This is a genomic window from Streptomyces malaysiense, assembly GCF_000980885.2.
In the GTDB taxonomy this organism is placed as follows: domain Bacteria; phylum Actinomycetota; class Actinomycetes; order Streptomycetales; family Streptomycetaceae; genus Streptomyces; species Streptomyces malaysiense.
This window is the reverse complement of the sequence record NZ_LBDA02000058.1, coordinates 1-57,229: the sequence shown is the minus strand read 5'-3', so window position 1 is coordinate 57,229 and position 57,229 is coordinate 1. Positions and strand designations below refer to the sequence as shown.

The window sequence follows — 57,229 nt, the reverse complement described above, 5'->3', positions numbered from 1 at the left end:
CTCGATGGGGTCGAGGACGTCGGTCCTCAGGTGCGCGTCGTGCGCGATGGTCTTCGCGGTCTTGTCGCTGACGAGCGTCTCGTAGAAGACGGTCGAGACGTGGTCGGCCCTCGCCATCCGCTCCAGGTCCCGCACCCGCGCGGCGCTCGGCTCCGACTCGGGGTCGAGGCCGTTGATCGCCTCCTCGGTGAGCCCGTAGCGCTCGGCGAGGTAGCCGAAGGCCGCGTGGGTGGTGATGAAGACCTTGGACCTGGTGTGCGCGAGACCGGTGCGGAAGCGTTGGTCCAGGTCGTTCAACTGCTTGACCAGGGCCGCGGTGTTCTTCTCGTAGGCGGCCGCGTGCTTGGGGTCGGCCTTCTCCAGGGCCTTGCCGACGCCCTGTGCGACCTGCGCGTAGCGCACCGGGTCGAGCCAGATGTGCGGGTCCTTGCCCGCGGACTCCTCGCCCTTGGTGGTGTCGTGCGCGGCGGCGTGCCCGCCGACCTCGTTGCCGTGCGCCTCCAGGGAGACCAGGGAGCCGGCGTCGACCTTCGTCCGCACCGAGGACTGCGCGACCGCGGCGTCCACCGAGGGCTGGAGGTTCTTGAGGTAGAGGACGGCGTCGGCGTCGTCGATCGCGGCGATCTGCTTGGGGCTGATCTCCAGGTCGTGCGGCTCCTGGCCGGGTGTGGTGAGACTGGTGACGTGGACGTGGTCGCCGCCGATCCGCTCGGCGAGGAAGGACATCGGATAGAAGGACGCGATGACGTCGAGCCTGCCGTCGGCCCTCGCCGCGGTGTCACTCCCGGAGCAGCCGGAGAGCGTGCCGAGACCGAGGGCGGTGACGGCGGTCAGGGCGGCGACGGGTATGAGGCGTCCACGTATGTTCATGACAGTCATTTTCAACAAAAATGGAAACCGTTGTCAACAACGCCCTCGGGATGCCCGTGGACAGGGGCCGATTTGGTCGTGGGGGAGCATGCGCCGGTAACCTGAAGCATTCGCTGGAAGCATCTCGCTTCAACGCCCGTCGTCGTAATGAAGAGAGCACCGTGGCCGCCGACAAGATCGACACCATCGTCAGCCTGAGCAAGCGCCGTGGCTTCGTTTTCCCGTGCAGTGAGATCTACGGCGGTCAGCGTGCCGCCTGGGACTACGGACCGCTGGGTGTCGAGCTCAAGGAGAACATCAAGCGCCAGTGGTGGCGCTACATGGTGACGTCCCGCGAGGACGTGGTCGGTATCGACTCGTCCGTCATCCTGGCCCCCGAGGTCTGGGTCGCGTCCGGCCACGTCGCCACCTTCACGGACCCGCTGACCGAGTGCACCGCGTGCCACAAGCGGTTCCGTGCCGACCACCTCGAAGAGTCCTACGAGGAGAAGAAGGGCCACGCCCCGGCGAACGGCCTGGCCGACATCAACTGCCCGAACTGCGGCAACAAGGGCCAGTTCACCGAGCCCAAGCAGTTCTCCGGCCTGCTGTCGACGCACCTCGGCCCCACCCAGGACTCCGGCTCGGTCGCCTACCTGCGCCCCGAGACCGCCCAGGGCATCTTCACCAACTTCGCCCAGGTGCAGACCACTTCGCGCCGCAAGCCGCCGTTCGGCATCGCCCAGATGGGCAAGTCGTTCCGCAACGAGATCACGCCGGGCAACTTCATCTTCCGCACCCGTGAGTTCGAGCAGATGGAGATGGAGTTCTTCGTCAAGCCGGGCGAGGACGAGCAGTGGCAGGAATACTGGATGGAGCAGCGCTGGAACTGGTACACGGGCCTCGGCCTGCGCACCGAGAACATGCGCTGGTACGAGCACCCGAAGGAGAAGCTCTCCCACTACTCGAAGCGGACCGCGGACATCGAGTACCGCTTCCAGTTCGGTGGCAGTGAGTGGGGCGAGCTGGAGGGCGTCGCCAACCGCACGGACTACGACCTCGGCGCGCACTCCAAGGCATCCGGCCAGGACCTCTCCTACTTCGACCAGGAGGCCGGGGAGCGCTGGACGCCGTACGTCATCGAGCCGGCGGCGGGTGTCGGCCGCACCATGCTGGCCTTCCTGCTCGACGCGTACGTCGAGGACGAGGCGCCCAACGCCAAGGGCAAGATGGAGAAGCGCACGGTGCTGCGCCTCGACCACCGTCTCGCCCCGGTGAAGGTGGCCGTGCTGCCGCTGTCCCGCAACCCCGAGCTGTCGCCGAAGGCCAAGGGCCTCGCGCAGGCGCTGCGGCAGAACTGGAACATCGACTTCGACGACGCGGGCGCCATCGGCCGCCGCTACCGCCGTCAGGACGAGATCGGCACGCCGTTCTGCGTGACCGTCGACTTCGACACCCTCGAGGACAACGCGGTCACCGTGCGCGAGCGCGACACGATGAAGCAGGAGCGCGTGTCCCTCGACCAGATCGAGGGCTACCTGGGCCAGCGTCTGCTGGGCTGCTGACCCCGGCCCCCGTCGCCGCCCCGGGGGCTCCGCCCCCGGATTCCCGGCCCACGCCCGCCCACCAGCCGATCCCGTCGGCCGGTGGGCGGGCGCTTTCGTGCCGGCGGCACCTCAACGGCCTTGCGGCGACCCGACGTTGCATGCCGTCCTCCACGGCGCCGCGCCGTCGGCAGAACATGTCATGTGCATGACGTACTGGCCCGCGAGGGGGTTCGAGTGACAGCTGACAAATATTGAAATCTGTCAGCTGTCATGCCATGCTGGATGCATGACGACGACACCGCACACCCGAAACCTCGGCACCACCGGCCCCCGGGTCTCCGCCCTCGGCCTCGGCTGCATGGGCATGTCCGCTCTGTACGGGGACGCCGACCGCGCCGAGTCCGTCGCGACCGTCCACGCCGCCCTGGAGGCGGGCGTGACCCTGCTGGACACCGGCGACTTCTACGCCATGGGGCACAACGAGATGCTGATCGGCGAGGCCCTGCGCACCGCGCCCGCCGCGCTGCGCGAACAGGCCCTGGTCAGCGTGAAGTTCGGCGCCCTGCGCGACCCGGAGGGCAACTGGAGCGGCTACGACGGCCGGCCCGCCGCCGTGAAGAACTTCGCCGCCTACTCCCTCCAGCGACTGGGCGTCGACCACATCGACGTCTACCGGATCGCCCGCCTCGACCCGGACGTCCCGATCGAGGAGACCGTCGGCGCCATCGCCGAACTGATCGAGAAGGGGTACGTCCGCCACGTCGGCCTCAGCGAGGTCGGCGCCGAGACGATCCGCCGGGCCGCCGCCACCGCGCCGGTCTGCGACCTCCAGATCGAGTACTCGCTCATCTCCCGGGGCATCGAGCGGGACATCCTGCCGACCACCCGCGAACTGGGCATCGGCATCACCGCCTACGGCGTGCTCTCCCGGGGTCTGATCTCCGGCCACTTCACCCGGGACCGGCAGCTCGCGGCCAACGACTTCCGCGCCCACTCGCCCCGCTTCCAGGGCGAGAACCTCCAGCACAACCTGGACCTGGTCGACGCGCTGCGCGAGATCGCCGAGCGCAAGGGCGCCACCGTGGCGCAGACCGCCATCGCCTGGGTGCTGTCGCGCGGTGAGGACATCGTGCCGCTGGTCGGCGCCCGCACCCGGCAGCGGCTGACCGAGGCGCTCGGCGCCCTCGACATGACGCTGGACGCGGCCGACCTGGCGGCGATCGAGGAGGCCGTACCCGCGGACGCGGCGGCCGGTGACCGGTACCCGAGCGCGCAGATGGCACACCTGGACAGCGAGCGCTGATCCGGATGCCGGGTACGGTCTAGGCATGGCACCGACCAGCGAGACCCTGACCGCCGAGCGCATCCTGGCGGCGACCGAGGAAGTGCTGCGCCGGCACGGACCGGCCAAGGCCACCGTGGTGGACGTGGCCCGCGCGCTCGGTGTCAGCCACGGCAGTGTCTACCGGCACTTCCGTACCAAGGCCGCGCTGCGCGAGGCGGTCACCAAGCGCTGGCTGGACCGGACCTCCCAGAAGCTCGCCGAGATCGCCGCCGCGAGCGGGCGGGACCCCGAGGCCCGGCTGCGGGACTGGCTCGCCGCGCTGTTCGAGGCCAAGCGGCACAAGGCGGGCGACGACCCGGAGCTGTTCGCCACGTACACCGTGCTGACGGACGAGAACGGCGCGGTCGTCGGCGAGCACATAGCCGACCTGACCGCGCAGCTGACCCGGATCATCACGCAAGGGGCCGGGTCGGGCACCTTCTCGGTGCCCGACCCGGCCGCCGCGGCCCGAGCCGTCTTCCAGGCCACCGGCCGGTTCCACGATCCCTGTTATGCCAGGGAGTGGACCCTGCCCGGCGTCGGCGAGGAGTTCACGGCCGTCGTGGACCTGCTGGTGCGGGGTCTTCGCTGACGGCGGGCGTCAGCTGACCTTCACGCTGACCGGCGAGGACATGACCTTGCCGTCCCTGGTCACCACGCGCACCGTCTCGTTGCCCTTGGCGGTGAAGGCGCGGCGGATGCTGAAGTTGCCGTTCCGGTTGACGACGGTCGTGGTCCGCAGCGTGGTCCACTTGCCGTTCATCCGGTGCTGGAGGACCAGCGTCGTGCCGGCCTTCACGCCCTTGACATGACCGGCGAAGGTCACGGACTGGCCGTGCCGGACGGTCTTGTGGTCGGCCGAGACGGTGATGGAGCCCACCATGGTCGACGCCGCCGCGTTCTTCGGCGTCGTCTTCTTGGTCGTCGACCGCGTCGGCATCGGTTTCGGCTTCATCGTCGCCGTGCGCGTGGGCATCGGCTTCTTGGTCGGCATCATCCCCATGGACGCGCTCGCCTTGGGGCTGGGGCTGGTCGCGGCGTAGGCTCCGGCCGTACCGCCGGAAAGCAGCGCCACGGACAGTACACCGGCGCCCAGAGCACGGCCGTAGCGGTGGTGGCGGAGTACGGAGGTCATGGTTGTCTCCTGTCGCTCGATCGTTCGCTCGATCGGACGTCTCCCAGGCTGACCCGACTTCGCTCCGTCGGCCACTCGAAGCGCTGTGTAACCGGGCGGTGGAGCCCGTGGAAGCGCAGGTCAGAGGCGCTTGACGGGGATTTCCGGCCCTCTTCGCCGGCCTCTCTCACGCGCGTCGGGAAGGAGCGCCGGGAACCGCGCGAGCACCGCCGAACGGCCGTACCCGACCCCGGCGCTCAGCCGGCCCTCCTCGGCAGCCGAAGCCCCAGCACCCCCGTCAGCACGATCCCGCCCAACTGCGTGAGCAACGTGACGGCCAGCGCCTCCCGCATCCCCACGTGCGGCACGAGCGTGAGGAACAGCGTCCCCAGCGTCGCCACCCCGAGCGCCAGCCCCGCCTGCTGCGTGGTGACCAGCACCCCGCCGCCCACACCGGCCCGCGCCGCCGGCACCTCGGACAGCACCAGCCGCATCACATTGGGGAGTTGGAGCGCCTGCCCGGCACCGGCCACGGCCACCCCCGGCAGCAGCGCGGCGACACTCACCTGCGGCCAGTCCCGCCAGACGGTCGCCGCGATCAGCAGCACACCGACGCCCTGGACGGCGGATCCGGCCGGGATCACCCGTGTGCCGAACCGCCCCATCAGCCGCGGTCCCGCGAGCGACACGAAGAGGAACACCACGGCCATCGGCGCGAGCGCGAGCCCGGCCGGCACCGGGCCGAGGTGCGCCCCCTGCTGGAGCGCCAGCGCGATCACGAACATGAACCCGCTGAAGCCGACCGAGAACGGCACGATCAGCACGAGCCCGCGCCGCAGGGAGGCCAGCCGCAGCAGGCTCGGCGGCACCAGGGGGGTGCGCCCCGCCCGGTCCGCCCGCCGTTCCACCAGCCAGAACCCGGCCGCCACGAACGGGAAGGCGGCCAGCGACAGCCACGTCCACAGCGGCCAGGCGGCCGCCCGGCCCTCGGTGAGCGGCGCGAGCAGCGTCAGCAGGGACACCGCGAGCAGCGCGGTGCCGGGGCCGTCGACGGGTTCCGGATGCTGTGAGCGGGTCTCGGGGACGAGCCGTACGGCCAGCACCAGACCCAGCACGACCACCGGCACGTTGACCAGGAACACCGACCGCCAGCCGCTCCCGGCGATGTCGGCGGCGACCAGGACCCCGCCGAGCACCTGGCCGGCCACCATGGACAGGCCGGCCGTGGCGCCGTACAGGCTCATCGCCCTGGCGCGGCGCGCGCCCTCGGTGGCGGACTGGATGGTGGCGAGCACCTGCGGGAGCATCGCGGCGGCCGCGGCGCCCTGCGCCACCCGCGCCGCCACCAGGCTCCACGCGTCGGGCGCCAGTCCGCAGGCCAGCGAGGTCAGGCCGAAGGCCGCCATGCCGCCGAGGAACAGCCGGCGGCGCCCGAACAGGTCCCCGAGCCGCCCGCCGAGCACGAGCAGCACGGCATAGGCGACGCCGTACCCCGCGACCACCAGCTCCAGTACGGCCTCGCTCGCGTGCAGATCGGCGCCCATGGTGGGCAGGGCGACATTGACGATGAAGAAGTCGACCAGCGGCAGCGCCGCGGCCAGCAGAACGGTGAACAGCCCGGGGCCACCGAGCACGGGCGCTGCGGCGGCCGCCCGGCGGACGACGGGGGCGGTGACGGTCTCACTCATGCCATCGAGCCTGCGACGCGGCTCAGACGGGTACCAGAGTGTCCTCATCCTGGTACCAGGAGTACCTGGAAACAGGATGGCCGGCGCGGCACCCTGGAGGGCATGGCCACCATGACGACCATCGCACCGGAACCGGGGCGCGCCGCGGGCGGCGCGGAGATCCGGCGCCACGAACTGGCCGCCTTCCTGCGCAGCCGGCGAGAGCGCATCACCCCCGAGCAGGTCGGCCTGCCGCGCGGCCCGCGCCGCCGTACGCCGGGACTGCGCCGCGAGGAGGTGGCACACCTGTCCGCGGTCGGCGTCACCTGGTACACGTGGCTGGAACAGGCCCGCGCCATCCAGGTCTCCGTACAGGTCCTGGACGCCCTCGCGCGCACCCTGCGGCTCGACGCCAGCGAGCGCGCCCATCTGTTCCAGCTGGCCGGCGCCAACGACCCGACACCGGGGGCCCGTTGCCCGAGCGTGACGCCCGCGCTGCGGGAGATGCTGGACCGGCTCGGGCCGATCCCCGCCTCCGTGCAGAACAGCCGGTACGACATCCTCGCCTACAACCGCACCTACGCCCTCCTCATGGGCGCCGACCTGGACGAGATCCCGCCGGAGGACCGCAACTGCGTCCTGCTCGCCTACACCGACCCCCACTGGCGGGCCGCGATCGTGCACCTGGAGGAGACCCAGCGGCTGATGGCCGCCCGGCTGCGCGCGGCGCTCGCCGGCCATCTCGGCGAGCCCGCCTGGAAGATGCTGCTCAAACGCCTTGAGCAATCACCCGAGTTCCGGGAGAACTGGGAGCGCTACGAGGTGGTCGGGCACCGCTCCAAGACCAAGGAGTTCGTCAACCCCCTTGTGGGACACCTGACGCTGGAGCACACCGACCTGTGGCTGGCCCCCGAGCTGGGCGGCCGGATGGTGACGTACACGCCGAAGAACGAGGAGACGCGCGAGCGCCTGGAGCGGCTCCACCGGCTGGCGCGACCAAGCCCGGCACAGGGGAGCTGATCAGTCCGCCGGGTACTGGTGCGGTTTCGGTAAAAGATTCGAAATCTACAGTTCAACAGGGTTGTCCTGTGCATGACTCGCTCGATGGGATGCGCGAGACCACTTCGGTCGACACCAGACCACTCAGGGGATTTCATGCACATATCCCGTACCGGGCGAGGCATCGCGGCGGCCACCACCGGGGCCGCCGCTCTCGTCGCCGCCGCGCTGGCGACCGCGACCCCCGGGGCTGTCGCCACCGCGACCCCCGCGGCCGTGCCGCACACCTTCGCGACCCCGGCCATCGCCGGGCACGCCCTCGCCCACGACGTGGACAGCCCGATCTCCATCGCCCAGTGCCAGGCCAAGTGGCACATCAACTGCTACACACCGCTCCAGTACCGCACCGCGTACAACCTGAACTCGCTGTACCGCAAGGGCATCACGGGCAAGGGCCGCACGATCGTCATCGTGGACTCGTTCGGCTCCCCGACGATCCAGCACGACCTCGACGTGTACAGCAAGCAGTTCGGCATGGCGAGCACCAAGGTCTCGGTCGTCAAGTGGGGCAAGGTGCCGCCCTTCGACCCGAAGAACGGTGACATGACGGGCTGGGCGGGCGAGTCCACCCTGGACGTCGAGATGGCCCACGCCGCCGCTCCCGGAGCCAGGATCGTGCTGGTCGAGACGGGCGTCGCGGAGACCGAGGGCGTCACCGGTCTGCCGGAGATGATGAACGCCGAGAAGTTCCTGATCGACCACGGGGTCGGCGACGTCATCACGCAGAGCTTCGACGCGACCGAGAACACCTTCCCGGGCGTCGACCAGGGCGACTCCTCCAGCATCCAGAACCTGCGGTACGCGTTCAAGGACGCGGCCCGCAGGGGCGTGACCGTCCTCGCCTCCTCCGGCGACGACGGCCCCACCAACGGCACGTTGGACGGCTCGGGCGACTACACCAAGCAGGTCAACTCCTGGCCGTCCGCCGACCCGTTGGTCACCTCGGTCGGCGGCACCCAGCTGCACCTGGACGACCAGGGCAACCGCGTCAAGCCCGACAGCGTCTACAACGACTACGGCGCGGGCGGCGGCGGCATCTCCCACGTGTTCTCCCGGCCCGCCTTCCAGAACGGCGTGAAGAAGATCGTCGGCAACCACCGCGGAACCCCGGACATCTCGATGTCCGCCGCCGTCAACGGCGGTGCCTGGGTGTACTCCAGCTACGACCCGACGGCCGTCGGCTGGGACGTCTACGGCGGAACCAGCGAGTCCAGCCCGCTCTTCTCGGGCATCGTCGCGCTCGCCGACCAGGTCGCCGGGCACCGTCTGGGCAACGTCAACGCCGCGCTCTACCGCCTCGCCAGGCACAAGGGCACCGGCATCGTGGACGTCAACGACGGCACGGACAACACCTACGGCGGTGTCACCGGCTACAAGGCCGTCGACGGCTACGACATGGCCACCGGCGTCGGCACGCCGGACGCGCCGAGCTTCGTCAGGTCGCTGGCGAGGGCCGCGCGCCGCTGACCCGGACAGCCGGACGGGAGAGGGAGCCGGCCCGGTGTCGTACCGGGCCGGCTCTCACCTGGTCCGCGTGGCGTCAGACGCGCCCGGCGGCGCCCACGGCCTGCCGGATCTCCGTGCTCTCCAGCCGCCGCGCCGCCTGCTCGGCCGTACGGCGGGCCCAGAGGCCGCTGCTGAGCAGGCCCAGGGCGAGCACCGCGAGACCGCAGGCGGTGATGATCCACCAGCCGGGACGGGCGGCGTCGACGAAGGTGTCGCGGTACGAGGTCGAGCCGATGCCGGCGGCGAGCACCGCGCCGATCACCGCGACCCCGAGGGTCTGGCCCAGCTGCCGGCTGGTGGAGGCGACGGCCGCGGCGACCCCGGCCTGGGCGCGGGGCATGCCGGAGACCGCCGTGTTGGTGATCGGCGCGTTGACGAAGCCGAAGCCGATGCCGAACAGGACGTAGCCGAGGAGCAGGGTGGTGTTCGAGGTCTCGGCCTCGAACAGCGCGAACATCAGGCCGCTGGCCGTCATCGCCGCACCGGCGATCAGGAGTGGCAGCCGGGGGCCGCGGGTGCCGACCAGGCGGCCGGACAGGGGGGCGCACAGGAAGGTCGGCGCGGCCATGGGGAGCATCCACAGGCCGGCGTGCAGAGCGTCCAGGCCGCGCACGTTCTGGAGGTACAGCGTCGACATGAACAGGAAGCCGCCGAGCGCGGCGAAGGCGCTGATCGCGATCACGGTCGCCCCGCTGAACGGCGCGGAGCGGAAGAAGCGCAGGTCGATGAGGGGTTCGTCACGCCGGGGCTCGTACCAGAGCAGGGCGCCCAGGGCGACGGCGGCGATCACGAAGTACGGCGCGACCGCGGCGAGGCCGGAGCCGGGTGCCTGGATGATGCCGTAGGTCAGCGCGCCGAACAGGGCGATCACCAGCACCTGGCCCACCGGGTCGGGGCGGCGGCCCTTGGGGGCCCGGGACTCCGGGACGAAGCGCAGGGTCAGCAGCAGCGCCGCGAGGCCGATCGGCAGATTGATCCAGAAGATCGCGCGCCAGCTCACGGACTGCACCAGCAGGCCGCCGACCAGCGGGCCGAGCGCCATGGATATGCCGACCACCGCGCCCCAGACGCCGATGGCGCGGGCGCGCTCCCGGGCGTCGGTGAAGGTGTTGGTGATGATCGACATGGCGACCGGGTTGAGCATCGAGCCGCCGACCGCCTGGACCATGCGGAAGACGACGAGCAGGGACAGGCTGGGGGCGAGCGAGCACAGCACCGAACCGGTGGTGAACACCACGAGACCGGCCATGAAGACGCGCTTGCGGCCGATCCGGTCGGCCGTGGACCCGGCCAGCATCAGCAGCGAGGCCAGGACCAGGGTGTAGGCGTCGATGGTCCACTGCAGACCGGAGGTGGTGGCGTGCAGATCGCGCTGCATCGAGGGCAGCGCCACGTTCAGCACGGTGTTGTCGAGGCTCACGATCAGCAGGCTCATACAGCAGATCGCAAGCACGAGCATGCGCCTGCGGGGACTCAACTCTGGCATGCGTGCAATCGTACGCCGATTTCGATAGTGCGTCTAACTAATGACTATTACACGGGCCCGGGGGGAACGGCGGCGGGCGGGGCGCCTCGCACGCCGGCCGGTGAGGGACAATGGTTCCTCACCCACGCTGTCCTTCCGTCGTACATCCGTCCCGGAGCCGTCTGATGACCCACCCGCTCTCCATCGGCCCGCACACCGTGACTCCGCCCGTCGTGCTCGCACCCATGGCGGGGATCACGAACGCGCCCTTCCGCACGCTGTGCCGTGAGTTCAGCGAGGGCAAGGGGCTGTACGTCAGCGAGATGATCACGACCCGGGCACTGGTCGAGCGCAACGAGAAGACCATGCAGCTGATCAGGTTCGACGCGAGCGAGACGCCGCGGTCGATCCAGCTGTACGGCGTCGACCCCGCGACCGTCGGCAAGGCCGTCCGCATGATCGCGGAGGAGGACCTGGCCGATCACATCGACCTGAACTTCGGCTGCCCGGTCCCCAAGGTCACTCGCAAGGGCGGCGGCTCGGCGCTGCCGTACAAGCGGAACCTGCTGCGGGCGATCCTGCGCGAGGCGGTGTCCGGGGCGGGCGACCTGCCCGTGACGATGAAGATGCGCAAGGGCATCGACGACGATCACATCACCTACCTCGACGCCGGGCGGATCGCCGTCGAGGAGGGCGTGACGGCGATCGCGCTGCACGGCCGCACGGCGGCGCAGCACTACGGCGGCACCGCCGACTGGTCCGCGATCGCACGGCTGAAGGAGCACGTGCCGGAGATCCCGGTGCTCGGCAACGGGGACATCTGGTCGGCGCAGGACGCGCTGCGGATGGTCCGGGAGACCGGGTGCGACGGCGTCGTCGTGGGCCGCAGCTGCCTGGGCCGCCCCTGGCTCTTCGCCGACCTCGTGGCCGCCTTCGAGGGCCGCTCCGACTTCCGGCGGCCCACGCTGCGGGAGGTCGCCGACGTGATGGTGCGGCACGCCCGGCTCCTCGGCGAGTGGCTGGGCGACGAGTCCAAGGGCGTGATCGACTTCCGCAAGCACGTCGCGTGGTACCTGAAGGGCTTCGCGGTGGGCTCGGAGATGCGCAAGCGCCTCGCGATCACCTCCTCCCTCTCGGAACTGCGGGCCGGCCTCGACGAACTCGACCTCTCCCAGCCCTGGCCCGCCGGCGCCGACGGCCCCCGGGGCCGCACCTCCGGCAACAACCGCGTGGTCCTCCCGGACGGCTGGCTGAAGGACCCGTACGACTGCGCGGGCGTGACGGAGGACGCGGAACTGGACACGTCGGGCGGCTGACCCGGCTCCCAGCACCTCGGGGCGCGCCCCGAGGTGCCCGGTACCTCCTCGGTGCTCCTAGGCTCCGCCCACCGCCGTCAGCAGGGCCAGCGCCGCCGCCGCCGAGCGGGATTCACGGGTGCAGGCGTGGGGGTAGGGGACCGGTTCCGGGTGGGTGGTGCGGGGATAGCCGGCCAGGACCTCGGGGAGCCGGTGGGCGGGGGAGAGGGCCGTGGCGTCGATCAGGGCGTGCGCCACCGTGCGGGCCTCGTCGTGCAGGCCGTAGCGAGCCAGGCCCAGGGCGATCAGCGCGTTGTCGTGGGGCCAGACGGAGCCGCGGTGCGGGGAGAGGGGATGGTAGGCGGGCTGACCGCAGGCCAGTGTGCGCACCCCCCAGCCGGAGAAGAAGTCGGGCTCCAGCAGCCGCCGCCCCACCACCTCGCCGAACTCCTTGTCCAGGAGGCCCGTCCAGAGCAGATGTCCGGCGTCCGAGGCCAGCGCGTCGATCCGGTGGCCCTCGCCGTCCAGCGCGAGCGCCGGGAAGGCCGCCTCCCGCATCCAGAAGTCCCGCTGGAAGCGGTCGCGCAGATCGGCCGCCGCCTGCTCCAGCAGCGCCGCGTACGTCTCGTCGGCCCACACGGTCCGCGCCACCCACGCCGTGCGCCGCAGCGCGTCGTACGCGTAGCCCTGCGCGCCCGCCGCCATCACCGCCCCGCTCGGCCGCGTACCGTCCGCGCAGCAGATCGCGCCGGGCGAGTCCTTCCAGTTCTGGTTGGCGAGACCGCCCTCGTCGGCGCGGTAGACGAGATAGCCGCGCGAGGTCAGCCCGCCGTGGTCCAGCATCCAGCCGACGGCGGCCCGCGCGTGCGGCTCCAGCCGGCGGGCCGGCGCCGGGTCACCGGTCTGCTCGGTGTACGCGCCGAGCAGCACGAGGAACAGCGGGGTCGCGTCGACCGAGCCGTAGTACCGCGCGTAGGGCACCTGCCCGAAGTGCGCCAGCTCCCCGTGCCGTACCTCGTGCACGATCTTCCCCGGCTCGGCGCCCCGGGCACCCCCGGCACCGGTCGCCTGGGTCGCGGCCAGCGCGAGGAGCGTCGCGGCGGCCGGACGCGGCCGGTAGGGGAGCGCGAACAGCGAGGTGAGCAGGGCGTCCCGGGCGAGCAGCGTCAGGTACCAGGGGGCTCCGCCGGCCGGCACCCGCAGTTCCTCGCCGTCCGGACCCGTCGCCGGGATCTGGAGCGCCGCCAGGTCCGTGAGCCCCCGCGCACAGGCAGCCGACAGCTCCGGCCAGCCGGTCGGGAAGGCCACACCCTCCACGAACTCGGCTTCGAACGCGCTGAGTTGGGCCGTCGTGGCCGAGGGGTCCCGAGGCACGCGCAGCGCGCGCCGGTCGCCGTGCGGCCGGGCCATCACCCGCAGGACCAGCTCCCGCGTCCCGTGCGGGGGCAGCTCCAGCGCCCACACCAGCCGGCGGGCGCCCGTCCCCGTCTCCTCCACCGCCTCCGGCGCCGGATCGGCCGTGATCGTCGTGCACGAACGCCATTCCGCGCGCCGGTACGTGAACTCGATCCCGTCGTCCATCACGATCCGCGAGCGCAGGGCGCCCGCCTTGACGTACGTACGGTGATCGGGGCGCAGCTCGAACTGGTCGGCGAAGTCCGCGTCCGCGGTGATCGCCAGCCGGATGGTCGTCGGCACCGGACGATTGCTCGTCACCCGGACCGTCTCCACGAACGAGCTGTCCCCGACCGCCTGTTCACGGAAGAGCGTGTGCGCGGGCGGCTCCGGACGCGCCCCGCGCGGTACGAGGACACAGCGTGCGGTGCCGTCGTCCGCGACCGGTGTGAGCACCTCGGGCACCGCGCCGTCCACGGTGAGCTGCCAGCGGCTGAGATGCCGGGCGTCGCGCACGAACAACCCGTCCGGGGAGCCGCCGCCCCGGACCCCGCTGATGTCGCCCCGATCGCCCACGGCGGCGAACGTCGCGCCGTGCACGAGCAGATGATGCCGGTCGGTCATCCCCGGTCCCTTCCCTCGTCACTCCTGTCGAACGTGCCGGTGCCCGCCTCGGACACGCCTCGCGACGGGCGCTTGAGCTCTTCATGCAGGTTGCTTGAGACGCCCTTTAGCCGCCTGGGCCGCCCTCCGCGCGCGGCCCGTCACCCGGGCCGGTCGAGCAGTCTCTGGTGCAGATCGAGCGCGAGCGCCGCCGTCCAGCCGAAGCCGGCCGCACCGCACGCCTCGCCCGTGTACGGATCGACGTACTCGGCGAAGCCGGACGCCTCGGCCAGCTCCAGCACCGCCGCCCCGAGCGCGTCGGCCGCCGCCCGCTCGCCGTGCAGCCGCAGCCCCCGCTCCACCAGCCAGCCGGTGTTGAACCAGGCCGGGCCACGCCAGTACCGGTGCGGATCGAACGCCTCCCCGAGCAGGTCGTAACTGGGCACGAGCCGGGTCGCGCCGCCGAGCCCGAAGTGCGGTCCGGTCAGGGTGCGCACGAGCACGGTGACCAACTCGCGCGGCAGCGTGGGGAGGAGAAGGGGGACCAGGCCGGACACGCCGCGTTCGGGGATCAGTTCGCCGCCGCTCACGTCCCGGCACAGGAACATCCCGGACTCCGCGCTCCACAGCCGCTCCACCAGCGCCGAGGTCAGCCGCTCCGCCCGCGCGTGGCGGGCGGCCGCACTGGCGCCCAGCTCGGCGGCGATATGGGCGAGGGCGTGCTCGGAGGCGATGAGCAGGGCGTTGAAGGACGGGTCCTCCACCGCGAACTCCCCGTGCCCGTCGGCATATCGGACATCGCGGTACTCGACGGCCAGCCGCACGTACCGCCCGTAGTCCAGATCCGTCGGCCGGTCCTCCGGCGCGCCGTGGTCCAGGTCGGCCCGGCGGAAGGAGCGGACCGGGGCCGGATCGATCCGCGCGAGCGGCGCGTCCCAGCAGGGGCTGTTGTCCATCCCCTGCTCCCAGGGGTGCACGACCGACACCAGGCCGCCGCCGCCCAGGTCCCGGCAGCGCAGCAGATAGCGGTGCCAGGCCGCCAGCCTCGGGTAGAGCCGGGCCAGGAAGCCCCGGGCGTGCGAGAGCCCGGGATCGGCGCGGTGCACCAGCCAGGCCGCCAGCGCGTGCACCGGTGGCTGCACGATGCCGGACGTCTGTACGGTGCGCGGGGCGCCCGCCGCGTGTCCGGCGGTGGTGGAGCGCCAGAAGTCCGGGCCGGGGAAGTAGGCGTCGAGGGGGACGGAGGGGTTGAAGACGATGTGCGGCACGCGCCCGTCCGCCCACTGGGCGGCCAGCAGCGTCTCCAGCTCGGTCTGGGCCCGCAGCGGCGACAGGTGCCGCAGCCCGATCGCGATGAACGCCGAGTCCCAGGACCACTGGTGGGGATACAGGCTCCGGGAGGGGACCGTCGAGGCACCGGTCCAGTTGGCGTCGAGCACCCGCGCGGCCCGTACCGGCAGGGCGGACGGTGACGCGTACGACAGTGCGCGGGCGGTGAGTTGGGCGGTGCGGTCCACTCGGGGCTCCCCCAAGACGACGACGTCCGGACACACGACCGACGAGGTTCGGTGTCGGCCGCCGTAGAGTTACGTCTATTTAACACGCAAAACCCACTATGTAATGCACGCTTGGGAAACACAAGGGGGTGCGCATGACCGGACGTCCGGGAAGGAACGGAATGAACTCCAGGAGCGGCAGTCAGGCAGGCGCCGGGGATCTGCTCGAACTGGTGCGCAGCGGACGGGCGGTGACCAGAGGTGCGCTCCAGCAGGCGACCGGGCTGTCCCGGGCGACCGTCGGCCAGCGCCTGGACCGGCTGTTCCGGGCCGGCTGGCTGCGCGAGGGCGCCGGCGGGCCGGTCGGCTCTCCGCTCGGCGGACGCCCCTCCATCACCCTGGAGTTCGACGGCGACCACGCGGTCGTCCTCGTCGCCGATCTCGACACCCGGCACGCCCGCGCCGCCGTGCTCTCCCTGACCGGCGAGGTCCTGGCCGAGCACTCCGGCACCCTGGTGATCGAGGAGGGCCCGGACCTGGTTCTGGCCGAACTCGGACGCTGGTTCGGCGAGCTGCTGGAGAAGGCTGGGCAGCGGCCGGCCGAGGTGTGCGGCATCGGGCTCGCGGTCCCGGGCCCGGTGGACACCGCGACCGGCCGGGTGGTGCAGCCCCCGATGATGCCCGGCTGGGACGGCTACGACATAACGGGCCGCCTCTCCCGCGCCCTCACCGAACACACCGGGGCGCCGCCGGTCCCGGTCCTGGTGGACAACGACGCCAACCTCATGGCGTACGGCGAACAGCGCGCCGGGCACCCGGACTGCCGGGCCTTCGTCCTGGTCAAGGTGTCCACCGGCATAGGCGCGGGCGTCGTGGTCGACGGCTCCATATACCGGGGGATCGACGGCGGCGCGGGCGACATCGGGCACATCCGGGTGGGCGCGGACGCGCTCTGCCGGTGCGGTTCGCACGGCTGTCTGGCCGCCGTCGCGAGCGGTGGGGCCGTGGCCCGGCGGCTGGCGGCCTCCGGGGTGCCCGCCGCCTCCGGCTCGGACGTACGGGACCTGCTGGCGGCGGGGCACCCGGAGGCGGCGGCGCTGGCCCGGGAGGCGGGGCGCCGGGTCGGGGACGTCCTGGCGACCGTCGTCACGCTGCTCAACCCGGGCGTGCTGATGATCGCCGGAGATCTGGCCGGAACACCCTTCCTCACCGGCGTACGGGAACTGCTCTACCAGCGGGCGCTGCCGCGCTCCACGGCTCACCTGGACGTGGTCACCTCCCGGCTGGGGGAGCGGGCCGCGCTCATCGGAGCGGGGGCGCTGGTGGTGGAACACCTGTACGCGCCGGAGCGGGTGGAGGAGCGACTGCGGGCGCTGGGGGTGTGACGGGGCCGTGGCGAGGCCGTGGCGAGATCGTGGCAGGGCCCGGAAGCGGGTCCGGATGGTGAAATCCGGGGCTCTGTGACAGCGTGATTCTCGCCACCCCTGATAAGGGTTGCGCTCATATGAGCGAAAAGAGAGTGGCTGCACTTCTCCAAGGGGTGGCACTGGGTGCCATCCCTTGATCGTTCATCGATCGAACTCAACCGTGGCGAGAGGTGCTCATGTGAGCAGTAAATCCACTCATTCGGTGGGTTTGCGTTCAAGAAGTGAACACATGAGCGCGTGTTGTCTTGCCAAGCTTTGACTTTCGATCCGCTGGCGGACGGGTGGTTACATGCGCATGACCCGCAAGTGGACGTACCCATGTGCCTTCGATCTGGGTATGTTCCTGGCCGTCAGGGCAGCCACCGTGGCCTCAAGGAGTCGAGTCCCGTGTCGGAAAACAAAGCACCCCACGTAGCGAAGTTCGTTTACGACTTCACCGAGGGAAACAAGGACCTCAAAGACCTCCTCGGTGGCAAGGGCGCGAACCTCGCCGAGATGACCAACCTGGGTCTTCCGGTTCCTCCCGGTTTCACCATCACCACGGAGGCCTGCAAGGGCTACCTGGAGAACGGCGAGGAGCCGGCGGCACTGCGTGACGAGGTGAGTGCGCACCTCGACGCCCTCGAAGCCCGCATGGGCAAGAAGCTCGGCCAGGCGGACGACCCGCTGCTGGTGTCGGTGCGCTCGGGCGCCAAGTTCTCCATGCCCGGCATGATGGACACGGTCCTCAACATCGGTCTGTCCGACAAGTCGGTCCAGGGCCTGGCCAAGCAGGCCGGCGACGAGCGCTTCGCGTGGGACTCCTACCGCCGCCTCATCCAGATGTTCGGCAAGACCGTCCTCGGCGTCGAGGGCGACCTCTTCGAGGAGGCCCTGGACAAGGCCAAGGACGCCAAGAAGGTCAAGGTCGACACCGACCTGGAGGCCGCCGACCTCAAGAAGCTGGTCACCGCCTTCAAGAAGATCGTCAAGAAGGAGGCCGGCCGGGACTTCCCGCAGGACCCGCGGGAGCAGATGGACCTCGCGATCAAGGCCGTCTTCGAGTCCTGGAACGGCGACCGCGCCAAGCTCTACCGCCGCCAGGAGCGCATCCCGCACGACCTGGGAACGGCCGTCAACGTCTGCTCCATGGTGTTCGGCAACCTCGGCCCCGACTCCGGCACCGGCGTCGCCTTCACCCGCGACCCCGCCTCCGGCCACCAGGGCGTCTACGGCGACTACCTCCAGAACGCCCAGGGCGAGGACGTGGTGGCGGGCATCCGCAACACCGTCCCGCTGGCGGAGCTGGAGCAGATCGACAAGCAGTCGTACGACCAGCTGATGCAGATCATGGAGACGCTGGAGAACCACTACAAGGACCTCTGCGACATCGAGTTCACGATCGAGCGCGGTCAGCTGTGGATGCTCCAGACCCGGGTCGGCAAGCGCACCGCGGGCGCCGCGTTCCGCATCGCCACCCAGCTGGTCGACCAGGGCCTGATCGACGAGACCGAGGCGCTCCAGCGCGTCACCGGCGCCCAGCTGGCCCAGCTGATGTTCCCGCGCTTCGACGAGAAGGCGAAGGTCGAGCAGGTCGGGCGCGGCATCGCGGCGTCGCCGGGCGCGGCGGTCGGCAAGGCGGTCTTCGACTCGTACACGGCCGTCAAGTGGTCGCGCTCCGGTGAGAAGGTCATCCTGGTCCGCCGGGAGACCAACCCCGACGACCTCGACGGCATGATCGCGGCCGAGGGCATCCTGACCTCGCGCGGCGGCAAGACCTCCCACGCGGCCGTGGTCGCGCGCGGCATGGGCAAGACCTGTGTCTGTGGCGCGGAGGAGCTGGAGGTCGACACCAAGCGGCGCCGCATGACGGTCCCCGGCGGCCACGTGGTCGAGGAGGGCGACGTCATCTCCATCGACGGCTCCACCGGCAAGGTCTACCTGGGCGAGGTCCCGGTGGTCCCCTCCCCGGTCGTGGAGTACTTCGAGGGCCGGATGCACCCGGGCGCGGACGACGCGGACGAGCTGGTCGAGGCCGTGCACCGGATGATGGCCTTCGCCGACCGCAAGCGCCGGCTGCGGGTGCGCGCCAACGCGGACAACGCCGAGGACGCGCTGCGCGCCCGTCGCTTCGGCGCCCAGGGCATCGGCCTGTGCCGCACCGAGCACATGTTCCTCGGTGAGCGCCGCGAGATGGTCGAGAAGCTGATCCTCGCGGACACCGGGGAGGAGCGCGAGGCCGCCCTGACCGAGCTGCTCCCGCTCCAGAAGAAGGACTTCGTCGAGCTGTTCGAGGCGATGGACGGCCTGCCCGTCACCGTCCGCCTCCTCGACCCGCCGCTGCACGAGTTCCTGCCCGACATCACGGAACTCTCCGTCCGGGTGGCCCTCGCCGAGTCCCGCCAGGAGCCGCACGAGAACGACCTGCGGCTGCTCCAGGCGGTCCACCGGCTGCACGAGCAGAACCCCATGCTCGGCCTGCGCGGCGTCCGCCTCGGGCTGGTCATCCCCGGTCTGTTCGCCATGCAGGTCCGCGCGATCGCCGAGGCGGCCGCGGAACGCAAGACGGCGAAGGGCGACCCGCGTGCCGAGATCATGATCCCGCTCGTCGGCACGGTCCAGGAACTGGAGATCGTCCGCGAGGAGGCCGACAAGGTCATCGCGGAGGTCCAGGCGGCCACCGGCACGGAGCTGAAGCTGGCGATCGGCACGATGATCGAGCTGCCGCGCGCCGCGCTGACCGCCGGTCAGATCGCGGAAGCGGCGGAGTTCTTCTCCTTCGGCACCAACGACCTCACGCAGACGGTCTGGGGCTTCAGCCGGGACGACGTGGAGGCCTCCTTCTTCACGGCCTACCTGGAGAAGGGCATCTTCGGCGTGTCCCCCTTCGAGACGATCGACAAGGACGGCGTGGGCTCCCTGGTCAAGCTGGCCGTGGAGGCCGGCCGGCGCACCCGCCCCGACCTCAAGCTCGGTGTCTGCGGCGAGCACGGCGGCGACCCCGAGTCGGTCCACTTCTTCCACGAGGCCGGCCTGGACTACGTCTCCTGCTCCCCGTTCCGCATCCCGGTCGCCCGCCTCGAAGCGGGCCGCGCGGCCACCCAGTCCACGGGCAGCGACCACCGCTGACCCCGGCCGGACCCCGGGTCCGCCGTCGGTCCCCGACCCTCATCCGATCGACGGCGGCCCCGGCGCACGAAAGAGGCGGCACCCTGTGCGGGGGTGCCGCCTCTCGGCGCGTCCACCGCACGGTCGGTGAGGCTGAGCCGCTGACGGCAAGGGGGGTGACACATCACTGCCTCGTGCCCGGACGAACAGGCGGCCGTTGCTGGAGGGGGTTGTCGGTGGCAGGTACTAACGTGCCCGAACGGCCGTCGACTTTTGCACGCTGGAGGAGCCATGATGCCCGGAGACACACCCGAGTTGCCCGCGAAGGACCTGCGCACACTGATACCGGAGTACGTGGGCCTCGCCCGGGAGACGACCCTCCTCAACCCGCAGCCCGGCGACCCTGGCATGCGTGAGAGCTCGCTGGGAGGCGAGTTGCTGTGGCCCGCGGACGAGCTGTGGCCGTACTGCGCGCAGGAAGACCACTGGACGTATGGGGCCGATTGGCGCAACCGCACCGAGATTGTCCCGGGGGCGGTGCCGATGGTGCCGATCCTCCAGCTGTTCGCCCGGGATGTGCCGGGGTTGGAGTTCCCGGAGGGGAAGGATCTGCTACAGCTGGTGTGGTGCGCGCTGGTACATGACCAGGATCCCGGGCCGGTGATGCCGCGGCTGTACTGGCGCAACGAGGCGGAGGTTGTGGCTGGAGGGCTGCTGACCGAGATCCCCATGGTGCGCGAGGGGGAGTACGACGAGGACCACATGCCGGCACCGTCCACGTTGTCCCCCACCACCGCGGAGGATTGCCCGAGGTGGCTCGATCTGCCCAAGGACATGTGGGAGACCTGGGAACCTCGTCTCCGGTTGCCGACGGGTGGCTCCATGTGGCCACCCGACTCCAACATCATCGGGACGAAGGTCGGCGGCTGGCCCGCCTGGACGCAGCCTGCCGACTGGCCGAACTGCGAGAGCGGACACCGTATGGAGCATCTTCTGACCATCACCGGTGACATACAGTTGGGCGACTGCGGTGGCGTCTACTTCTTCCATTGCCGCCAGTGCCCCGGCCTCCCGTGGGACTGGCGCTTCGACTGCCCCTGACGGCTGAGAGCAGTGGAGCGGCTCCGCAAAGCCGTGGAGCCGAGCACCCCACCTCGACGTACCCTTTCTCCGACGTCAGCTGGCTGATCGCTGTGCGCGCGGCACGGCCGCCAGGTGGGCATCCGCATGGACGGCGCGACGCGGTCATTCTTCGACCTGTGGTCGCGGGAACTGCTGCGGTGCGGCCCAGCCCGCTGACCAGTGAGGAATTCCGCAGGCTGCGGGGCCTGCGGTCGGTCGGACCGGCGCCGCGTCTGGGTGTCGAGCCCGTGCGGGTGCAGCGACGGGTCAGTGCGGTGAGCACAGCATGGTCTGTCGTCAGGTTGTCTCCCCCGGTCGCCCCGACGTGAGACAGACCGTGACCGCGCACGTGTCGGACACGACGATCAGCGCCTACTCGGACGGCCAGATCTCGAAAGTCCGAGCATCATGACGTCGTGCAGGTCGGCCCCGTCCCACGGGCGAGTCTCCCCGACCTTGCGGTAGCCCCATGACCGGTAGGCCGCCAGAGCCGCCTCGCTCGCAGTATGCACGTCGAGCAGCACGCGCTCGGCAGTGATGCCGTTGAGAAGCGTGTCGTGCAGGCGGTGCGCGATGCCATGCCGCCGCCGTACCGGTCGGACCGCCAGCTCCATCAGCCCGAAGGTGCGGCGGCCGTCCTCGCGGCGCATGTCGTCCGGTACGGGCTGGGTGAGCGCGTCCCACCAGCCGGTCTGCGGGCCCAGGGAATAGCCGTAGGCCATGCCGACCGGAGTGCCGTCCGTCGTGTGGGCGAGCGCGGCCCGGAACGTGGGTTTCCGTGTCTGGGAGCGGAAGCGACGGAAGGTGGCCGCGACGTCGTCCTCGGTCTCGCGGTAGGGCGGCTCGGCGAATGCCTCGGCGTAGACGAGCTTGAAGTCGGCCTCGCGTCGCTCTGCGGTCGGGCCGTCCAGCTGTACGACCTCGATGGCTTTGGGGTGTGGCATGTGGCGCTCCTCAGAGGGTCTCGCGGATGCAGGCTTCGCACTCGCGGGCGGCCGTGGTGTCGACTCCGGCGACGGCGCGCTCGAACTTGCGGATCTCGCCCAGCAGACGTGGCGACGAGATTCCTCCGCACGCCGCGAGTGTGGAGGTCATCTCCGCGCAAACCTCCTCGGCTTCCCCCGCTTCGAGAAGTACGCCGGCGAGCTTCACGCGGTACAGGCACTGTTGCGGAGCAGGTCACCACCGATACCGCGCAGAGCGGCACGCAGAAAGGGCACCGCACGTTTGGGCTGTTCGGCCCGTACGTACATGTCCGCCGTGGCGTAGTCCACTTCGAACGGCCCGACGAACCGGGCCCAGTCGGGCACCTCGGGGTCCGCGTCGGCCCGGCTCTGGTGGCTGAGAGCACGACTCAGGGCACGACGCACGCCGGGGAAGTCTCCCACATGGGTGGCCACGTTGGCATCGCGCAGCGCGATGACCAGGTGGACGGTGTGACCGGCCCCCGCGCGGCAGGCGAGACGGTGAGCATTTTCCACTGCGCTCGCGGCCTCCCACGCTCGTTGACTGCCGATCGCAAGCAGCACAAGTGTTTCCAGTACGGAGACTTGCAGGAGGTGATCGTGGACGAGTTGGGCCGCGGCGAGTGCTTCCACGCAGGCCGCGCGGCCTGCGGCGATGCACCCGCCGTCATAGCCGTACCACGCGCGGTGTCCATGCAACTCGGCCAGCATCGACTGAAGTTCGCAACCGACGCGACCGGTGTGCGAAGCCGTGCCGAGCGTGTGTGTGATCTCGTTCCCGATCCGGCCATGGCCGGCACGCTGCCCCTGCTGTGGTCCGTCCGGTACAGGCCGTCGAGTCGTACGCGCAATCGGCCGAGGTCGCCGAGGCCGATGCGCGGCCCCGTGCGGGCAGGGACCAGAGCTGTCGCGGCGAGCACACCGGCGTCGGCGACGAACGTCCTGCGGTTCACCCCCTCAGGGTCGCCTACGGGTGCGGACTCCGACGCGCGATGTTCCGGTACGTCGAATCCCATCTCACGGAGAGGGAGCCAGAACATCACTTCCAGGACGTTCTGTTGGCCTGGGTGCGGCAGCGAGGGAGGGGCTTCGCACTCCCAGCGGCGCAGCTGCCGAACGCTCAGCGAAGCGTCCGTGCGCGGACGCAGGGCTTCCCGCCGGAACGCCAGAACGAACGATGCTTCCTGCCGGGACGGATCAAGGCCGATGCGGACTTCGCCCTCGCCCTGGCGGCGGTGCGCGGCAGTCTCCCCACGAGCGAGGTGCACTTCACGGGCGGAGAGCCGACTTTGCATCCCGAGCTGACCGCTCTCGTCCGCATCGCCCGCCGGATCGGTCTGACGGTGGGGCTCACCAGCAACGGTGAGAACGGGGCCGCCGTTCTCCCCGAGTGCGCGGCGGCCGGCCTCGACCGGATCAACCTGTCCGTGTTCGGCACCACCCCCGAGGAACTCGCCGCGGTCCAGGCGACCCGTCTCGCCTCGCCGAAACTGGCCGCGCGAAAGCTGGACGCCCTCACCGCCACGATCGAAACCGCGTCCCGGTGCGGCGTGACGGTCTCGGCGAACATCGTGATCCCTGACCGCGACCACGTGACACGGGTGCTCCGCGTCATGGCGGAACACGGGCGGGCCGTCACCGTACGGATGCTCGTGAACCTTGAGGACGGCGGTGCGTCACTCGCCGCCATGAAAGAGGTCGTGGACCGGCTCGAAGCGGTTCCGGTGCGCCGGGTCGTCACCGCCGGCGCCTCCGACCAACGCGTCCGCTACCGGCTCCCCGACGGCCGACCCCTCCTCGCCAAGAGCATCCGGCCCGTCCGCCTCCCGGACACCTGCGCGGGGTGCCGCTTCGACAACGAGCGGGACTGTCAGGAGGGGTACTACGGAGTGCGCATGTACCGGGCGCGGAGCGGGCCCTTCGTGGTCGGCGTGTGCATTCAGCGCATGGATCTGTGCCTGACGCTGGGTGAGTTCGTGATGAGCAAGCGTTGCGCCGAAGTCCGGGGCTCCCGGGAGGAGGAGACGGCGCGGCTCGTGGCCCGCTACGAGGGGGCGCGGACGGAAGGCGGGGAAAACCCCTCACCCGCTGTCCGTGCGCGGTGACGCACCGCCGCACTCCCTCTTTCGTAATCGCCCCGCATGGTTGATCGTTGGGCCGTGCGTTGAGGACCGACGTCAGGGGGAGAACATGACGATCAGCCGTAGGACGCTGCTGGGCGCCGGTGCGGGGATCGGGGCCGGGGTACTCGGTGGCTGTGGGTCCAATACCGGGCGCGGGGGCGGGAGTTCCGGGGGGACGAGGCTCACGCAGTGGTACCACCAGTACGGGGAGGCCGGGACCGAGCAGGCGGTGGAGCGGTATGCCGCCGCCTACGAGAAGGCGCACGTCACCGTGCAGTGGCGGCCCGGGAACTACGACCAGCAGACGGCCGCGGCGCTGCTCACGGATTCCGGGCCCGACGTGTTCGAGGTCAACGGGCCCTCGCTGGACCAGATCCAGGGCGGGCAGGTGGAGGATCTGACCGCGTTGCTGGACGGGGTCAGGGACGACTTCAATCCGGCGGTGCTGGCGCCGAAGACGTACCGGGGGAAGGTCTACGGCATTCCGCAGACCATCGACATGCAGATGCTCTACTACCGGAAGAGCATGCTGCGGGACGCCGGGGTGCGGCCTCCGCGGACACTCGACGAACTCGTGGACGCCGCGAAGGAATTGACCAGGAACAAGGTCAAGGGGCTGTTCCTCGGGAACGACGGCGGTGCCGGGGTTCTCGGCGGGACGCCCCTGTACGCGGCGGGGCTTCGGCTGGTCACGGACGACGGGAAGGCCGGGTTCGACGACCCGGCGGCGGCGCGGACGCTCGGGAAACTGAGGGAGCTGTACGCGGGCAAGACGCTGCTCCTCGGCGCGCCCACCGACTGGTCCGACCCCTCGGCCTTCCTCCAGGGGCTCACCGCGATGCAGTGGTCCGGGCTCTGGGCGTTGCCGCAGGTGCGGAAGGAACTCGGGGACGATTTCGGGGTGTTGCCGTTCCCGGGGGACGGGAGTCACGGGAAGCCGACCGTTCCCGTCGGGGCGTACGGGGCCGCCGTCAGTGCGCGGAGCAAGGAGAAGGAAGCGGCCAAGGCGTACGTGAAGTGGCTCTGGGTGGAACGGACCGACTACCAGGAGGACTTCGCGCTCGGGTACGGGTTCCACATTCCGGCGCGGATCTCGCTCGCGAAGAAGGCCGCCAAGCTGAGGACGGGCGCCGCCGCCGACGCCGTAGGGTTCGCCACCGAGCACGGGTACGCCCAGCCGCTGCTGTGGACCCCCGCCGCCCAGACCGCCTACCAGGACGCGCTGAGCCGGATCATCAAGGACGGGGCGAGTCCGGAGAGCGAACTGCGGGGGGTCGTACGGAAGGTGTCCGCGGAACTCGACCGGGTCCAGCACAAGTCGTGAGGCGCCGCAGGGCTTTCTGGTTCTGGGTGTTCGTCGGGCCCTTCGCGGCCGGGCTCGCGCTGTTCACGTACGTTCCGCTGGTGTGGAGCGTCGGCCTGAGCTTCTTCGACGCGCACAACACCGTGACCCCCACGGACTTCGTCGGCCTGGACAACTACAGGGCGATGCTGAGGGACAGCGCGTTCACCGGGAGCCTGCGCACCTTCCTCGTGTTCACCGCCTTCATCGTGCCCGTCACCTTCGCCCTCTCCCTGGCCCTCGCGCTGATGGTCAACCGGGTGCGGCGGGCCCAGGCGTTCTTCCGGTCGGTCTTCTTCCTCCCGGCGGCGTGCAGTTACGTCGTGGCCGCCCTGATCTGGAAGATGTCCCTGTTCAACGGGGTGCGCTTCGGACTCGCCAACACGGTGCTCGGCTGGTTCGGCACCGACCCCGTGGCCTGGCTGTCGACCACCCGTCCGCCCTGGTACTGGCTGGTCATCGTGACCGTACGTCTGTGGCTCCAGGCCGGGTTCTACATGATCCTGTTCCTCGCCGGGCTCCAGCGGATCGATCCGGTGCTGTACGAGGCCGCCGCCGTGGACGGGGCCCGCCCCGGCTGGACGGTGCTGCGGCACATCACCCTGCCCCAACTGCGCGCCACCTCGGTCGCGGTGGTGCTGCTGCTCGTCATCAACGCCTTCCAGGCCTTCGACGAGTTCTACAACCTGCTGTCGGACGCGCGGGGATATCCGCCGTACGCCCGCCCGCCGCTCGTCTACCTCTACTACACCGCCCTCGGCCAGGGGCAGAACCTGGGGCTCGGCAGCGCGGGCGCCGTGATCCTCGCGCTGATCATCGCGATCGTCACGGTGGGGCAGGCGCGGTGGCTCGGGCTCGGGAGGAGTGCGGCCGATGGATGACGCGCTGGTGAGGGCCGGGAGGGCGCTGCGGACCGTGCTGCTCGTCGTGCTCGCGCTGCTCTTCCTCGTCCCCTTCTACCTGCTGGTGCGCAACGGTCTGTCCAGCGAGCGGGACATCACCTCGCCCGCGTGGACCTTCTTCCCGGCCGAGCTGCGGTGGGCAAACGTACGGGAGCTGTTCGCCGACCCCTCCGTGCCGTTCGCCCGCTCGCTCCTCAACTCCGCGCTGATCGCCGTAGCCACCACCCTCGGCACCCTGCTGCTCGCCTCCCTCGCGGGATACGGCCTCGCCCGCATCCCGTACCGGCACGCGAACAAGGTCTTCTACGGCATCCTGGGCACCCTGCTGGTCCCGGCCGCCGTCACCTTCGTACCGAGCTTCGTGCTGGTGTCGTCCCTCGGCTGGGTCTCCACGCTGCGCGGGCTGATCGTGCCGACCCTGTTCCCGGCGTTCGCCTGTTTCGTCTTCCGGCAGTACTTCCTCGGATTCCCGAAGGAACTGGAGGACGCGGCCCAGGTCGACGGGCTCGGCTACTGGCGGACGTACTGGCTGGTGGTCGTGCCCAACGCGCGGCCGGTGTTCGCGGCGGTCGGCACCATCGTCTTCCTCGGCGCCTGGAACTCCTTCCTGTGGCCGCTGGTGATCGGGCAGGACCAGAGCGCCTGGACGGTCCAGGTGGCGCTGTCCTCCTTCACCACCGCCCAGGTGGTGCGCCTGCACGAGCTGTTCATCGCGGCGGCGGTGTCGATCCTGCCGCTGCTGGTGGTGTTCCTGTGCTTCCAGCGGTGGATCGTGGCGGGGGTGGAGCGGTCGGGCATCGACTGAGGCCGGTCGCGGCGGCTCAGCGGCTGCCGGTCAGATGGGCGAAGACGACCACGTTGCCCTGGTAGCCGGTGGTATTCGAGTAGCCGCCGCCGCAGGTGATCACGCGCAGCTCCGGGCGGGGTGCGGCGCCGTAGACCTTCTGGTCGGGGAAGTCGCTGGCGGCGTAGACCTCGACGGCGTCCACGGTGAACTCGGCCACCGTGCCGTCCTGGCGGTCCACCTCGATCCGGGCGCCCCGCTTGAGCGCGCCCAGGTCGTAGAAGACGGCCGGGCCCTCCGTGTTGTCCACGTGCCCGGCGACGATCGCGGTCCCCCGCTCGCCGGGCATGGTCCCGGCCTCGTACCAGCCGGCCAGGTTCTTGTTCCGCGCGGGCGGCACGTCCAGGCTGCCGGAGGAGGTGAGGGCGAGACCCATCAGCGGGGCGTTCACGCGGATGGCCGGGATGCGGATGCGCAGCGGCGGGGACGGCGGCAGGGAGGGCGCGGACAGGCGCTCCTCGCCGGGGTCGGGGCGGCCCTCGGCGGCCGTCGGCTGCGGGGGAGCGTGCGACTGGCCGCCCAGCAGCCAGACCCCCGAGGCGAGGGCCACGACGGTGACCGCGGCTATCGCGGTGTCCCCGAGCCGGCGCCCGCGACGGCCGCGGACCCCGCGGACGCAACGGGCACGGCTCCCGGGCAGACGTGTGCTGCGCATACGGACCCCTCTCCCGGGGGGCGTACCCCCGAACTGGACCTGGGGCGGACCGATCCGGCGGTGGAGCGGCCCTGCTGACCTGGAGCGGTCCGGAACGGACCCGGGCGGTCCGGCCCGCTGTGGCTGTGGCGGACCCCCTCCCCCTCCGGGCCGCGAGGGGCATCGGACCCGGAGGGGGCGGGACTTGCGGTACCGGCGGACGGACAGCGGAGGGTGTCCGTCAGATCCCGTCGCCTCTCGCCCGGCGATGCAGGAGCCAGGTACCGCCCGCGGCGGCGACGGCCAGCGCCGTCACGCCCGCCGCGGTCTGCACGGGGTCGGGACCGAGCGCGCCGCCGACCCCCGTCTTCAGGCTTCCCCGCGGCTGCACCTGCTCGTGCGCCGCGCCGAGGGCCACCACCAGGTCGCCCGTCACCTGTCTGCTGCCCTCCGCACACTTCGCGACGATCTCGTACGTCCCCGGCTGCGCGCTCGGCGGCACCTGGAACTGACCGATCGCCTCGCCCTGGTGCGTGGTGGGCGCCAGGGTGAAGACACCGGCGCCGACCGCGCCCGCGTCCCCGGTCGCGCCGCCCTTGTCGCCGCAGGCGGCGGTGTTCACGGTGACCTGTCCGCCGGGGATCGCGGTGGACGGGTACACCTGCAGGCTGCCGGTGGGGGCGCGCACGGGCCGCGCGGCCGCGGCACCGCCGTAGGCGGGCGCGGCGGCGAGCGCCGCCGTTCCCACGGCGAGCGCGGTACCGGTCAGCAGACGGGCGGTGCGTCGCATGGTGCTCCCCAGAGCTTGTCGAGCTTGTCCGACTGGTGTGTCCCCTGCCCTTCGAGGTAAAGGGCTCGCGCCTCGATCCGCTTGCCGGGAGATCGGCCGGACTGCGGTGAACGGGTGGCGGGCCCGGCGGCCATACGGCTGAGCCGTGGCGGAGTCGGGGCAGGTCAGAGGTGGTGTGCCGGGGAGCACGAGAAGAAAAGACGAAGAACACACGAATGGAGCGACGAGGGGCCGTTGAACGGGTGACGGAGGTGACGGGCCGTCATCCGGGCCCGGGGGAGCGCGCCCCCGGGCCCGTGCCGTGACCGGTCAGTTCACGTTGACGGCGCTCCAGGCCGCCGCCACCGCGTCGTACTCCGTGCTGCCCGCGCCGTAGAGGTCCTTGGCCGCGTCGAGGGTGGCCGTGCGGGCGCCCGCGTAGTTGGTGGAGGACGTCATGTAGGCCGTCAGCGCCCGGTACCAGATCCTGCCGACCTTGTCGTGGCCGATGCCGGTGACCGTGGAGCCGTTGTACGTGGGCGAGTCGTAGCTGACGCCGTTGATGGTCTTGGGCCCGCTGCCCTCCGCGAGGAGGTAGGCGAAGTGGTTGGCGACGCCGGAGGAGTAGTGGACGTCGAGGTTGCCGACCGAGCTGCTCCAGTAGTCCGCCGAGCTGCCGTCCCTGGAGGGCTTGTCCATGTAGCGCAGCGCGGTGCCCCCGAAGCCGGGGCGGACGATCTCCTCGCCGATGAGGTAGTCGCCGGGGTCGGACGGGTTGTTCGCGTACCACTCGACCATGGTGCCGAGGATGTCGGAGGTGGCCTCGTTCAGACCGCCGGACTCGCCCGAGTAGGTCAGGCCGGCGGTCTTGGAGGTGACGCCGTGCGTCATCTCGTGCCCGGCGACGTCCAGCGCGACCAGCGGCCCGAAGGTGGTCCCGTCACCGTCGCCGTACGTCATGCAGAAGCAACTGTCGTCCCAGAAGGCGTTGTTGTAGTTCTTGCCGTAATGGACGCGGTTGTACGAGCCCTTGCCGTCGCCCGCGATGCCGTTGCGGCCGTGGACGTTCTTGTAGTAGTCCCAGGTCTCGTTCGTGCCGTACTGCGCGTCGACCGCGGCCGAGGAGCGGTCGGCGGTGGCGCCCGTGCCCCAGTGGTTGTCGGCGTCCGTGAACACGGTCGAGGGCGCCCGGCTGATGCAGATGCCGAAGATGCACAGGTCGGTCTTGTTCGCGGCGTCCCCGGTGTAGGTGTTGCCCCGGGTCGGGTCCTTGAGCTGGTACGACGATCCGGACTGGGTCGTCTCCAGCGGCACCGTTCCGCCGTACAGCGAGCGGCCGTCGCCGGCGGCGGTCTCGATGCTGTCCCAGGCGTCGATCCGGGCGCCGGTGCGGGCGTCGGTCAGCACTGTGCGCGCGACCGGGTTGCCGAGCGAGTCCAGGCCGGCCGCGTCGGTCCGCCAGGCGAGCCTGGGGGTCCCGTGCAGCGCGTCCACGATCAGCCGCGGCTTGGCCTCGACCCGCCGCAGTCCGCCGCCGGGGTGGGCCGCGCGCAGGGCCTTCGTCGCGAGGCCGGCGGCCTCGGGGGCGGACACCCTGGGCGTGGTCGTAGGCAACGCGATCGTGGCGCGACTGGCCCGGTCGGCACCCCGGTAGCCGCCGTCGGCACCGATGTGGACGACGAAGTCGCCGCCGAGCACGGGGAGATGGTGATAGGTGCGGTCGTAGCGGACGTGCTGGGTGCCGTCCTTGTCCACGATCACGTCCCGGACGCTCGTGGCCTCGCCGGAGTCGAGCCCCAGGCTCGACCGGTGCGCCAGGAGCGCCGCCGCCGCGTGCTGCACGGCGGCGGACCGGCTGGGTCTGGCCGCGGCGTGGGCGGCGGGGGAGAGGGTGACGGCCAGCAGGGTCGCGCTGCTGACGGCGACACCGGTGGTGGCGAGACGACGGGATCCTCGGACGTGCTGCCGTGTTCGGCTCATCTGTCTCCTCGGAACGGGCGCCATCCAGGCATGGGGGGATGGCGCTGGACGCCCTGAGATTTAAGGGGGCATGACAATTGATGTCCATAGGGAGTCCACAGGAAGGGGAGAAGGGCGCCCTGTCCGGCTTGTTTCAACCGCCTCTCGGTCACTGCCGGTTGAGGGAGCGGGTGACGCCCGCCGCGATCGTCGTCGCCAGCACCCAGCCCATCGCGATCAGCAGGTACGACAGCCACTGGAAGCCGCCGCGCGGGGCGTACGCGCCCTCCTGGCCGAAGTCGATGATCGGGAGGAGCAGGTCCAGGGTGTAGAAGAGCGGGTTGAAGGCGGGGGCCTCGGAGGGCTTGAGGGCGGGCGGGTGGTGCAGGGCGAAGACGAGGGTGCCCGTGCACAGCAGCAGGAGGAGCCAGAGCCCGGCGCGCATCGGGCGGAAGCCGTAGCCGACGGCGGCGTCCTGGAGGCAGCCCCACAGCCGGGCGTACGCCGGCAGGGTGCGACGGTGGCGGCGGAGCTTGGCCAGTTGCACGGTGCGGGCGGCGCCGTCGTCGCCCACCGTGCGGTAGGCGGCGGTCAACTGCTCGTAGGGGTGCGGGAGATAGCCGCCGTCCGGTTCGCGCTCCAGTAGCGGCAGGCGCTGTTCGGCGGGCAGGTGCGGGGTCAGCACGCGGTAGGCGAGACCGTCGAGCTGCACCTTCCCGGGCCACACCCGCGGCGGTACGTGCAGCAGGTCGAGCTGGGCGCGGCGCAGATTGACGGCGCCCTCGACCGGCGCGGCCTCCCGCAGCCACAGTTCGCCGACCACCGCGCTGCTGGCCCGCAGGGCGACGCCGCCGGGGTTGGACAACCGGGCGTAGGCGAGGTTCAGCTGGCGGGGGATACGGGCGCCGCTCAGATTGACCCGGCCCCTCGCGCGCAGCCGCATCGCGTGCAGATCGGTGCCGACCGCGAGCACCTCGGCGTGCAGCGCGGTGCCGCCGGGGGCGTCGAGCACCGCGTCGTCGAGGTTCACCTGCCCGCCGACGACGGCCCCGTTCAACTGCACCGTGCCGTGCGCGACCAGCCCCGGCGCCCACACGTCCGTGGCCACCTGGGCGTGGTTGAGCTGGAGCACGGCCTCCTCCGGGTCCTCCCCGGGCGTGCCGAGCCATGCCCCGTTCGCGAAGAGCGCCCCGGACAGCCTGGAGCCCTGGAGCCGTACCGGGCCCCTGACGCGGCAGCAGGTGATCCGCACGACCCCGTCGGCGCGCAGCTGCCCGGCCGTCAGCCCCGGCAGCACCGAGTCGCTGAGGACCAGGGCGCCGGTCCGCGCCCCGTACAGGTCGGGTGCCTGCTCGAAGTGGCAGCCGCGCAGCCGGACCGCGCAGGTGACGGTGGCGTACTTCAGGTCGAGCCGCCCGGTGACCCGTGCGCCCGCCACCTTCAGGCCCGCCGTACGGCCCTCCGCCAAAGGGCCCGCTAGCAGCAACTCCCGCAGGAACTCGGCCCGTACGGTGCGTTCCGGTCCCCAGTCGGCGCCCCGCTCGGGATCGTCGTCGACCGCCCGCAGGTCGACCCCCTCGCCGAGCGGAAAGGCGTCCCGGACACGGCGCTCGGCGGGCGTCAGGTCGGTGAGGTCCATGCGCTCAGCCCTTTTCGTGGCGGGCCTGGCCACCGGCCTCGGCGAGCGCGTCGGCGATCCCCCGCTCGCGGGGCCCCAGGAACGTCGGGTCCGGGCGGAAGACCGCCTCCAGCAGCGCCTTGCCCGCCGCGAACACCTCGCGCGTGCCGCCGTAGTACCAGGTGACGTCGTGCGGCTCGTCGACCCCGACACCGTACGAGTCGATGCCCGCCGCCTCGCACAGCGCGACCGCCCGCCGGATGTGGAAGCCCTGGCTGACCAGGACGGCACGGCGCACGCCGAAGATCTTCCTCGCCCGTACGCAGGAGTCCCAGGTGTCGAAGCCGGCGTAGTCGCGCACGATCCGCCCGCCCGGCACCCCGTGCCCGGTCAGATAGGTGCGCATGGCGTCCGGCTCGTCGTAGTCCGTGCGGCTGTTGTCGCCGGTGACCAGGACGACCTTGACCCGGCCCGCGCGGTACAGCGCCGCCGTCGCGTCCAGGCGGCGCGCGAGGTACGGCGACGGCTCCCCGTTCCACAGCCCGGCCCCGAACACCACCGCGACCGGCGCGGGCGGCGCGTCCGCGACCGTGCGCAGCCGGTCCGCCGTGGACGTGAACAGCCAGGCCCCCGGCAGCAGCGCCAGCGTGCAGACGGCCACCACGGCCCGCACCAGCCGCCGCTGACCGGCGCGGGTGCGCGGCAGCCGCGGTCTTCGGATCCTCATACGGTCCCCCTCGGTGCGAGGCTCTCTGCCCGGCCCCGGTGCTCGGTCCCGGTGCTCCGCCCCCGGTCATGGAGGACGCCACCGCCGGTCATCCGGTTCGCCCCTGTGTGCGAATCCGCCCGCCGGGACGGCCGAATTCCCGCTCCCGCCATACGACTGGGCCACCCGGTACCCCCCATTCGTCACCCCGTGCGTCTACTGTCGGATCATGGAAGGCAGCGCACCCCCCGGCCCCCGCGGCCCTGACCCCTACCACCCCGCGGACCTGGAGCGCTTCGCGCCCGAACCCGACAAACGCCCCGGCCGCACCGCCTTCCAGCGCGACCGGGCCCGCATCCTGCACTCCGCCGCGCTGCGCCGCCTCGCGGGCAAGACCCAGGTCGTCACGCCGGGCAGCCGCAGCCAGGTCTGGGACGCCAGCCCCCGCACCCGGCTCACCCACTCCCTGGAGTGCGCCCAGGTCGGCCGGGAGCTGGGCGCGGCCCTCGGCTGCGACCCCGACCTCGTCGAGGCCGCCTGCCTCTCCCACGACCTGGGTCACCCGCCCTTCGGCCACAACGGCGAACAGGCGCTCAACGCGTTCGCGGACGACTGCGGCGGCTTCGAGGGCAACGCCCAGTCGCTGCGGCTGCTCACCCGGATCGAGCCCAAACGGTTCACCGAGGAGGGCTCCGTCGGCCTCAACCTCACCCGCGCCGCGCTCGACGCCGCCACCAAGTACCCCTGGCCGCGCGGCGCCCATCCCACCGACCCCGCCTCGGGGAAGTTCGGCGTGTACGAGGACGACCGCCCGGTGTTCGACTGGGTCAGGGCCGGCGCCCCCGGCACCCGCACCTGCTTCGAGGCCCAGGTCATGGACTGGTCCGACGACGTGGCCTACTCGGTGCACGACATCGAGGACGGCCTGCACGCCGGTCACATCGACCCCAACTGCCTGCACGCCGAGCCCGAACGGCAGGCCGTGTTCGAGGTGGCCGTCGGCCGCTACGTCCCCGCCGGCACCGAACCGGCCGAACTCGCGGACGCCCTCGACCGCCTCCAGGACGAGGAGTGGTGGCCGCACGGCTACGACGGCACCGCGGCCGCCCAGGCCCGCCTGAAGGACGCCACCAGTCAGCTCATCGGACGGTTCTGCCTGGCCGCTGAGGGCGCCACCCGCGCCGGCCACGGGAACGGCCGGCTCACCCGCTACGGCGCCCGTCTCGTCGTGCCCCGCGGGACCCGGATGGAGTGCGCGGTGCTGAAGGCGGTCGCCGACCGGTACGTGATGCAGCGGGCCGAGCAGGAGCGGCTGCGGGCCGATCAGCGGGTGATCGTGGCGGAGCTGGCCGAGGCGCTCACCGCCCGCGCGCCGGACGGCCTGGATCCGCAGTTTCGGGCCCTGTTCGACGGGGCATCCGACGACCACGCGCGCAAGCGGGTGATCGTCGACCAGATCGCATCCCTCACCGACGCCTCCGCGCTCTCGCTGCACGCGAGACTGACCGGGCATATGTGAGAGGAACGTGCACCGGGTGGCCTGATCGGGTCACTCCCCCTTCCCGCAGCGCGCCGCGTGCGGGACGCTCGCGGGTGGCGGCACCCTTACGAGGAGGCATACAAGTGGTCGACGCGGATCAGACATTCGTCATCGTCGGAGGCGGCCTCGCCGGCGCGAAGGCGGCGGAGACGCTCCGCGCGGAGGGCTTCACCGGCAGGGTGATACTGATCTGCGACGAACGCGACCACCCGTACGAGCGACCGCCGCTGTCCAAGGGCTTCCTGCTCGGCAAGGAGGAGCGGGACAGCGTCTTCGTGCACGAGCCCGCCTGGTACGCGCGCAACGACATCGAGCTGCACCTCGGCCAGAGCGTCGACCACGTCGACCGTACGGCCAGGACCGTGCGCTACGGCGACGACGGCACCCTCGTCCGCTACGACAAGCTGCTGCTGTGCACCGGCGCCGAGCCGCGCCGCCTGGACATCCCCGGCACCGGTCTCGCGGGCGTCCACCATCTGCGCCGGCTCGCGCACGCCGAGCGGCTCAAGGGCGTGCTGGCCTCCCTCGGCCGGGACAACGGGCACCTCGTGATCGCGGGCGCCGGGTGGATCGGCCTGGAGGTCGCGGCGGCGGCGCGCGAGTACGGCGCGGAGGTCACCGTGATCGAGCCGGAGCCGACCCCGCTGCACGGCGTGCTCGGCCCCGAGCTGGGCAACGTCTTCGCCCAGCTGCACAGCGGCCGCGGGGTGCGCTTCCACTTCGGGCGGCGGCTCACCGAGATCATCGGCCAGGACGGCATGGTCCTCGCGGTACGCACCGACGACGGCGAGGAGCACCCGGCGCACGGTGTCCTGGCGGCGATCGGCGCGGTGCCGCGGGTGGCGCTCGCGGAGGCGGCGGGCCTGGAGATCGCCGACCGGGCGCACGGGGGCGGGATCGTGGTGGACGAGCGGCTGCGCACGTCCGACCCCGACATCTACGCCGCCGGTGACGTCGCGGCGTTCCCGCTGGAGCTGTTCGGCACCCGGATCCGCGTCGAGCACTGGGCCAACGCGCTCAACGGGGGACCGGCGGCGGCGCGCTCGATGCTCGGGCAGGACGCCGTGTACGACCGGGTGCCGTACTTCTTCACCGACCAGTACGACCTCGGGATGGAGTACAGCGGGTGGGCCCCGCCGGGGTCGTACGACCAGGTGGTCATCCGGGGCGACATGGGCAAGCGGGAGTTCATCGCCTTCTGGGTGGGCGAGGGGAGGGTGCTCGCGGGCATGAACGTGAATGTGTGGAACGTCACGGAACACATCCAACGGCTGATCCGCTCCCGTGCGCGGGTGGACACGGACGCGCTGGCCGACCCGCACGTGCCCCTGGACCGTCTCGTCCCCTGATCCCCGGGAGCCCCCGGGTGCTCCTTCCGCCCCCGTAGAATTCACGCGTGGCAGGACGGATCAACGACGAGGACGTGAAGGCGGTACGGGACGCGGTCCCGATCGACGCCGTGGTCTCCGAGTACCTCCAGCTGCGCAACGCGGGCGGCGGCAACCTCAAGGGGCTGTGCCCGTTCCACGACGAGAAGTCGCCGTCCTTCCAGGTCAGCCCCGGCAAGGGTCTCTTCCACTGCTTCGGGTGCCAGGAGGGCGGCGACACCATCACCTTCGTGATGAAGGTGGACCACCTCTCCTTCTCGGAGGCGGTGGAGCGGCTCGCCGCCCAGGCCGGGATCACGCTGCGGTACGAGGAGGGCGGGTACAACCCGGCCCACCAGCGCGGCGAACGCATCCGGCTGGTCGAGGCGCACAAGATCGCCGCGCAGTGGTACGCCGAGCAGCTGGCGAGCAGCCCGGAGGCGGAGACCGGCCGGGTCTTCCTCGCCGAGCGCGGCTTCGACCAGGACGCGGCGGTGCACTTCGGCGTCGGCTACAGCCCCCAGGGCTGGGACCACCTCACCCGCTATCTGCGCGGCAAGGGCTTCAGCGACAAGGAGCTGGTCCTCTCCGGGCTCTCCCAGGACGGCCGGCGCGGACCGATCGACCGCTTCCGGGGCCGGCTGATGTGGCCGATCCGGGACATCGGCGGAGAGGTCGTCGGCTTTGGCGCGCGCAAGCTGTACGAGTCCGACAACGGGCCCAAGTACCTCAACACCCCCGAGACCGCGATCTACAAGAAGTCGCAGGTCCTCTACGGCATCGACCTGGCGAAGAAGGAGATCGCGAAGTCCAGCCGGGCGGTCGTGGTCGAGGGCTACACCGACGTCATGGCCTGCCATCTCGCCGGGGTGCGGACGGCCATCGCGACCTGCGGTACGGCCTTCGGCGGCGAGCACATCAAGATCCTGCGCCGGCTGCTGATGGACAACGGCTCGGCCCGGGTGATCTTCACCTTCGACGGCGACGCGGCGGGCCAGAAGGCGGCGCTGCGGGCGTTCGAGGACGACCAGAAGTTCGCCGCCGAGACGTACATCGCGATCGCGCCGGACGGCATGGACCCGTGCGAGCTGCGGCTCGCCAAGGGCGACGAGGCGGTGGCCGACCTGGCCGAACCCCGCACCCCGCTCTTCGAGTTCGCGCTGCGTCAGGTGGTGAGCCGGTACGACCTGGACACCTCGGGGGGCCGCGCCGCCGCGCTGGACGAGGCCGCGCCGATCGTGGCCCGGATCAAGAACAGCGGCGCGCAGCACGAGGTCGCGGTCGAGCTGGCCGGACTGCTCGGCATCCTCGACACGCAGTTCGTGGTGCGGCGGGTGGCCCAGCTGGCCCGCTGGGCGCGGGACCGGGGCGGCCGGGGCCCGGCACAGGACCGGCCGCGCGGCGCCGACCAGCAGTGGGCGCAGGCCCCGCGGACCGCGAACTCCGGCCCCGCCCTCACCCTGCGCAACCCGGTGTACGCGGCGGAGCGTGAACTCCTCAAACTCGCGCTCCAGCGCCCCGAGTTGGTCTCACCCGCCTTCGACGCGTACGGGGTGGACGAGTTCACCGCCCCGCCCTACGCCGCCGTACGGCAGACCATCGCGGAGGCGGGCGGCGCCGAGTTCGGCGTGTCCGACCCGCAGGAGTACCTGGTCCGCGTCCGCGAGGCCGCACCGGACGACGCCGCCCGCGCCATGGTCACCGAGCTGGCCGTCGAACCGATCCTGCGCCGTACCGTCGACGAGACCTACGCCGGTACCGTCCTGGTCCAGATCCGCCGCCGCGCCGTCGAGCGCCGCATCCGCGACATCGAGTTCCAGATGACCCGCCTCTCCTCCGGCGGCGACCCGGGCCAACTGGCCGCCGTCCAGAACGAGATGTGGGTCCTCCAGCAGTACGACCAGTCCCTGCGCGAGAGGGGCGCCGCGGCGCTGTGAGGGCCGGCCCTCGCCGCGGGGGCGCCCCGTCGGCGTGACGCCGGGGTCCCCCGTCCTGCCACGGGCCGGTGCGGACCGTCCTCCGCATATGCCAGACGCACAATCCGACGAGCTGGGTAACCACCGGGTGACGGATCGGACGCAAAAAGTCACCGCACACCCCTCGTGGCAGCGATGTGTCGTACCCCACACTGTTGGGGATGCCGAGTCCGGCGAACATTTCTGGAGGTCGCCCTCGTGCAGACCCAGACCCTCACCCCTACTGCCAAGAGCACCGGTGCCGGCGTGGACGAGACGGACGCTGAGCCGGACGGCGTCGCGGCCGTCCCGCCGCAGGGGCGTGCCCCCCTGCATCCGGAGACGGGCGCCGAGGAGGCGCCGGCCGCGGCGAGGAGCGAGAGCGGCGGGCCGTCCGCCGATCTGTTCCGGCAGTACCTGCGCGAGATCGGCCGCATCCCGCTGCTCACCGCCGCCGAGGAGGTCGAGCTCGCCCGCCGGGTCGAGGCCGGGCTGTTCGCGGAGGAGAAACTGAGCAACACCCCCGACCTGGACAGCCGGCTGGCGCAGGACCTGGACCAGCTGGTGGTCATGGGACGGGTGGCCAAGAGAAAGCTGATCGAGGCCAACCTGCGGCTCGTCGTCTCCGTCGCCAAGCGCTACGTCGGGCGCGGGCTCACCATGCTCGACCTCGTGCAGGAGGGCAACCTCGGGCTGATCCGCGCCGTGGAGAAGTTCGACTACGCGCGCGGCTACAAGTTCTCCACGTACGCCACCTGGTGGATCCGCCAGGCGATGTCCCGCGCCCTCGCGGACCAGGCCCGCACCATCCGCGTCCCGGTGCACGTGGTGGAGCTGATCAACCGGGTCGTACGGGTGCAGCGCCGCATGCTCCAGGAGCGCGGGTACGAGCCGACGCCCGAGGAGGTCGCCGCCCATCTCGACCTCCCGCCCGAGCGGGTCGGCGAGGTGCTGCGGCTCGCCCAGGAACCCATCTCGCTGCACGCCCCCGTCGGCGAGGAGGACGATGTGGCGCTCGGCGACCTCATAGAGGACGGCGACGCCGCGAGCCCCGTGGAGTCCGCCGCGTTCCTGCTGCTCAAGCAGCACCTGGAGGCCGTGCTGTCCACACTGGGCGAGCGCGAGCGCAAGGTCGTACAGCTGCGCTACGGCCTCCTCGACGGCCGCCCCCGCACCCTGGAGGAGATCGGCCGCCTCTTCGGCGTCACCCGCGAACGGATACGCCAGATCGAGTCCAAGACGCTGAACAAGCTCAGGGACCACGCGTACGCGGACCAGCTGAGGGGCTACCTGGACTGAAGGCGGAGCGGGGGGAGGGGGCCGCCCGGAGCCGGTCCGGAAGCGGCCCCCTCCCGCCCGCTCAGTCCACCTCCGCCACCGCCTGCGCGAACTGCGCCTTGTACAGCCGGGCGTACGCCCCGTCCGCCGCCAGCAGCTCGGTGTGCGCGCCCTGCTCGACGATGGAGCCGTTCTCCATGACGAGGATCGTGTCCGCGTCCCGGATGGTCGACAACCGGTGCGCGATCACGAACGACGTGCGCCCGGCGGCGAGTTTGGCCATGCCCTTCTGGATCAGCACCTCGGTCCGCGTGTCCACGGAACTCGTCGCCTCGTCCAGGACCAGGATCACCGGGTCGGACAGGAACGCCCTCGCGATGGTGATGAGCTGCTTCTCGCCGGCGCTCACCCCCGTGCCCTCGTCGTCGATCACGGTGTCGTACCCCTCGGGCAGCGTCCGGACGAACCGGTCGGCGTGCGCGGCCCGCGCGGCCTCCTCGATCTCGCCCCGGGTGACCTCCCGCGAGGCGCCGTACGCGATGTTCTCCGCGATGGTGCCGCCGAACAGCCAGGTGTCCTGGAGAACCATGCCGATCCCGGACCGCAGTTCGTCCCGGGTCATGCTCCGTACGTCCACCCCGTCCAGGGTGATCCGCCCGCCGGAGACGTCGTAGAACCGCATGAGCAGGTTGACCAGCGTGGTCTTGCCCGCGCCCGTGGGGCCGACGATGGCCACCGTGTGACCGGGCTCCACCGTGAGCGAGAGATCCTCGATCAGCGGCTTCTCCGGCTCGTACCGGAAGGACACGTGCTCCAGCCGCACCCGCCCGCGCAGCTCCGCGGGCCGCTCGCCCGGCACCGGGTCCGCCTCCTGCTCCTCGGCGTCGAGGAGTTCGAAGACCCGCTCGGCCGAGGCCACACCGGACTGCACCAGGTTGGCCATGGAGGCCACCTGCGTCAGCGGCATGGAGAACTGCCGGGAGTACTGGATGAACGCCTGCACGTCACCGATGGACAGCGCGCCGGACGCGACCCGCAGGCCACCGACGACCGCCACCAGCACATAGTTCAGGTTCGACACGAACATCATCAGCGGCTGCATCACACCGCTGTTGAACTGCGCCTTGAACGCGGCCTCGTAGAGCGCCTCGTTCTGCTCCGCGAACTGCTTCGCCGACTCCTCCTGCCGCCCGAACACCTTCACCAGCGTGTGCCCGGTGTACATCTCCTCCACGTGCGCGTTGAGCTTGCCCGTGGAGCGCCACTGCTGCACGAAGTGCGGCTGCGAACGCTTGCCGACCCGGGTGGCGACGAGGAACGACAGCGGCACCGTGACCAGCGCGACCAGCGCCAGGATCCAGGAGACCCAGAACATCATCGCCAGCACACCGACGATGGTCAGCACCGAGTTGATCAGCTGGCCCATCGACTGCTGGAGCGTCTGCCCGATGTTGTCGATGTCGTTGGTCGCCCGCGAGAGCACCTCACCGCGCTGGCGCTTGTCGAAGTACGACAGCGGCAGCCGGGACAGCTTCGCCTGCACGGACTCGCGCAGCCGGTACATCGTGCGGTTCACCGACCGGTTGACCAGCCGCGTCGCCACCGCCATCAGCAGTCCGGCGACCGCGAAGGTGACGAGCGCGAGCAGCAGTACGTCGCCGACCGCGCCGAAGTCGATGCCCTTGCCCGGGGTGAAGTCGGTGCTCTGGAGCATGTCCGCGACGGCGCCCTTGCCGTGCGCCCGCATCTGCTCCAGCACCTGTGCCTTGGTGGCCCCGGCGGGCATCTGCCGGCCGATGATGCCGGAGAAGACCAGGTCGGTGGCGCGGCCGAGGATCTTCGGGCCGACCACGCTGAGGGCCACGCTGACCACCACGCAGGCCAGCAGGCCGTACACGGTGAGCCGTTCGGGCCGGAACTGGGCGACCAGCCGTTTGCCCGACCCCTTGAAGTCCATCGACCGCTGGTCGGGGCCGCCCCCGGCCATCATGCGTCCCATGGGCCCGGACATCAGGCGGCCTCCGCTTCCGTCAGCTGGGAGAGCACGATCTCCCGGTAGGTGTCGTTGCCCGCCATCAGTTCCTGGTGCCGGCCGGAGCCGACCACCCGGCCCTCGTCGAGGACGATGATCCGGTCGGCGTCCCGGATGGTCGCCACCCGCTGGGCGACGATGACGACGGTCGCCTCGGCGGTCTCCTGCGCCAGCGCGGCGCGCAGGGCCGCGTCGGTGGCGTAGTCGAGTGCCGAGAAGGAGTCGTCGAACAGGTAGATCTCCGGGCGCTGCACCAGCGTGCGCGCGATCGCGAGCCGCTGGCGCTGTCCGCCCGACACATTGGTGCCGCCCTGGGCGATCGGCGCGTCCAGACCGCCCTCCAGCCCGGTCACGAACTCCTTGGCCTGCGCCACCTCCAGCGCGTGCCACAGCTCCTCGTCGGTGGCGTCCGGATTGCCGTAGCGCAGGTTGGTGGCGACGGTGCCCGCGAAGAGGTACGGCTTCTGCGGCACGAGTCCGACCGTCCGTGCCAGCAGCTCGGGGTCGACCTCGCGGACGTTCACGCCGTTCACCAGGACCTCGCCCTCGGTGGCGTCGAACAGCCGCGGGACCAGCCCGAGCAGGGTCGACTTGCCGCTGCCGGTGGACCCGATCACGGCCGTGGTCTCGCCGGGCCGGGCCGTCAGTTCGACGGAGCGCAGCACCGGCTCCTCGGCGCCCGGATAGCGGAAGCCGGCCTCGCGGATCTCCAGATGCCCGTGCCGCCGCAGCTCGGTGACCGGCGCGAGCGGGGGCAGCACGCTGGTACCGGTGTCCAGGACCTCCTGGACGCGCTCGGCGCACACCTCCGCGCGCGGCACCATCATGAACATGAAGGTGGCCATCATCACGGACATCACGATCTGCATCAGATAGGCGAGGAACGCCGTCAGGTCGCCGATCTGCATACCGCCGCTGTCGATGCGGTGCGCGCCGAACCACACCACCGCGATGGAGGACACGTTCACCACGGTCATCACCATCGGGAACATCAGGGACAGCAGCCGCCCGGTGGCCAGCTGCATCTCGGTCAGCTCGCCGTTGACCCGGCCGAAGCGGGCCTGCTCGTACTCGTCGCGGACGAAGGCGCGGATCACCCGGTTGCCCGTGATCTGCTCGCGCAGCACCTGGTTCACCTTGTCCAGGCGGGTCTGCATGGTGCGGAACAGCGGCCGCAGCTTGCGCACGATCAGCGTCACGCAGATGGCCAGCACCGGGACGACCGCGATCAGCACCCCGGACAGCGGCACGTCCAGGCCGAGCGCCAGCACGATGCCGCCGACGCACATGATCGGCGCCGACACCATCAGCGTGAACGTCATCAGGACCAGCATCTGGACCTGCTGGACGTCGTTAGTCGTCCGGGTGATGAGCGAGGGCGCGCCGAAGTGACCCACCTCACGGGAGGAGAAGGACTGCACCCGGTCGAAGACGGCGGCGCGCATGTCCCGGCCGAGCGCCGAGGCGGTGCGGGCACCCAGGTAGACGGCGCCGATGTTGCACACGACCTGCACCAGCGAGATGCCGATCATCAGGGCGCCGAAGGACAGGATGTAGCCCGTGTCGCCCTTCACGACGCCGTTGTCGATGATGTGGGCGTTCAGGGTGGGCAGGTACAGGGTGGCGCAGGTCTGCAGGAACTGGAGCAGGACCTGAACGGTGATGGGTTTCTTGTAGGGCCTGAGATAGGTCCGTAGAAGTCGTATGAGCACGCTACGTCTCTCGGAGTGGGCGGCAGGGGGCGGGTCGGTCTGCCCTTGGCCCCTATCGTCCGACACTCCACCCGCGTTACCTCAACTGATTAACCCGACAGCGGATTTCCGTGCGGCCTTCCGGGTGTCGGGTGTCGCGGGACGGTTTGAGGCGTTCCGTGCGGCTTACTGGAACGCTCCCGGGTGCGTCTGCTCCCGCACCGCCGTGAACTGCTGCCGTACCGCCTGCCCGGCCGCCAGCTCGTCGCCCGGCTCCAGGACCTGCGCCGCCGCGCCCTGCCAGGCCGGCGGGGTGCGCGGGTCCAGTGTGCCCTGCGAGACCCCCAGTGCCCAGGCCGCCTGCCGGGCCGCGCCGATCGCCGTGTAGTCCGCGGGCTGCGGTACGACGACCTGCGCGCCGAACAGCGAGGGCGCCGCGGCCTGCACGGCGGGCAGCTCGGCGGCCGGGCCCAGCAGGAAGATCCGGCGCACCTCCACCCCCCGCCCGCGCAGCACGTCCAGCGCGTCCGCGAGCCCGCACAGCATGCCCTCGAACGCGGCCCGCGCCAGGTGCTCCGGCTTCATCGACTCGCGCCGCAGCCCGGTGAGGGTGCCCGCGGTGTGTGGCAGGTTCGGGGTGCGCTCGCCCTCCAGGTAGGGGAGCAGTACGAGGCCGTGCGCGCCCGGTGTGGACTTCATCGCCAGCTCGGACAGGCTCTCCAGGTCGGGCAGCCCGAGCAGTTCGGCGGTGCCGCGCAGGGTGCGCACGGCGTTCAGGGTGGTGACCACCGGCAGGTGCATGCCGGTGGCGTCGGCGAGCGAGGTGATCATCCCGGACTGGTCGGCCAGTGCCTCGGGGTGCACGGCCATCACTGAACCGGACGCGCCGAGGGACACCACCGCGTCCCCGAGCCCGATGCCGAGCCCGAACGCGGCCGCCATGGTCTCCCCGGTGCCCGCCGAGATCAGCAGCCCCTCCGGAGTCGTACCGGCCGCCTCGGAGGGACCGATCACCTCCGGCAGCATCGCCTGGTGGCCGAGCGCCAGCTCGACCAGGTCGGGGCGGTAGACGCCGGTGGCCGCGGACCAGTACCCGGTGCCGGAGGCCCCGCCGCGGTCGGTGGTACGGCGCGCCGGGCGCCCGAGCAGCTGCCAGACCAGCCAGTCGTGGGCCTGGAGCAGGGCGGCGGTGCGCTGGGCGTTCTCGGGCTCGTTCCTGGCGAGCCAGCGCAGCTTGGTGACCGGCTGCGCGGCCCCCGGCACACAGCCGACGGCGTCCGCCCAGGCCTCCCGGGAGCCGACGGCGTCCACGAGATCGGCGGCGGCGACCTGCGCGCGCCGGTCACCGCCGACGAGGGCCGGGCGCACCGTGTTGCCGTGGGCGTCCAGGGGGATCAGCGCGTGCTGCTGGGCGGAGACGCCGATGGCCTGGACACCCTCCAGCAGGCCGCCGCCGGCGGCCTCCCCGAGGGAGAGCAGCCAGGCCTGGGGGTCGATGTCGCTCGGGCGGCCGCCCTCCGGGGAATCGACCGGATGGGCGGCGTACCCCTGCCTGAGCACGGCACCGGTGTCCGTGTCGCAGACCACGATGCGGGTGAAATCAGGTGAGCTGTCCAAGCCGGCGACTATCCCCATGCGGAGAATATTGCCCCATCCGTGCGGGGCTAGGTGTTGCTGGTGCCCCAGTCGTCGCCGGCCGGGCCGCCCGCCGAGCGGTCACGCAGGGAGCGGACCCGCTGGGCCACGGAGGAGGGCACGTGGTCGCCCACCTTGTCCGTGACCGTGTGCACGGCCTTGCCGGCGTACGCGCGGCCCTGCTGGGCCGCGGTCTCGGCGGTGTTGCGGACGGCCGGGTTCTGGGCGAACTGACGAGCGGACTTCTTCAGCTGCTCGTAGCGCTCGCGTCCGGCCCGTGTGCCGAGTACGTAACCGACGGCCAGTCCGGCGATGAACGTGAGCCGGTAGCGCATGGCTGCCACCCTTCCCGTGTGTAGGTGTCTGGTGCGGCGCAGGATCCGGGGGGTACCGATTGGCGGAGCACCCCCCTGCTTGCGCTAATGTATGTGTCGCAGCGAGCGACCGCCCCCCGGCGAATACCCAGGGAGGCGCGTTCGATGCAATCGAGGCGATCCTCCGTAGCTCAATTGGCAGAGCAGCCGGCTGTTAACCGGCAGGTTACTGGTTCGAGTCCAGTCGGGGGAGCTTCGGTCCTCCGTAGCTCAATTGGCAGAGCAGCCGGCTGTTAACCGGCAGGTTACTGGTTCGAGTCCAGTCGGGGGAGCACGCTGAACGAGGACCCCTCAGGGGTCCTTTTTCATGTCCGCGGGAACCGCCGAGCCTGCGCGGATGTCCTCAACGTCGTGAGCAGAGCGGAAGCCGACCATCCGAAGCAGGAGATCGTATGAGCGGCTATGCTGCGGCAGACGGCGCGCACACTTGTACGCGACACGCCGCTATGGGGCGGTAGCTCAGCCGGTTAGAGCAGCGGACTCATAATCCGTCGGCCGTGGGTTCGAGTCCCACCCGCCCCACTCCAAGGTTCTCCCGGAGAGCCGTTTCCGCCTGAGGGTACGCGAGAGCGGGGGTCGCCACTCCAGGGTGGGGACCCCCGCGACGGTCTGCGAACGGAACTGAGGCGCAGGCGGAAGCTGATGAGCGTCCTTGACCGGCACGGGCTGTGAAAGGGCTCCGGCAGAGGTTTCATCGGAGGAACGGCAGGGACAGGGGCCGGCTCCCCGCCGGAAGGCAATTCCGCTGTCGGATGACCGCCGCCTGACGGGGTGGTCTCGCTGCTCGTGACGACGCGCCGCTGCCCGGCGAGGCATGTTCCGGGCGGCGGCGCCGGTCAGCTGGGCGAGGGATCCGGGACGAGTTTCTCCCGGCCGATGGTGCTGCCGTCCCGGGTGATGACGACCTCGCCGTCATGGATCGTGTAGCGGTAGGGGCCGTTCCGCGCCACGTAGCCGTCGTCCGTCTTCTCCGCCTCCATCGCGAGGCCCGTACTCGGGCGTCCGGTGAACTCCCCGTAGTAGTACAGCCGGTCGTCGTCCGTACGGCACAGGGTGATCTGCTTGTTGCTCGTGCGGTAGGCGCGTACCAGAGATGCCTCGCCGTCCGCGCCCGGCAGCTTCCGCGCGACCCGTGAGGGACAGGAGGGCCCGGTCGGACCGGCGGTCGGGCTGGGGCCCGCGCCGAGAGACGAGTCCAGGACGGACATGCAGCCGTCCAGTGCCCTCGGGCCGAAGTACAGGACGAGGGCCGCGACGAGACAGCCCTTGAGCCAGCGGCGGCGAGTGCGTCCACCGCCGGTGGGCCGGCGTGCCGGTGTCCCGTGGGGGCGCGGGTGTGCGGAGCGTGATGGGGCGGTGGGCCGGGGGACGGTGGTCGTCCTGGGCGGCTCGGGCTCCCGCACGGGCTCCGGTGCGGTGGGCGGCGGGAAGAACAGGGGCGGAGGGGCGGACGTCCTGCTCCTGCCCGAGGCGGCGGAGGAGGCCGCCGTACTGGCCGACGCACTCCTCGGGCGGGTCGTGCCGGAGGCCGGCCCCTTCGTGCCCGAGCCCGCCCCGGCCGTGCCCGAGCCCGGTTTCCTCGGGGCGGCCGGACGGGACGGTGACGGCTTCGGAGACGGTTTCGGGGCCGCTTTCGGGGTCGGTTTCGGGGTCGGTTTCCGGGTCGGTCCAGGGGCCGGTTCCGGGCCGTCCCCGGCCGGGCGGGACGCGGTCTTCCAGGAGGCGTCGCACACCACGCAGGCGAGGCTGTCGCGGCCGTTGTGGGTGCCGCATTCGACGCACTCCCAGGCCCGCGCCGGACCGCCGGGCCGACCGGTCCCGCCGCGTGCGGCGGGCCGGGCCTCGTCACAGATCAGGCAGGTGCGCCGACTGCGCGTGTTGTGGGTGCCGCAGGCCGCGCAGAGCCAGGTGGGGGAAGCCGCCATGCCCGCCTCAGCCCTCCCGGGTCCCGGCCGACCGGCGCAGGACGTCCTCGTAGAACGCCTCCGTCGCCGCGCCCGGCAGGGAGACGACCCAGCCGGGGTCCGCACGCGGGACGAGCCGCAACCGGGGCTCCGCGGGCGGGAGTTCCCCGGGCAGCCCCAGCTCCCTGCTGAGGATCTCCGCGAACTCCCGTGCCGGGAGGGAGTCGTCGGGCTCCGTGTGCAGGCGTACGACCATCAGGGAGGTACCCGGGTTCCCCCGCACCGGGACGAGGCGCAGGACGATCTGGACGCCTCCTTCGTCCGTCCGGTCGGCCCGGATGTCCCGGCACCAGGAGACGGGCGCGGTGAGGGCGCCGCCGTCGTGCCAGCTGATCGTGAGTTTGTCCCCGTGGCGGCACAGGAGGGCGTCGGAACAGCGCAGGGTGGCCGTACGGTGGTCGGTCGCGGACATGGTCAGAGACTGTTCGCGATCGTGTCGATGATCTCGTCCATCTCGAACTCCTCAAGGCCGTGACCGGCCTTGGACGGGAAGTGGAGCGTCATGTCCCAGTCCTCCTGCATCTCGTTCCAGGGCTCCTCGTCCGGGGCGAAGAGCACGAGGCGCTTGGCGGACTGCTCCATGACGGCTTCCTGGCTGCCGGCGTACCCCCACCGCTCGAAGAGTTCGTCCGCGCTGCGCGGGACCGCTGCGGGGTAGCGCTGGAGGGCTGAGTGCGGGCCGCCGAGCGGGTGGGCGGGAGCGTCGGTGAACATGACGATCACATGACGGCGGCGGTCGAGTCCGGACTCCCAGGGGGAGCCGACGGCCAGGGCGAGGGCCTCCAGACCGGACTCGGGACGGTCACCGCCGCCCCGGGCCTGGATCCCGCCGAGAAAGCCGCGGAACTCCTCGGCCTGCTCCGGCAGGGTGAGGAACCCCGTCTGCTCGATGGCGTCGTCCTCGTTGTCGCCGAAGTCGCGGAAGGCGACCGTGCGGACGCGTAGCTGGCTGATGGCCTTCCCCTTGTCCCGCATGACCGCTTCCAGCCGCTGCTGGAAGGTGAGGGCGCTCTCCTTGACCGAGCCGAGGACGGGGTTCATGCTGCCGGTCGCGTCGATGCACAGCACGATGTCGACCGCGTACTGGAGGTTGCCCTGGTAGGGGGCGGCAGCCGGGTTCATGTGGTCGTGTCCTCCTGGTCGTTCCTGGTGTCCAGCGGGCGTGCCGTGCCCGTGGGCTTCGTGCGGGGGCCGGCGCCGCGCCGGTCCCCGAGGTTGATGCGGACGCGAGAGACCCGCGTCGCGTCGCCCGCCGGTGGACCGGCGGACGGCTTGTCGGTGGTGGTGCGCGGCCGGGTGGGTCCGGGCACGTTGGTGCGCAGCCGGCTGGTGCGGGGCGGACCGTCGGGCGCGCCGTCCGCGCGGGGAGCGGCGGCGGCGTCCGGGCGGCCGGAGCCCGTCGAGCCCCTGGAGGTGCTCCCGGAGGTGCCGTCGGCCGTGCCTGGACGGCGGTGCTGGAGGGCGCACACGTTCGGGTCCTTGAGAGCGGAGATGACCCCGGAGGCGCGCGGCCTGCTGGAGGGGGCGCGGGAGAGCATCCTGCGCAGGAGGTTCTGCATGGGGTCTGTCAGCCGGGGGTCCAGCCGCAGGTCCGCGCGGGCGTTGACGGCGTCGGCGGGCGAGCCGAAGCGGTCGTCGTACCGGGGCAGGGAGCCGGTGAGGTAGTGATGGGTCATCAGCCCGAGCGCGAAGATGTCCACGGCGGTGGTCAGCTGCCGCGGCTGTACGGACTCGTCGCCCTGGACGTACCCGCGCCACTCCGGGGCGCCGTAGAGCGAGTCGCCCGCGATGTCGTCCCGGCCCGGCGGACTGCCCGAGAGATAGGAGTCGTCGAAGTCGATCAGCTTGGCCACGTGGAAGGAGTTGCCGCCGTACCGCTGCACGAGGACGTTGGCCGGCTTGAGGTCCCCGTGCACGATGTCGATGCCGTGCAGCAGATTCAGGCTCACGGCAAGGGTCTTGAGCAGGACGGCCTTGTGCCGGGGTTCCAGCAGCTGCGGCTTCTCCAGGGTGGAGGTGTCGATACGGGCCGTCACCTTGTAGTAGGTGCTGCCGTGTGCGAAGAAGTCCGTGGCCAGCACCAGATGGCCGGCGCCGTGCACATCTGGCTTGAGCCGGCCCATGATCGAACGGTGCCGCTCCTCGAACTCCTCGCACAGCCGGAGCCGGGCCAGCCTGCTCCGCTCGCTGCCGCCCCCGCCGGGGCGCGGCAGCTTGGGCGCGAGGAACTGTTTGACGAAGTACTCCTCGCCGCCCCTCTCGCCGTCCTTCTCGGCGAACGCCCACATGCACTTCCCGCCGCCCGCGTTGGTCGGTTGTGTGGTGATGCGGTAGCCGCCCACGATGTCGCCCAGCTTCACTTCCCGCCGCCTTCCGTGCGAGGTTCCTCATCCGGCCCGGACTCCGTCGGCGCGCCGGGAAGAGGCGGCATCCACGCCTCGTACTCCTCGCGATAGCGGTCCCAGCTCGCCGCCCGCCAGCGGCGCATGGCCTCGCCGTCACGCGGGTCCGGCATCGCCGAGGTCCACTGGTGCAGCTCGGCGAAGCGTGGCGCCATGTGCCGGCGAACCTCCGCGAAGTCCTGGTAGCCGAGCGCGACCACGGCCAGGGAGGCATCGTCGCCCGTGTACGCGGAGACGGTCGCGGCCAGGTCGTCGGCCCAGGCCGCCGCGGACCCGGCCCGGGACAGCGTGGAGAGCAGGACGTGCTCGAAGTCGCCGGGGGTGTGCACGTAGCCGAAGAACCCGTCGGTCGCGCACACCAGCACGTACCGTCCGCCGGTGAAGTCCCGGCGGTGGAAATCCACCTGGAACTCCCGGTCCGCGCAGATCACGTTGGTCATCTGCGGGTCCTGGACGAGCTGGGCCAGGGCGTCCGTCTCGTCGGTGTGGTCGCGAGTGACCGCGCGCAGTCCGGCGTCGGAGGTGAGGAGATAAGCGCGGGAGTCGCCGGCCCACATCGCCTCGCACTCCAGTCTGCCCTCCCGTACCGCGTAACGCAGCGCGGCCAGGGTGGTGGGCAGCTGCCGCCGCATCGAGCCGACCACCTTGCTGCGGCGGGCGGTCGGCTCGAAGGCGCGGAACAGCCATCGCAGGTGCCCGGGGAGCGTGGAGACCCGTGGGTCCCGCGCGCGGTGTTCCTCGTACTGCCCCGCGAACCACGACTCCGTGCCGAGGCGTGCCAGCCGGGAGGCCACCCAGGCGCTCGACCGTGGCTCGCCGAGGCCGTCGTGCCAGGCGGTGGCGGAGCCGGAGCCGCCCAGCCCGTCGAAGACGGCGAGCAGCCCGTGCGCGGTGTCCTGGTGGTGGATGAGCAGGGGCTCGGCGTCCTCTCCCTGGCCGGGGCGGCGTTCCGTCCACACGCTGAGGGTCAGCAGACCCGGCTCGTCGTGCGCGTGGGCAGCGTGGGCGGCGCGGCCCGGGACCGGGTCCGAGGCCGGTTCGGTGGGCAGGGTCATCGTGTACCGCCCCGCAGGCCGCGGACCCGGCTGGCCTTCCGAGGTTCCCCGGCGGCAGGCTTGTCCGCCGCCGAGGGGGCGTGCGGGCGGGGGTCGTACCGGCGGGAGGACGCGGGTGGGGCGGTCGTACCGTCGTCGCCGGGTCCGAGAGGCTCGTCCTCCGGCGGCCCGTCGGTGAACGACACGGGCGGTGCGGACGTTTCCGAGGGCGGCACCGGAGCCGGCACGGGGGCGGCCTCGATGCCCTCGGGGGTCTCGTACGCCGGCTTCCCGGCGGCCGGCGCGGCCGGCAGCGCGGAACCCCGCAGTCGGCTCCCGCGCATACCCCCGAAGGGAGCGGCCGAGCCGCCGAGCACGCGGTGGAGCACCGCCCGCTCCGCCTCGGCGATCTCGAACGGTTCGCGGTCCTTGTCGCCGCGCTTGAGGATCATCTCCAGGGTCGCGCGCAACTCGGCCCGTTCGGCCTCCTCGGCCTTCTCGATGTACTTCCAGGCGGCGGCCGGCCCCTCCCGCTCCAGGATCTCGGCGATCAGTCCTTCCGCTCCGTCGGCGCGGAGCATGTCCAGATGGCGCCGGCGGCGCAGGTCGGCGAGCCGGGTCTCTCGTACGACGTCACGGAACTGCCGCCCGCTGGTGGCGACTTCCTCGGCGTCGACGAGCAACTCCACCTGTATGCCCGACAGGTGGATCGCGTCGTCCCCGACGATGTCGTGCACGGCGTCGTTCAGTGCCTGCTCGGCCTCGTGGAACTCGGCGATGTCGTACCAGCGCGACGTCTGCCGCAGGATGCGCCGCAGTGGATCCGCGAGGGCCGCGGCCATGTCCCGGATACCCCGGTCCACGACCGCGGCCGGGTCGGTGACACGGCAGGTCAGCGCCAGGGAGCTCTGGAAGGCGAAGGTGGCGTCCCGGCTCAGCAGCGGCAGCGTCAGGATCAGGCGGTGATCGCCGGTGTCGACGGTGAAGACCTTCTGCCAGGCGCCGAAACGCGCGGAGGGGATGGCGTCGCCCGGCCACACGGTGACCGCGGCGCCTTCGTACGGCACGAGAACCAGCGCCCGGCCCGGCACCGGCGGGCGAAGCGGGCTGAGCAGCCTGAGCGGCGAGAGGTCCTGTACCTCCAACACAGGGTTGTACGTGGTCTGTTGCACGGTTTCGTCGTCCTTTGGGCGTGGCGGCTTGGGACTGTCAGGGGAGTTCACGTACGGCGTGCAGGAGCCGCGCCGCCGTCGGCGACGGCCTGGCCGGGTCCGCGGCCCACCTGGCGAGCCAGTAGTCGAGCCGCTGGCGGTGTTTGCCGGGCCGGCGGGCGATTTTGGTCAACAGCACTCGCAGCGACTCGAATGCGGCGCGGTCCCGGCTCGCGTACTGGTCGATCCAGACCCGCAGCGCCTCCAGGGCGCGATCCTGCACGGGTTTGCGGGCCAGGGCGCGCGCCCACAGCTCCTCCAGCTCCGGGCCGAGCCCGGGTGCGGCGGTCAGCAGGCGCGGCGGCCTGCCGGCCGGCGGCCCCGCGGCGCCGTCACCGCCGTACGGCTGGAGCACTGTGAACAGGAACACCGACAGGGTCTTCGCCACCATGGGGGAGAGGTCCTGCGGGGCGGACCAGGCGAGCAGCGCGGCGAGTACCTCTCGTTCCGCCCCTTGGTCGATCAGATGGGCGGAGCTCCAGGCGACCGGTGCCAGATGCCCCCAGTCGTCCCCCCAGTCGAGCGCGGCACGCAGCACGGCCAGGGCTCGACGGGGGTCCTGCCGGCCGAGCAGGCCGCGCACCGCGGTGGCGGCGGTCTTGGCGAGGCGACGGTCCAGGGCCGAGCCGCCCGTGCCCACCCACTGTTCCAGCAACGCCCACACCCAGGCGGTGTGCTCGGCACGCTGGGCGACCACGGCGAGCGCGGTGGCCGCTCCCTGCCGGATCGGCACCGACTTGCTGCCGGCCCATGCCTTCAGGAACCGGTGCAGCGCGTGGTGCGGGTCGCTCCAGGCGAGGATGCCCGCCGCCACGGCCGCCTGGGCCCGTACGGCCGGGTCCGGGGCGCGCCACAGGCTCACCCGCAGCCAGTCGACCAGCGGCGCGCGAAAGCCGTCCAGGTGGGTCCAGGCGTAGGACAGGACCGCCTGTGGGAGCAGCGGGTTGCGGAACCGGAGGCGGGGCGCGGCATTCGGACTGCCGTCCGGCGAGGCCATGGTCAGCCACGGCTGCTCCTGGGCGAGCCGTGCCGCGAACCGGATCGCGGCCGGATCCGGTGCGGGGTCCACGACGGCCGTGTGCAGTTTCAGCGCGGCGTCGGCCACGGTGAGGTAGGTCATTCCGTCGTGCACGGCGGCGGCGAGCGCGAAGCAGATGGCGGCGGCGTCCCCCTGGCCCTCGCGGCCCTCGTTCCGCAGGAACCACTGGTGCACCTGCCCGCTCGGGTCACGCAGCCGCGCCACCTCGGCTGCCAGGTCCCGTCCGGTGCGCAGTGCCCGCGCGATGCGCACGGCGACCTCCAGCCGCGGCTGCTCGCGCAGGGCGTCCAGGGCGCGGCAAGCGGACAGTTCCCGTTCGAGGCGGGCGGCCCGCACGGGCTCGGGAGCGGGTCCGAGCACCCGGTGTCGCACCACCTCGACCAGGTCGAGGTCACCCAACTCGACGCACACGTAGGGCGATTCCTCAGCCGCGCGGGCCAGCGCGCCCCGTGGTGCGCCGGTGACGACGACCATGAAGGAGTGGGTCTTTGCGACCTTGGCGGCCGTCGCGCGCAGCCAGCTCAGGTCGATGTCACGGACGATGTCCTGCGCGGCCTCCTCCAGTGTCAGGAGGTAGCCCGCGTTCTCGTGCGGCGGGACCCAGTCGTGCGCGGTGGCCGCACCCAGGTCGGTGACCTCGTGGCAGCCGCCGGGCGGGCCGTCCGCCACATGCAGGGCCAGTGCCTCGGCGAGGAGGTTGACCGCGGTGGCGTAGCGCCCGGAACCGGGTCCGACGGCCAGCACCACCAGGCGGTGTTCCCCGAGGGCGTCCAGGATCTCCGGGTAGCGGCTCGGCGCTACGAAGTGCTCGACCTGCGCGTTCCGTACGTCCTCCGTGATCGGTACGAGGCCGCTCCCGGCGCGGCCGGCCCTGCCCGCCGCGCCGCCGAAGGCGAGACCGCCGCGGAAGGACACCGTGTCGTTGAAGAGGGTGAGGTTGTGGATGCTCAGCCCTGGCGCCTGCTCCCGCAGCCGTTCGGCGATCCGGTCCGCGATCGAGGCCGCGTGATCGGCCTCGGCCCGCTCCTGTGCCTCCTGTCCGCCCAGAGTGAGCAGGCGCAGGGCCTCGGTCTCGTTGACCGGGCCGTCCCCGTCGGGCACGGCCGGGCCACCCGCGGAATCGGGCGGGGGCGGGTCCTCGCCGGTGGCGTCCTCGGTCCAGGGATCGTCGGCGGTCTCGGACCCGGTGATGTCGGACAAAGGGCGTGGCCTTTCGGGAGCACGGCGACACGGGCGGAACCGGGCGCGAAGGCCGGTGCGGGCATGGCTGAAAGAGCCACCCGGGGGCAGGTGGCCGCCACCAGGGACGGAGGCGCGCCCTTGCACGCCGGCCGGGCGGGCGTCAGTTGATGTTCAGGCCACCTTGGAAAGTGACCTGTTCGTTGAACGTCGTCGCGTTCTTGATGACCGTGGCGTTCACGTTGCCGCGCCCACCGTTCGATGCGCCCGCTTCCGCGACCAGCGTGCCCAGGTCGGCCTCGAAGCGCGGGTCGCGCAGGGCGTAGGAGTGGATGAACCGCTGGAGCGTGGTGACCGCGGCCTCGTCGGCCGGGCGCCGGTGCACCTGGTCGAGCGCGGCCGTCGCCTCGTCGTCGCCGCCGAATCGGGCCCGCAGCCGGTCGGTCAGCCGGGTGAAGCCGGCCCATGACGAGCGCCCGGCCTCGCCGCCCGCGGACTCCAGGGCGCCCTTGGCCACAAGTGCCGCGGCCGCGACCGCGGTTGCCGTGATCGGATCCATGAGTGCTCTCGTCCCCCCGTAGGCACCGGGACTCATGCGGCTTCACATGAGTCCCGGTCGATTTTAGGCAAGAGCACCGGAGACCCGGACTGAGTGCCGGGAGGCGTGGCCGGAATGGCGCCGTTGACGATCCGGGAGTAGCGGATCAACTGGGCATTCCGGGTGAGAGTCGACGGGTGCGCCGCGAAGTCTTGGCTGGTTTCCAGCCTTTGGCCTTCGGTGGCCCGGTGGAGATCCCACCCGCTCCGGGGGCTTGAAGTCCTGCCCGCGTGGGCACGGACCTCCTACCGATGTCGGCAGGAGGAGGCGTCATGGACCGTCGGATCCGGGTACGTGTCAGCCGGCGGCCCGTCGCGCCGCGGGAGCAGGAGATCGATCGCAGGACGCCGTCGGGGCGCGTGCTGCCGTACTGAAGTCGCCCGCGTCTCAGGGGATGTGACGGGCCGCGGCCGTGCGCAGGGCGCGGCGCAGGGGTTCCGGTGGGGGTGGCCCGCCGGGGGCCGCGCTCGCGGTGATGGCGGCGGCGATGCGGTGGAGTTTGGTGTTGGAGTTCTGGGAGGCCTCGCGCAGGACCTCCCAGGCCTGTTCGGGGGTGCAGCCGTGGGCGGCCATCAGGACGCCGCGCGCCTGGTCGATCACCGGGCGGGAGTCCAGGGCCTGGCGCAGCTGGGCTATCTCCAGGCGCAGCAGGTCCAGTTGCTCGGCGCGTTCCCGGGCGACCGCCGAGGCGGTGCGGACCGGGAGGTCGGGGCATGCGGTGGCCCCGTCGGCCCGCAGCGGGTCCGTCGTGTCCAGGCCCACCAGTTCGAGGACGCGGCGCGGCTGGCCCCGCCAGCCGTGCGTGGTGACCCGTACACCGTGGTGACGGCCGTACTCGCGCAGCAGGTCCAGGCAGGCGAGCCCCGCCGTGTCCAGGAAGGACACCCCGGCCAGGTCAAGTTCGACCGCGGTGGTGCCCGGCGGCAGGGCGGCCAGGGCGTCGCCCAGGGTGTCCGTGCCGCCGTGGACCAGTTCCCCACGGGCCGTCAGAAGGGCACGCCCGTTCTTCCGCCGGGTATCGATCACCAGGGCGTTCAGTCGCACGGTGTGGGCTGCGAGTCCCGCTGAGGTCATGTCTCCCCTCCCGCTCGGTCCATGGGCACCATGCGGTCGCCTGCCCTGCGTGCGGACGCCTACACCCCCCGTGTCCGAAAGGGGGCCCGGACCGCGCGCGAGACGGGCCGCATGGTTCGTGCCGCCGGGGGAAGGCGCGGGCGTGGCGCACACCGCCGGGAAACGAGGTGCCTCATGAGCGGCGAGCCCTTGGCGCACCCCGCGCTCTTCTACGGCGGACCGCGTGCCTACCTCGACGGCACCGTGCCCTTCGTCCGCGCCGCGCTGGCCGCCGGTGAGCCGGTCGCCGTCGTCGTGCCCGGGGAGAAGCTGGAGCTGATCCGGGACGCGCTGGGCGCCGAGAGGGAAGGGGTGCGGTTCCTCGACATGCGGGAGGCCGGGCGCAACCCCGGCCGGATCATCCCCGGTGTGCTGTGCGCCTTCGCCGACGCCCAGCCGCCCGGACGGCGTACCCGGATCATCGGCGAGCCGGTCTGGGCGGGGCGCGGCCCGGCCGAGTACCCCGCGTGCGTGCAGCACGAGGCGCTGATCAACGCCGCGTTCCGGGGGCGGGAGATCACCATCCTGTGCCCGTACGACACCGCCGCGCTGGACCCGCGGGCGCTGGCCGAGGCATGGACCACCCATCCCGTCGTCATCGAGGGCGCCGAGGAGCGGCCCAGCCCGGTCTACGACCCGGAGGGCGCCGTCGCCCGGCACAACGTCCCGCTGCCGCCCGCCCCGGACGCCGGTCCCGGGGTGCTCCACGCCGCCTTCGACGCCGAACGGCTCTCCTTGGTGCGGCACTTGGCCGCGGACCACGGCGCGGGGCTCGGGCTCGCCGGTGAGGCGCTGGAGAATCTCGCGCTGGTCACCGCCGAGCTGACCACCAACAGCGTGGTGCACGGCGGCGGCCGGGGCACGCTGACCGTGTGGGCGTCGCGGGGCGGCCGGGTGCTGTGCGAGGTGCGCGACGGGGGCCGGCTGACCGATCCGCTGGCCGGGCGCCGCCCCGCGATCCCGGGCCGGAGCGGCGGCCGCGGCCTGCTCCTGGTCAACCTGGTGGCCGACCTGGTGCGCACGCACACGAGCCCTGCCGGTACGACGGTCCGCTGCCGTCTCGGCGCATGAGTCCTGCCGGTACGGCGGCGCCGCCGCCTCAGCGCATGAGTCCGATCCCCGTCAGGACCACCGCCCCGGCCACCAGCCGCAGCCGTCCGAACGGCTCCCGGAAGAGCAGTGTCGCGATGATCGCGGCGACCAGGATGCCCGTCTCCCGCAGCGCCGCGACCGCCGCGACCTCGCCGTGCGCCTGGGCCCAGACGACCAGGCCGTACGCCGTCATGGACAGCACCCCGCCCAGCAGCCCGGTGCCGAGGACCGGCCGCACCTGGGCGAGCAGCTTCCCCCGGCGCCTGGCCAGCGCGATCAGTGGCATGAGCGGGCCCTGGAGCAGGAAGAGCCAGGCGGTGTAGGCGAGGGCGTCGGGCGAGTGCCGTACGCCCAGGCTGTCGACCAGGGTGTACGACGCGATGATCGTGCCCGAGCCGAGCGCGGCACCGAGGGCCGGCAACTGGGCGCGGCGGATGCGGCCGGAGGCGAGGGCGAGGGTGGCGAGGCCTCCGGAGACCAGGAGGACGCCGGCCGCCTGGAGCATCGTCAGCGCGCCGCCGAGCAGGGTCACCGAGGCGATGGCCACGAGCAGCGGGGCGACCCCGCGGGCCAGCGGGTACATCTGCCCGAAGTCGCCCAGCTGGTAGGCGCGCAGCAGGAACAGCTGCGAGGTGACCTGGAGCGCGGCCGAGGCCGCGAGGAACGGCCAGGCGCCCGCCGGGGGCAACGGGGCGAGGCAGACCAGGACGGCCGCGCATCCGGTGCACGCGACGCTGATCAGCGTGAAACCGGTGAGCTTGTCCGGTATCCGGTGGGCGATCGAGTTCCAGACGGCGTGCAGCACCGCGGCCGTCAGCACGGTGGTGAGCACGGGGGCGGACATGGTTCCTGGCATGGCCGGAGCGACTCCTGGCGGGGAGGTGCGAGCGAGCGGAGGGAGAGGGGG

Annotated in this window: 45 protein-coding genes, 3 tRNA genes and 3 pseudogenes (1 of these 51 cut by a window edge); 23 read left to right on the top strand and 28 right to left on the bottom strand. The window is 71.7% G+C overall.

Features of this window, described 5'->3' with window-relative positions; all coding sequences use genetic code 11:
• Positions 1-870, bottom strand: partial view of a metal ABC transporter substrate-binding protein gene (locus tag VT52_RS25590; RefSeq protein WP_046422244.1) — the 5' portion only. It extends 90 nt beyond the left edge of the window; 870 of the gene's 960 nt are visible here — the first part of the coding sequence; it begins with the start codon at positions 868-870; its stop codon lies beyond the left edge, outside the window.
• Positions 871-1,031: 161 nt separating this feature from the next.
• On the opposite strand from VT52_RS25590, the gene VT52_RS25585 reads away from it, so the two are divergent.
• The 3 genes from VT52_RS25585 to VT52_RS25575 all read left to right on the top strand — a co-directional run bounded on the left by VT52_RS25585 (position 1,032) and on the right by VT52_RS25575 (position 4,312).
• Positions 1,032-2,414 carry a glycine--tRNA ligase gene (locus tag VT52_RS25585; protein ID WP_046422243.1) on the top strand — a complete coding sequence of 461 codons (1,383 nt, stop codon included), beginning with the start codon at positions 1,032-1,034 and terminating at the stop codon, positions 2,412-2,414.
• A gap of 268 nt (positions 2,415-2,682) precedes the next feature.
• Entirely contained in the window at positions 2,683-3,699 is a 1,017-nt protein-coding gene (locus tag VT52_RS25580; protein WP_046422242.1) for an aldo/keto reductase, read from the top strand.
• 25 nt (positions 3,700-3,724) lie between these two features.
• Positions 3,725-4,312 carry a TetR/AcrR family transcriptional regulator gene (locus VT52_RS25575; protein WP_046422241.1) on the top strand — a complete coding sequence of 196 codons (588 nt, stop codon included), beginning with the start codon at positions 3,725-3,727 and terminating at the stop codon, positions 4,310-4,312.
• A gap of 9 nt (positions 4,313-4,321) precedes the next feature.
• On the opposite strand, the gene VT52_RS25570 is transcribed toward VT52_RS25575, so the two are convergent.
• Entirely contained in the window at positions 4,322-4,603 is a 282-nt protein-coding gene (locus tag VT52_RS25570; protein WP_053055531.1) for a DUF4369 domain-containing protein, read from the bottom strand.
• Between VT52_RS25570 and VT52_RS38160 the strand changes: the two genes are divergently transcribed.
• Complete coding sequence (locus VT52_RS38160) at positions 4,602-4,763, top strand: hypothetical protein (RefSeq protein WP_167377742.1); 162 nt, start codon at positions 4,602-4,604, stop codon at positions 4,761-4,763. The two genes, VT52_RS25570 and VT52_RS38160, sit on opposite strands and share 2 nt — an antisense overlap.
• 328 nt (positions 4,764-5,091) lie before the next feature.
• Here VT52_RS38160 and VT52_RS25565 read toward each other — a convergent pair whose 3' ends face one another.
• Positions 5,092-6,522, bottom strand: coding sequence for an MFS transporter (locus VT52_RS25565; protein WP_046422240.1), 1,431 nt, complete (start codon positions 6,520-6,522; stop codon positions 5,092-5,094).
• Positions 6,523-6,624: 102 nt separating this feature from the next.
• Between VT52_RS25565 and VT52_RS25560 the strand changes: the two genes are divergently transcribed.
• Both VT52_RS25560 and VT52_RS25555 read left to right on the top strand, forming a co-directional pair.
• Positions 6,625-7,521 (top strand): helix-turn-helix transcriptional regulator, encoded by an 897-nt coding sequence (locus VT52_RS25560; protein WP_420856309.1) that lies wholly within the window; start codon positions 6,625-6,627, stop codon positions 7,519-7,521.
• A 135-nt stretch (positions 7,522-7,656) separates the two neighbouring features.
• Entirely contained in the window at positions 7,657-9,027 is a 1,371-nt protein-coding gene (locus tag VT52_RS25555; RefSeq protein ID WP_046422239.1) for a S53 family peptidase, read from the top strand.
• Between the two features lie 73 nt (positions 9,028-9,100).
• Here VT52_RS25555 and VT52_RS25550 read toward each other — a convergent pair whose 3' ends face one another.
• Positions 9,101-10,552, bottom strand: coding sequence for an MFS transporter (locus tag VT52_RS25550; protein ID WP_046422238.1), 1,452 nt, complete (start codon positions 10,550-10,552; stop codon positions 9,101-9,103).
• A 164-nt stretch (positions 10,553-10,716) separates the two neighbouring features.
• On the opposite strand from VT52_RS25550, the gene dusB reads away from it, so the two are divergent.
• A complete protein-coding gene (dusB, locus tag VT52_RS25545; RefSeq protein ID WP_046422237.1) occupies positions 10,717-11,847 on the top strand; it encodes a tRNA dihydrouridine synthase DusB in 1,131 nt (376 codons plus the stop codon).
• Between the two features lie 57 nt (positions 11,848-11,904).
• Here dusB and VT52_RS25540 read toward each other — a convergent pair whose 3' ends face one another.
• Positions 11,905-13,845 (bottom strand): amylo-alpha-1,6-glucosidase, encoded by a 1,941-nt coding sequence (locus tag VT52_RS25540; RefSeq protein WP_046422236.1) that lies wholly within the window; start codon positions 13,843-13,845, stop codon positions 11,905-11,907.
• Positions 13,846-13,985: 140 nt separating this feature from the next.
• Positions 13,986-15,341, bottom strand: a complete 1,356-nt coding sequence (locus VT52_RS25535) for an MGH1-like glycoside hydrolase domain-containing protein (RefSeq protein WP_046422235.1) — start codon at positions 15,339-15,341, stop codon at positions 13,986-13,988.
• Between the two features lie 134 nt (positions 15,342-15,475).
• On the opposite strand from VT52_RS25535, the gene VT52_RS25530 reads away from it, so the two are divergent.
• The 4 genes and pseudogenes from VT52_RS25530 to VT52_RS39765 form a co-directional block, all read left to right on the top strand.
• Complete coding sequence (locus tag VT52_RS25530; RefSeq protein ID WP_206306605.1) at positions 15,476-16,705, top strand: ROK family protein; 1,230 nt, start codon at positions 15,476-15,478, stop codon at positions 16,703-16,705.
• Positions 16,706-17,134: 429 nt separating this feature from the next.
• Positions 17,135-19,855: a pyruvate, phosphate dikinase gene (ppdK, locus tag VT52_RS25525; RefSeq protein WP_046422233.1), complete on the top strand. Its 2,721-nt coding sequence runs from the start codon at positions 17,135-17,137 to the stop codon at positions 19,853-19,855.
• A 270-nt stretch (positions 19,856-20,125) separates the two neighbouring features.
• Complete coding sequence (locus tag VT52_RS25520) at positions 20,126-20,935, top strand: YwqG family protein (protein WP_240509875.1); 810 nt, start codon at positions 20,126-20,128, stop codon at positions 20,933-20,935.
• 105 nt (positions 20,936-21,040) lie between these two features.
• Positions 21,041-21,359: pseudogene (locus VT52_RS39765) on the top strand (IS481 family transposase); the annotation flags it as partial.
• On the opposite strand, the gene VT52_RS25515 reads toward VT52_RS39765, so the two are convergent.
• The 3 genes from VT52_RS25515 to VT52_RS38950 are packed head-to-tail and all read right to left on the bottom strand — an operon-like array spanning position 21,322 to position 22,632.
• Entirely contained in the window at positions 21,322-21,900 is a 579-nt protein-coding gene (locus VT52_RS25515) for a GNAT family N-acetyltransferase (protein WP_046422232.1), read from the bottom strand. The pseudogene VT52_RS39765 and the gene VT52_RS25515 overlap by 38 nt on opposite strands.
• Before the next feature lie 10 nt (positions 21,901-21,910).
• Complete coding sequence (locus tag VT52_RS38955; protein WP_240509874.1) at positions 21,911-22,051, bottom strand: hypothetical protein; 141 nt, start codon at positions 22,049-22,051, stop codon at positions 21,911-21,913.
• 53 nt (positions 22,052-22,104) lie between these two features.
• Positions 22,105-22,632 (bottom strand): NsdA family TPR-like regulatory protein, encoded by a 528-nt coding sequence (locus VT52_RS38950; protein WP_240509873.1) that lies wholly within the window; start codon positions 22,630-22,632, stop codon positions 22,105-22,107.
• Between the two features lie 452 nt (positions 22,633-23,084).
• Between VT52_RS38950 and VT52_RS25505 the strand changes: the two are divergent.
• The 4 genes and pseudogenes from VT52_RS25505 to VT52_RS25490 all read left to right on the top strand — a co-directional run.
• Positions 23,085-24,026, top strand: a pseudogene (locus VT52_RS25505) (radical SAM protein); the annotation flags it as partial.
• A gap of 85 nt (positions 24,027-24,111) precedes the next feature.
• Positions 24,112-25,368, top strand: coding sequence for an ABC transporter substrate-binding protein (locus tag VT52_RS25500; RefSeq protein WP_046422231.1), 1,257 nt, complete (start codon positions 24,112-24,114; stop codon positions 25,366-25,368).
• Entirely contained in the window at positions 25,365-26,267 is a 903-nt protein-coding gene (locus tag VT52_RS25495) for a carbohydrate ABC transporter permease (RefSeq protein WP_046422230.1), read from the top strand. The genes VT52_RS25500 and VT52_RS25495 overlap by 4 nt, the downstream gene beginning before the upstream one ends.
• Complete coding sequence (locus VT52_RS25490; protein ID WP_046422228.1) at positions 26,260-27,093, top strand: carbohydrate ABC transporter permease; 834 nt, start codon at positions 26,260-26,262, stop codon at positions 27,091-27,093. Before VT52_RS25495 ends, VT52_RS25490 begins: the two co-directional genes overlap by 8 nt.
• A 16-nt stretch (positions 27,094-27,109) precedes the next feature.
• Here the strand turns inward: VT52_RS25490 and VT52_RS25485 are convergent, their stop codons facing one another.
• From VT52_RS25485 to VT52_RS25465, 5 genes are all read right to left on the bottom strand, one after another.
• On the bottom strand, positions 27,110-27,787 hold the full coding sequence (locus tag VT52_RS25485; RefSeq protein ID WP_079175254.1) for a class F sortase: 678 nt from the start codon (positions 27,785-27,787) through the stop codon (positions 27,110-27,112).
• 220 nt (positions 27,788-28,007) lie between these two features.
• Entirely contained in the window at positions 28,008-28,556 is a 549-nt protein-coding gene (locus VT52_RS25480) for a hypothetical protein (protein WP_046422226.1), read from the bottom strand.
• Between the two features lie 309 nt (positions 28,557-28,865).
• Positions 28,866-30,515 carry a M4 family metallopeptidase gene (locus VT52_RS25475; protein WP_046422224.1) on the bottom strand — a complete coding sequence of 550 codons (1,650 nt, stop codon included), beginning with the start codon at positions 30,513-30,515 and terminating at the stop codon, positions 28,866-28,868.
• A 148-nt stretch (positions 30,516-30,663) separates the two neighbouring features.
• The gene (locus VT52_RS25470) at positions 30,664-32,133 is read right to left on the bottom strand and encodes a hypothetical protein (protein ID WP_046422222.1); all 1,470 of its coding nucleotides are present in this window, start codon (positions 32,131-32,133) and stop codon (positions 30,664-30,666) included.
• A gap of 4 nt (positions 32,134-32,137) precedes the next feature.
• Positions 32,138-32,839 (bottom strand): SanA/YdcF family protein, encoded by a 702-nt coding sequence (locus VT52_RS25465; RefSeq protein ID WP_046422220.1) that lies wholly within the window; start codon positions 32,837-32,839, stop codon positions 32,138-32,140.
• Between the two features lie 208 nt (positions 32,840-33,047).
• Between VT52_RS25465 and VT52_RS25460 the strand changes: the two genes are divergently transcribed.
• The 4 genes and pseudogenes from VT52_RS25460 to VT52_RS25445 form a co-directional block, all read left to right on the top strand.
• The gene (locus VT52_RS25460) at positions 33,048-34,337 is read left to right on the top strand and encodes a deoxyguanosinetriphosphate triphosphohydrolase (protein ID WP_046422219.1); all 1,290 of its coding nucleotides are present in this window, start codon (positions 33,048-33,050) and stop codon (positions 34,335-34,337) included.
• A 104-nt stretch (positions 34,338-34,441) separates the two neighbouring features.
• On the top strand, positions 34,442-35,707 hold the full coding sequence (locus VT52_RS25455) for an NAD(P)/FAD-dependent oxidoreductase (RefSeq protein ID WP_046422218.1): 1,266 nt from the start codon (positions 34,442-34,444) through the stop codon (positions 35,705-35,707).
• Positions 35,708-35,754: 47 nt separating this feature from the next.
• The gene (gene dnaG / locus VT52_RS25450) at positions 35,755-37,662 is read left to right on the top strand and encodes a DNA primase (RefSeq protein ID WP_046422217.1); all 1,908 of its coding nucleotides are present in this window, start codon (positions 35,755-35,757) and stop codon (positions 37,660-37,662) included.
• Between the two features lie 222 nt (positions 37,663-37,884).
• Positions 37,885-38,979 (top strand): annotated as a pseudogene (locus VT52_RS25445) (RNA polymerase sigma factor); the annotation flags it as partial.
• A gap of 61 nt (positions 38,980-39,040) precedes the next feature.
• Here VT52_RS25445 and VT52_RS25440 read toward each other — a convergent pair.
• The 4 genes from VT52_RS25440 to VT52_RS25425 form a co-directional block, all read right to left on the bottom strand.
• Positions 39,041-40,969, bottom strand: coding sequence for an ABC transporter ATP-binding protein (locus VT52_RS25440; RefSeq protein WP_046422215.1), 1,929 nt, complete (start codon positions 40,967-40,969; stop codon positions 39,041-39,043).
• Positions 40,969-42,702 carry an ABC transporter ATP-binding protein gene (locus VT52_RS25435; protein ID WP_046422214.1) on the bottom strand — a complete coding sequence of 578 codons (1,734 nt, stop codon included), beginning with the start codon at positions 42,700-42,702 and terminating at the stop codon, positions 40,969-40,971. Before VT52_RS25435 ends, VT52_RS25440 begins: the two co-directional genes overlap by 1 nt.
• Positions 42,703-42,867: 165 nt before the next feature.
• Positions 42,868-44,316, bottom strand: a complete 1,449-nt coding sequence (locus VT52_RS25430) for a xylulokinase (RefSeq protein ID WP_046422213.1) — start codon at positions 44,314-44,316, stop codon at positions 42,868-42,870.
• Positions 44,317-44,345: 29 nt separating this feature from the next.
• Positions 44,346-44,651: a hypothetical protein gene (locus tag VT52_RS25425; RefSeq protein ID WP_046422212.1), complete on the bottom strand. Its 306-nt coding sequence runs from the start codon at positions 44,649-44,651 to the stop codon at positions 44,346-44,348.
• Positions 44,652-44,810: 159 nt separating this feature from the next.
• Between VT52_RS25425 and VT52_RS25420 the strand changes: the two genes are divergently transcribed.
• From VT52_RS25420 to VT52_RS25410, 3 genes are all read left to right on the top strand, one after another.
• Positions 44,811-44,883, top strand: a tRNA-Asn gene (locus VT52_RS25420).
• Positions 44,884-44,889: 6 nt separating this feature from the next.
• Positions 44,890-44,962: transfer RNA gene (locus VT52_RS25415), tRNA-Asn, on the top strand.
• A 176-nt stretch (positions 44,963-45,138) separates the two neighbouring features.
• A tRNA-Ile gene (locus VT52_RS25410) sits at positions 45,139-45,212 on the top strand.
• 314 nt (positions 45,213-45,526) lie between these two features.
• On the opposite strand, the gene VT52_RS38155 is transcribed toward VT52_RS25410, so the two are convergent.
• From VT52_RS38155 to VT52_RS25365, 9 genes are all read right to left on the bottom strand, one after another.
• Entirely contained in the window at positions 45,527-45,898 is a 372-nt protein-coding gene (locus VT52_RS38155) for a hypothetical protein (RefSeq protein ID WP_053055530.1), read from the bottom strand.
• A 724-nt stretch (positions 45,899-46,622) separates the two neighbouring features.
• Positions 46,623-47,066: a hypothetical protein gene (locus tag VT52_RS25400; protein WP_046422211.1), complete on the bottom strand. Its 444-nt coding sequence runs from the start codon at positions 47,064-47,066 to the stop codon at positions 46,623-46,625.
• Between the two features lie 2 nt (positions 47,067-47,068).
• A complete protein-coding gene (locus VT52_RS25395) occupies positions 47,069-47,776 on the bottom strand; it encodes a vWA domain-containing protein (RefSeq protein ID WP_046422210.1) in 708 nt (235 codons plus the stop codon).
• A complete protein-coding gene (locus VT52_RS25390) occupies positions 47,773-49,014 on the bottom strand; it encodes a protein kinase domain-containing protein (protein ID WP_063888353.1) in 1,242 nt (413 codons plus the stop codon). Before VT52_RS25390 ends, VT52_RS25395 begins: the two co-directional genes overlap by 4 nt.
• The gene (locus tag VT52_RS25385) at positions 49,011-50,111 is read right to left on the bottom strand and encodes a PP2C family protein-serine/threonine phosphatase (protein ID WP_053055529.1); all 1,101 of its coding nucleotides are present in this window, start codon (positions 50,109-50,111) and stop codon (positions 49,011-49,013) included. The genes VT52_RS25390 and VT52_RS25385 overlap by 4 nt, the downstream gene beginning before the upstream one ends.
• Entirely contained in the window at positions 50,108-51,262 is a 1,155-nt protein-coding gene (locus VT52_RS25380) for a hypothetical protein (RefSeq protein ID WP_143070911.1), read from the bottom strand. The genes VT52_RS25385 and VT52_RS25380 overlap by 4 nt, the downstream gene beginning before the upstream one ends.
• 37 nt (positions 51,263-51,299) lie before the next feature.
• Positions 51,300-53,540, bottom strand: a complete 2,241-nt coding sequence (locus tag VT52_RS25375) for a hypothetical protein (protein WP_046422208.1) — start codon at positions 53,538-53,540, stop codon at positions 51,300-51,302.
• A 142-nt stretch (positions 53,541-53,682) separates the two neighbouring features.
• Positions 53,683-54,078 carry a hypothetical protein gene (locus VT52_RS25370; RefSeq protein WP_046422207.1) on the bottom strand — a complete coding sequence of 132 codons (396 nt, stop codon included), beginning with the start codon at positions 54,076-54,078 and terminating at the stop codon, positions 53,683-53,685.
• 426 nt (positions 54,079-54,504) lie between these two features.
• Positions 54,505-55,191, bottom strand: coding sequence for an ANTAR domain-containing response regulator (locus tag VT52_RS25365; protein WP_046422206.1), 687 nt, complete (start codon positions 55,189-55,191; stop codon positions 54,505-54,507).
• A gap of 174 nt (positions 55,192-55,365) precedes the next feature.
• Here VT52_RS25365 and VT52_RS25360 point away from each other — a divergent pair, with 174 nt between their 5' ends.
• Positions 55,366-56,301, top strand: a complete 936-nt coding sequence (locus tag VT52_RS25360; protein WP_046422205.1) for an anti-sigma factor RsbA family regulatory protein — start codon at positions 55,366-55,368, stop codon at positions 56,299-56,301.
• Between the two features lie 28 nt (positions 56,302-56,329).
• On the opposite strand, the gene VT52_RS25355 is transcribed toward VT52_RS25360, so the two are convergent.
• A complete protein-coding gene (locus VT52_RS25355; RefSeq protein ID WP_420856308.1) occupies positions 56,330-57,178 on the bottom strand; it encodes an EamA family transporter in 849 nt (282 codons plus the stop codon).
• Positions 57,179-57,229: the final 51 nt, after the last annotated feature.

Bases quoted from the DNA above. Each gene is read 5' to 3' on its own strand.
- VT52_RS25580 (WP_046422242.1), top strand. From the start codon at position 2,683: ATGACGACGACACCGCACACCCGAAACCTCGGCACCACCGGCCCCCGG.
- VT52_RS25575 (WP_046422241.1), top strand. From the start codon at position 3,725: ATGGCACCGACCAGCGAGACCCTGACCGCCGAGCGCATCCTGGCGGCG.
- VT52_RS38160 (WP_167377742.1), top strand. From the start codon at position 4,602: ATGGTCGACGCCGCCGCGTTCTTCGGCGTCGTCTTCTTGGTCGTCGAC.
- VT52_RS25570 (WP_053055531.1), bottom strand. From the start codon at position 4,603: ATGGTGGGCTCCATCACCGTCTCGGCCGACCACAAGACCGTCCGGCAC.
- VT52_RS25565 (WP_046422240.1), bottom strand. From the start codon at position 6,522: ATGAGTGAGACCGTCACCGCCCCCGTCGTCCGCCGGGCGGCCGCCGCA.
- VT52_RS25560 (WP_420856309.1), top strand. From the start codon at position 6,625: ATGGCCACCATGACGACCATCGCACCGGAACCGGGGCGCGCCGCGGGC.
- VT52_RS25555 (WP_046422239.1), top strand. From the start codon at position 7,657: ATGCACATATCCCGTACCGGGCGAGGCATCGCGGCGGCCACCACCGGG.
- VT52_RS25550 (WP_046422238.1), bottom strand. From the start codon at position 10,552: ATGCCAGAGTTGAGTCCCCGCAGGCGCATGCTCGTGCTTGCGATCTGC.
- dusB (WP_046422237.1), top strand. From the start codon at position 10,717: ATGACCCACCCGCTCTCCATCGGCCCGCACACCGTGACTCCGCCCGTC.
- VT52_RS25540 (WP_046422236.1), bottom strand. From the start codon at position 13,845: ATGACCGACCGGCATCATCTGCTCGTGCACGGCGCGACGTTCGCCGCC.
- VT52_RS25530 (WP_206306605.1), top strand. From the start codon at position 15,476: ATGACCGGACGTCCGGGAAGGAACGGAATGAACTCCAGGAGCGGCAGT.
- VT52_RS25520 (WP_240509875.1), top strand. From the start codon at position 20,126: ATGATGCCCGGAGACACACCCGAGTTGCCCGCGAAGGACCTGCGCACA.
- VT52_RS25515 (WP_046422232.1), bottom strand. From the start codon at position 21,900: ATGCCACACCCCAAAGCCATCGAGGTCGTACAGCTGGACGGCCCGACC.
- VT52_RS38955 (WP_240509874.1), bottom strand. From the start codon at position 22,051: ATGACCTCCACACTCGCGGCGTGCGGAGGAATCTCGTCGCCACGTCTG.
- VT52_RS38950 (WP_240509873.1), bottom strand. From the start codon at position 22,632: ATGCTGGCCGAGTTGCATGGACACCGCGCGTGGTACGGCTATGACGGC.
- VT52_RS25500 (WP_046422231.1), top strand. From the start codon at position 24,112: ATGACGATCAGCCGTAGGACGCTGCTGGGCGCCGGTGCGGGGATCGGG.
- VT52_RS25490 (WP_046422228.1), top strand. From the start codon at position 26,260: ATGGATGACGCGCTGGTGAGGGCCGGGAGGGCGCTGCGGACCGTGCTG.
- VT52_RS25485 (WP_079175254.1), bottom strand. From the start codon at position 27,787: ATGCGCAGCACACGTCTGCCCGGGAGCCGTGCCCGTTGCGTCCGCGGG.
- VT52_RS25480 (WP_046422226.1), bottom strand. From the start codon at position 28,556: ATGCGACGCACCGCCCGTCTGCTGACCGGTACCGCGCTCGCCGTGGGA.
- VT52_RS25475 (WP_046422224.1), bottom strand. From the start codon at position 30,515: ATGAGCCGAACACGGCAGCACGTCCGAGGATCCCGTCGTCTCGCCACC.
- VT52_RS25470 (WP_046422222.1), bottom strand. From the start codon at position 32,133: ATGGACCTCACCGACCTGACGCCCGCCGAGCGCCGTGTCCGGGACGCC.
- VT52_RS25465 (WP_046422220.1), bottom strand. From the start codon at position 32,839: ATGAGGATCCGAAGACCGCGGCTGCCGCGCACCCGCGCCGGTCAGCGG.
- VT52_RS25460 (WP_046422219.1), top strand. From the start codon at position 33,048: ATGGAAGGCAGCGCACCCCCCGGCCCCCGCGGCCCTGACCCCTACCAC.
- VT52_RS25440 (WP_046422215.1), bottom strand. From the start codon at position 40,969: ATGTCCGGGCCCATGGGACGCATGATGGCCGGGGGCGGCCCCGACCAG.
- VT52_RS25430 (WP_046422213.1), bottom strand. From the start codon at position 44,316: ATGGGGATAGTCGCCGGCTTGGACAGCTCACCTGATTTCACCCGCATC.
- VT52_RS25425 (WP_046422212.1), bottom strand. From the start codon at position 44,651: ATGCGCTACCGGCTCACGTTCATCGCCGGACTGGCCGTCGGTTACGTA.
- VT52_RS38155 (WP_053055530.1), bottom strand. From the start codon at position 45,898: ATGTCCGTCCTGGACTCGTCTCTCGGCGCGGGCCCCAGCCCGACCGCC.
- VT52_RS25400 (WP_046422211.1), bottom strand. From the start codon at position 47,066: ATGTCCGCGACCGACCACCGTACGGCCACCCTGCGCTGTTCCGACGCC.
- VT52_RS25395 (WP_046422210.1), bottom strand. From the start codon at position 47,776: ATGAACCCGGCTGCCGCCCCCTACCAGGGCAACCTCCAGTACGCGGTC.
- VT52_RS25385 (WP_053055529.1), bottom strand. From the start codon at position 50,111: ATGACCCTGCCCACCGAACCGGCCTCGGACCCGGTCCCGGGCCGCGCC.
- VT52_RS25370 (WP_046422207.1), bottom strand. From the start codon at position 54,078: ATGGATCCGATCACGGCAACCGCGGTCGCGGCCGCGGCACTTGTGGCC.
- VT52_RS25365 (WP_046422206.1), bottom strand. From the start codon at position 55,191: ATGACCTCAGCGGGACTCGCAGCCCACACCGTGCGACTGAACGCCCTG.
- VT52_RS25360 (WP_046422205.1), top strand. From the start codon at position 55,366: ATGAGCGGCGAGCCCTTGGCGCACCCCGCGCTCTTCTACGGCGGACCG.
- VT52_RS25355 (WP_420856308.1), bottom strand. From the start codon at position 57,178: ATGCCAGGAACCATGTCCGCCCCCGTGCTCACCACCGTGCTGACGGCC.